Origin of the sequence: Kitasatospora sp. NPDC048286, from assembly GCF_043201735.1 — a bacterium.
Classification (GTDB): domain Bacteria; phylum Actinomycetota; class Actinomycetes; order Streptomycetales; family Streptomycetaceae; genus Kitasatospora.
The window spans coordinates 571,468-629,138 of the sequence record NZ_JBICZE010000003.1; the positions used below are offsets into that span (position 1 = coordinate 571,468).

44 protein-coding genes and 1 pseudogene (2 of these 45 only partly in view) are annotated in these 57,671 nt (G+C 72.7%); 20 read left to right on the top strand and 25 right to left on the bottom strand.

What is annotated here, in order from left to right; genetic code table 11:
* The 6 genes from ACGF13_RS09805 to bioB all read right to left on the bottom strand — a co-directional run.
* Nucleotides 1-544, bottom strand: partial view of a response regulator gene (locus ACGF13_RS09805; RefSeq protein WP_392871148.1) — the 5' portion only. 110 nt of this gene lie to the left of the window's left edge; only the first 544 of its 654 coding nucleotides appear in the window; it begins with the start codon at nucleotides 542-544; the stop codon falls past the left edge of the window.
* Nucleotides 532-1,776 carry a histidine kinase gene (locus tag ACGF13_RS09810; protein ID WP_392871151.1) on the bottom strand — a complete coding sequence of 415 codons (1,245 nt, stop codon included), beginning with the start codon at nucleotides 1,774-1,776 and terminating at the stop codon, nucleotides 532-534. Before ACGF13_RS09810 ends, ACGF13_RS09805 begins: the two co-directional genes overlap by 13 nt.
* Nucleotides 1,777-2,077: 301 nt before the next feature.
* Nucleotides 2,078-2,524, bottom strand: a complete 447-nt coding sequence (locus ACGF13_RS09815) for a hypothetical protein (protein ID WP_392871154.1) — start codon at nucleotides 2,522-2,524, stop codon at nucleotides 2,078-2,080.
* Between the two features lie 52 nt (nucleotides 2,525-2,576).
* On the bottom strand, nucleotides 2,577-3,335 hold the full coding sequence (gene bioD / locus ACGF13_RS09820) for a dethiobiotin synthase (protein WP_392871157.1): 759 nt from the start codon (nucleotides 3,333-3,335) through the stop codon (nucleotides 2,577-2,579).
* A complete protein-coding gene (locus ACGF13_RS09825; protein ID WP_392871160.1) occupies nucleotides 3,332-4,648 on the bottom strand; it encodes an adenosylmethionine--8-amino-7-oxononanoate transaminase in 1,317 nt (438 codons plus the stop codon). The genes bioD and ACGF13_RS09825 overlap by 4 nt, the downstream gene beginning before the upstream one ends.
* 27 nt (nucleotides 4,649-4,675) lie before the next feature.
* Entirely contained in the window at nucleotides 4,676-5,926 is a 1,251-nt protein-coding gene (gene bioB / locus ACGF13_RS09830) for a biotin synthase BioB (RefSeq protein WP_392871163.1), read from the bottom strand.
* A gap of 330 nt (nucleotides 5,927-6,256) precedes the next feature.
* Between bioB and ACGF13_RS09835 the strand changes: the two genes are divergently transcribed.
* Nucleotides 6,257-7,117 carry a hypothetical protein gene (locus ACGF13_RS09835; protein WP_392871166.1) on the top strand — a complete coding sequence of 287 codons (861 nt, stop codon included), beginning with the start codon at nucleotides 6,257-6,259 and terminating at the stop codon, nucleotides 7,115-7,117.
* Between the two features lie 72 nt (nucleotides 7,118-7,189).
* Here the strand turns inward: ACGF13_RS09835 and ACGF13_RS09840 are convergent.
* Nucleotides 7,190-7,651 (bottom strand): annotated as a pseudogene (locus ACGF13_RS09840) (chloramphenicol phosphotransferase); the annotation flags it as partial.
* Nucleotides 7,652-7,942: 291 nt separating this feature from the next.
* Here ACGF13_RS09840 and ACGF13_RS09845 point away from each other — a divergent pair.
* Nucleotides 7,943-10,483 carry a collagenase gene (locus ACGF13_RS09845; RefSeq protein ID WP_392871168.1) on the top strand — a complete coding sequence of 847 codons (2,541 nt, stop codon included), beginning with the start codon at nucleotides 7,943-7,945 and terminating at the stop codon, nucleotides 10,481-10,483.
* Between the two features lie 176 nt (nucleotides 10,484-10,659).
* Here ACGF13_RS09845 and ACGF13_RS09850 read toward each other — a convergent pair whose 3' ends face one another.
* The 5 genes from ACGF13_RS09850 to ACGF13_RS09870 form a co-directional block, all read right to left on the bottom strand.
* Nucleotides 10,660-13,152 carry a DEAD/DEAH box helicase gene (locus ACGF13_RS09850; protein WP_392871666.1) on the bottom strand — a complete coding sequence of 831 codons (2,493 nt, stop codon included), beginning with the start codon at nucleotides 13,150-13,152 and terminating at the stop codon, nucleotides 10,660-10,662.
* 190 nt (nucleotides 13,153-13,342) lie between these two features.
* Nucleotides 13,343-13,939, bottom strand: coding sequence for a hypothetical protein (locus tag ACGF13_RS09855; protein ID WP_392871171.1), 597 nt, complete (start codon nucleotides 13,937-13,939; stop codon nucleotides 13,343-13,345).
* Nucleotides 13,940-14,126: 187 nt separating this feature from the next.
* A complete protein-coding gene (locus ACGF13_RS09860; protein WP_392871174.1) occupies nucleotides 14,127-14,828 on the bottom strand; it encodes a hypothetical protein in 702 nt (233 codons plus the stop codon).
* Between the two features lie 41 nt (nucleotides 14,829-14,869).
* Complete coding sequence (locus tag ACGF13_RS09865; RefSeq protein WP_392871177.1) at nucleotides 14,870-17,101, bottom strand: hypothetical protein; 2,232 nt, start codon at nucleotides 17,099-17,101, stop codon at nucleotides 14,870-14,872.
* A 32-nt stretch (nucleotides 17,102-17,133) separates the two neighbouring features.
* Complete coding sequence (locus ACGF13_RS09870) at nucleotides 17,134-17,586, bottom strand: WXG100 family type VII secretion target (RefSeq protein ID WP_392871179.1); 453 nt, start codon at nucleotides 17,584-17,586, stop codon at nucleotides 17,134-17,136.
* A 175-nt stretch (nucleotides 17,587-17,761) separates the two neighbouring features.
* Here ACGF13_RS09870 and ACGF13_RS09875 point away from each other — a divergent pair, with 175 nt between their 5' ends.
* Nucleotides 17,762-18,970 (top strand): 8-amino-7-oxononanoate synthase, encoded by a 1,209-nt coding sequence (locus ACGF13_RS09875; RefSeq protein ID WP_392871182.1) that lies wholly within the window; start codon nucleotides 17,762-17,764, stop codon nucleotides 18,968-18,970.
* A gap of 26 nt (nucleotides 18,971-18,996) precedes the next feature.
* Here ACGF13_RS09875 and ligD read toward each other — a convergent pair whose 3' ends face one another.
* Nucleotides 18,997-20,004: a non-homologous end-joining DNA ligase gene (gene ligD / locus ACGF13_RS09880; RefSeq protein WP_392871185.1), complete on the bottom strand. Its 1,008-nt coding sequence runs from the start codon at nucleotides 20,002-20,004 to the stop codon at nucleotides 18,997-18,999.
* Between the two features lie 66 nt (nucleotides 20,005-20,070).
* On the opposite strand from ligD, the gene ACGF13_RS09885 reads away from it, so the two are divergent.
* Nucleotides 20,071-21,132, top strand: a complete 1,062-nt coding sequence (locus tag ACGF13_RS09885) for an ATP-dependent DNA ligase (protein ID WP_392871188.1) — start codon at nucleotides 20,071-20,073, stop codon at nucleotides 21,130-21,132.
* 64 nt (nucleotides 21,133-21,196) lie between these two features.
* Here ACGF13_RS09885 and ACGF13_RS09890 read toward each other — a convergent pair whose 3' ends face one another.
* Nucleotides 21,197-22,627 carry a serine hydrolase domain-containing protein gene (locus tag ACGF13_RS09890; RefSeq protein WP_392871191.1) on the bottom strand — a complete coding sequence of 477 codons (1,431 nt, stop codon included), beginning with the start codon at nucleotides 22,625-22,627 and terminating at the stop codon, nucleotides 21,197-21,199.
* Between the two features lie 644 nt (nucleotides 22,628-23,271).
* Here ACGF13_RS09890 and tdh point away from each other — a divergent pair.
* The gene (gene tdh / locus ACGF13_RS09895; protein ID WP_392871193.1) at nucleotides 23,272-24,300 is read left to right on the top strand and encodes an L-threonine 3-dehydrogenase; all 1,029 of its coding nucleotides are present in this window, start codon (nucleotides 23,272-23,274) and stop codon (nucleotides 24,298-24,300) included.
* 30 nt (nucleotides 24,301-24,330) lie between these two features.
* Complete coding sequence (locus ACGF13_RS09900) at nucleotides 24,331-25,524, top strand: glycine C-acetyltransferase (RefSeq protein ID WP_392871195.1); 1,194 nt, start codon at nucleotides 24,331-24,333, stop codon at nucleotides 25,522-25,524.
* Nucleotides 25,525-25,729: 205 nt separating this feature from the next.
* Here ACGF13_RS09900 and ACGF13_RS09905 read toward each other — a convergent pair whose 3' ends face one another.
* Both ACGF13_RS09905 and ACGF13_RS09910 read right to left on the bottom strand, forming a co-directional pair.
* On the bottom strand, nucleotides 25,730-27,280 hold the full coding sequence (locus ACGF13_RS09905; protein ID WP_392871198.1) for a TolB family protein: 1,551 nt from the start codon (nucleotides 27,278-27,280) through the stop codon (nucleotides 25,730-25,732).
* A gap of 154 nt (nucleotides 27,281-27,434) precedes the next feature.
* The gene (locus ACGF13_RS09910) at nucleotides 27,435-28,856 is read right to left on the bottom strand and encodes a hypothetical protein (protein WP_392871201.1); all 1,422 of its coding nucleotides are present in this window, start codon (nucleotides 28,854-28,856) and stop codon (nucleotides 27,435-27,437) included.
* A 454-nt stretch (nucleotides 28,857-29,310) separates the two neighbouring features.
* Between ACGF13_RS09910 and ACGF13_RS09915 the strand changes: the two genes are divergently transcribed.
* From ACGF13_RS09915 to ACGF13_RS09935, 5 genes are all read left to right on the top strand, one after another.
* On the top strand, nucleotides 29,311-30,222 hold the full coding sequence (locus tag ACGF13_RS09915; protein WP_392871204.1) for a LysR family transcriptional regulator: 912 nt from the start codon (nucleotides 29,311-29,313) through the stop codon (nucleotides 30,220-30,222).
* Between the two features lie 94 nt (nucleotides 30,223-30,316).
* A complete protein-coding gene (locus ACGF13_RS09920; protein WP_392871207.1) occupies nucleotides 30,317-30,859 on the top strand; it encodes a TetR/AcrR family transcriptional regulator in 543 nt (180 codons plus the stop codon).
* 85 nt (nucleotides 30,860-30,944) lie between these two features.
* Complete coding sequence (locus tag ACGF13_RS09925; RefSeq protein WP_392871210.1) at nucleotides 30,945-31,898, top strand: Gfo/Idh/MocA family protein; 954 nt, start codon at nucleotides 30,945-30,947, stop codon at nucleotides 31,896-31,898.
* Between the two features lie 225 nt (nucleotides 31,899-32,123).
* Complete coding sequence (locus tag ACGF13_RS09930; RefSeq protein WP_392871213.1) at nucleotides 32,124-33,992, top strand: endonuclease/exonuclease/phosphatase family protein; 1,869 nt, start codon at nucleotides 32,124-32,126, stop codon at nucleotides 33,990-33,992.
* Between the two features lie 109 nt (nucleotides 33,993-34,101).
* Entirely contained in the window at nucleotides 34,102-34,650 is a 549-nt protein-coding gene (locus tag ACGF13_RS09935; RefSeq protein ID WP_392871216.1) for a GNAT family N-acetyltransferase, read from the top strand.
* Nucleotides 34,651-34,694: 44 nt separating this feature from the next.
* Here the strand turns inward: ACGF13_RS09935 and ACGF13_RS09940 are convergent, their stop codons facing one another.
* The 4 genes from ACGF13_RS09940 to ACGF13_RS09955 form a co-directional block, all read right to left on the bottom strand.
* Entirely contained in the window at nucleotides 34,695-37,085 is a 2,391-nt protein-coding gene (locus ACGF13_RS09940; protein ID WP_392871219.1) for an ATP-binding cassette domain-containing protein, read from the bottom strand.
* 67 nt (nucleotides 37,086-37,152) lie between these two features.
* A complete protein-coding gene (locus tag ACGF13_RS09945; protein WP_392871222.1) occupies nucleotides 37,153-37,566 on the bottom strand; it encodes a VOC family protein in 414 nt (137 codons plus the stop codon).
* Between the two features lie 216 nt (nucleotides 37,567-37,782).
* Nucleotides 37,783-39,015 carry a C40 family peptidase gene (locus ACGF13_RS09950; protein ID WP_392871225.1) on the bottom strand — a complete coding sequence of 411 codons (1,233 nt, stop codon included), beginning with the start codon at nucleotides 39,013-39,015 and terminating at the stop codon, nucleotides 37,783-37,785.
* A gap of 305 nt (nucleotides 39,016-39,320) precedes the next feature.
* Nucleotides 39,321-40,013 (bottom strand): DUF1062 domain-containing protein, encoded by a 693-nt coding sequence (locus tag ACGF13_RS09955; RefSeq protein WP_392871228.1) that lies wholly within the window; start codon nucleotides 40,011-40,013, stop codon nucleotides 39,321-39,323.
* 301 nt (nucleotides 40,014-40,314) lie between these two features.
* On the opposite strand from ACGF13_RS09955, the gene ACGF13_RS09960 reads away from it, so the two are divergent.
* The 9 genes from ACGF13_RS09960 to ACGF13_RS10000 all read left to right on the top strand — a co-directional run bounded on the left by ACGF13_RS09960 (nucleotide 40,315) and on the right by ACGF13_RS10000 (nucleotide 53,379).
* Complete coding sequence (locus tag ACGF13_RS09960) at nucleotides 40,315-40,575, top strand: maleylpyruvate isomerase N-terminal domain-containing protein (RefSeq protein ID WP_392871231.1); 261 nt, start codon at nucleotides 40,315-40,317, stop codon at nucleotides 40,573-40,575.
* Nucleotides 40,466-41,122: a maleylpyruvate isomerase N-terminal domain-containing protein gene (locus tag ACGF13_RS09965; protein ID WP_392871234.1), complete on the top strand. Its 657-nt coding sequence runs from the start codon at nucleotides 40,466-40,468 to the stop codon at nucleotides 41,120-41,122. Before ACGF13_RS09960 ends, ACGF13_RS09965 begins: the two co-directional genes overlap by 110 nt.
* Before the next feature lie 525 nt (nucleotides 41,123-41,647).
* Nucleotides 41,648-43,375: an acyclic terpene utilization AtuA family protein gene (locus ACGF13_RS09970; protein WP_392871237.1), complete on the top strand. Its 1,728-nt coding sequence runs from the start codon at nucleotides 41,648-41,650 to the stop codon at nucleotides 43,373-43,375.
* Complete coding sequence (locus ACGF13_RS09975) at nucleotides 43,372-44,970, top strand: acyl-CoA carboxylase subunit beta (protein ID WP_392871240.1); 1,599 nt, start codon at nucleotides 43,372-43,374, stop codon at nucleotides 44,968-44,970. Before ACGF13_RS09970 ends, ACGF13_RS09975 begins: the two co-directional genes overlap by 4 nt.
* 15 nt (nucleotides 44,971-44,985) lie before the next feature.
* Nucleotides 44,986-46,956: an acetyl/propionyl/methylcrotonyl-CoA carboxylase subunit alpha gene (locus ACGF13_RS09980; protein ID WP_392871243.1), complete on the top strand. Its 1,971-nt coding sequence runs from the start codon at nucleotides 44,986-44,988 to the stop codon at nucleotides 46,954-46,956.
* Between the two features lie 13 nt (nucleotides 46,957-46,969).
* Nucleotides 46,970-48,142, top strand: a complete 1,173-nt coding sequence (locus ACGF13_RS09985) for an acyl-CoA dehydrogenase family protein (protein WP_392871246.1) — start codon at nucleotides 46,970-46,972, stop codon at nucleotides 48,140-48,142.
* 277 nt (nucleotides 48,143-48,419) lie between these two features.
* The gene (locus tag ACGF13_RS09990) at nucleotides 48,420-50,018 is read left to right on the top strand and encodes a 4-coumarate--CoA ligase family protein (protein ID WP_392871249.1); all 1,599 of its coding nucleotides are present in this window, start codon (nucleotides 48,420-48,422) and stop codon (nucleotides 50,016-50,018) included.
* Nucleotides 50,019-50,131: 113 nt separating this feature from the next.
* Nucleotides 50,132-50,752 carry a TetR/AcrR family transcriptional regulator gene (locus ACGF13_RS09995; RefSeq protein WP_392871252.1) on the top strand — a complete coding sequence of 207 codons (621 nt, stop codon included), beginning with the start codon at nucleotides 50,132-50,134 and terminating at the stop codon, nucleotides 50,750-50,752.
* Nucleotides 50,753-50,898: 146 nt separating this feature from the next.
* Nucleotides 50,899-53,379, top strand: a complete 2,481-nt coding sequence (locus ACGF13_RS10000) for a SpoIIE family protein phosphatase (protein ID WP_392871255.1) — start codon at nucleotides 50,899-50,901, stop codon at nucleotides 53,377-53,379.
* Nucleotides 53,380-53,463: 84 nt separating this feature from the next.
* On the opposite strand, the gene ACGF13_RS10005 is transcribed toward ACGF13_RS10000, so the two are convergent.
* The 5 genes from ACGF13_RS10005 to ACGF13_RS10025 form a co-directional block, all read right to left on the bottom strand.
* Nucleotides 53,464-55,035, bottom strand: coding sequence for an MFS transporter (locus tag ACGF13_RS10005; RefSeq protein ID WP_392871258.1), 1,572 nt, complete (start codon nucleotides 55,033-55,035; stop codon nucleotides 53,464-53,466).
* 73 nt (nucleotides 55,036-55,108) lie between these two features.
* The gene (locus ACGF13_RS10010) at nucleotides 55,109-55,726 is read right to left on the bottom strand and encodes a TetR/AcrR family transcriptional regulator (protein WP_392871261.1); all 618 of its coding nucleotides are present in this window, start codon (nucleotides 55,724-55,726) and stop codon (nucleotides 55,109-55,111) included.
* Nucleotides 55,727-55,896: 170 nt separating this feature from the next.
* A complete protein-coding gene (locus tag ACGF13_RS10015; RefSeq protein ID WP_392871264.1) occupies nucleotides 55,897-56,289 on the bottom strand; it encodes a cell division protein SepF in 393 nt (130 codons plus the stop codon).
* A 282-nt stretch (nucleotides 56,290-56,571) separates the two neighbouring features.
* Nucleotides 56,572-57,087 (bottom strand): DinB family protein, encoded by a 516-nt coding sequence (locus ACGF13_RS10020; RefSeq protein WP_392871267.1) that lies wholly within the window; start codon nucleotides 57,085-57,087, stop codon nucleotides 56,572-56,574.
* An 81-nt stretch (nucleotides 57,088-57,168) separates the two neighbouring features.
* Nucleotides 57,169-57,671 carry the 3' portion of a TVP38/TMEM64 family protein gene (locus tag ACGF13_RS10025; protein WP_392871270.1) on the bottom strand. It continues 241 nt past the right edge of the window, so the window shows 503 of its 744 coding nt (coding positions 242-744); the start codon falls outside the window, past its right edge; its stop codon occupies nucleotides 57,169-57,171.

The following is a 57,671-nucleotide window of genomic DNA, read 5'->3' on the forward strand; positions in this document are numbered from 1 at the left end:
CCGCGCTCTCGCTGACCGTCAGCGCCTCGGCGATGCCGGCGTTGGAGCGCCCCTCGGCCATGAGGCCCAGTACGTCCCGTTCACGAGGGGTCAGCCGGTCCAGCGGGTCGCTGTCCCGTCGCAGCAGCAGCAGCTGGGCGACGACCTGCGGATCCAGCGCCGTGCCCCCGTTCGCGACCCGCTGCACCGCCTCCACGAACTCCGTCACATCGGCGACGCGTTGCTTGAGCAGGTAGCCCACGCCGCTGGTGTTGGTCGCCAGCAGGTCGGCCGCGTACCGCTCCTCCACGTACTGCGAGAGCAGCACCACCGCCGTCCGCGGCCACCGCCGACGGATCACCATCGCGGCGCGCACCCCTTCGTCGGTGAAGCCGGGCGGCATCCGGACGTCGACCAGGGCGAGTTCGGGCCGGTGCTCCTCCACTGCCGCCAGCAGCGCTTCCCCGTCACCGACTTCCGCGGCGACCTGGAAACCACCCATCTCCAGCACCTTGACCAGACCGATCCGCAACAGCACCGAGTCCTCGGCGATCACCGCTCGCACGGCAACTCCGCCGCGATGGTCGTCGGTCCCCCGACGGGGCTGCTGAGGCGGAAGGTCCCGTCGACGGAGCCGATCCGCTTGGCCAGCCCGCTCAGCCCCGTACCGGCGGAGGCGTCGGCACCACCCAGCCCGTCGTCGGTGACATACACCCGCAACACCTTCCCGACCCGTCTGACGGTCACCTCGGCACGTGTCGCGCGAGCGTGCTTGGTCACGTTGGCCAGCGCCTCGGAGATCACGAAGTACGCGACCGACTCCACAGCGGGCACCACCCGCTCCTCAAGATCGACCCGCAGGCGCACCGGCAACGGTACCCGGGCGGCCAACCCGGACAACGCCGCGTCCAGCCCTCGGTCTTCGAGGACGGCCGGGTGCAACCCGCGTACCAGATCGTTGAGTTCGGCGATCGCCTCCTTCGCCTCGAGGTGCGCCTCCGCGATCACCTCGCGGGCCTCGCCCGGCAGGTCGGGGCGCGTGGCCATGGCCAGGCCAAGGTTGACCGCGAGGGAGACCAGCCGCTGCTGGGTGCCGTCGTGCAGGTCACGCTCGATCCGGCGGCGCTCGGCGTCGACTGCCTCGATCAGGTCGGTGCGACTCCCGGCCAGGTACTCGACCCGCTCCTGGAGCCGCTGGGCCCGGCTGGGCCCGAGCAGCGCCAACGCGAATCGCGACTCCGTCCGGGCCACCGCCCCCGCAATCCAGGGCATGGCACACAGGAGGGCGATGCCGGCCACCGTGTAGCACGGCACCTGCGTCGCGTAACCGAACCAGTCCTGGCGGACCCCCACCGGCAGCGCCCACACCCAGCCGCAGGTGATGGCGCCCGCCAGGCCCGCGGCCGCCATCGCGAGCACCGACAGCTCCAACGCGGCCACCAGCGGGCCCAGAAGAAGGTGGTATCCGAGCTGGCGCCAGATACGCGTCAGGGGAAGCCGTCGGGCGACTGCCGCCCACGACCACCGCTCCGGCGTGGGCGTCGGACGAGGGATGTCCACTCCGAGGAGTGCCCGGTGGCGGTACCGCTGAACGGCCGTCAGCACCGGGACACCGAGCAGGATCAGGGCGACCGACACGGTGAGCACCAGAGCCCAGTTCCCCGTCTCGGGGCCGACCGTCGCGGCCCAGGCCCACACGGGCACCAGGGTCAGGTGCGGCATGACACCGGCGGCCAGGAAGCCGGTGTCCCGCCGCACCCGAAGCGCCGAGCGCCTCAGCGCGGGTGGAATCATCATGATCAGACACTAGGGCACCTCGACGGGGGTCTGCCATGAGCCTGGCACCCGAATCCATGGTGGCACCAGTGCCACCGTCGCTGATTCTGTCGTCGGACAGGAGAGGACCTCCAGGCCGTGATGCTTCCCGAGCGCGTTACCACCGCGGTGAGCGCCTGGTGTTCGTCCTCGCCGTCCTCGCCGTCCTCGCCTTCTCGACTTGGGGACACATGCCCGTTGCCGGATGGCTGAGGGTGCGGACATGGCGGTGCGGGCTTCGATTCGTCTCGAAGCCCGCACCGAATCGTCGGTCCCTCGTCCCTCAGGTGCCGTTGAGGGCGTAGCTGCGGAAGGTGGCCAGCAGCGGCAGCACCTCGGTCTTGCTGGGGTCCTCGGTGACGGCCCGCATCGCGTCGATCACCGTGTGGGCGATGATCTTCGTCACCGAGAGGTCGTCCGCGGGCGCCAGGGTGCCCCAGGCCTTCAGCGTCTGGGTCAGCAGGGCGCTCATCCTGGCGCCGATGTTGGAGCTGACGGCATCGGAGATCTCGGCGATCTCCTCGTCGCTCATGGTGGCGCGCAACCCGAAGGCGAGCGCCATCAGGGTGTCCATCGCGTGCTCGCCGTACGCGGCGACCAGCGCCGGCAGCGGCCGTTCACCGGTGCCGCCCGCCGCCAGGGCGAACAGTGCCTCGTCGTCGTCCTTCCACGCCGCCTCGAGGGCGGCCAAGGCCCGCAGGGCCTCGTCTGCGGTGAGCCCGTCTGTCATGGAAGGAACGGTATTGAGCCGTCCCGGCTTCCGACAGGTGCGGAAGCCGGGATCACCCCTTCGAGCGAAGCGGGGCCGATTCGGGCCGGTGGACGTGGGCGAAGTGCTCCGCGTCCCAGCTGCCGCCCAGCTCAGGGGCCAGCGAGGCGTGGGCGAGGGCGGCGAAGTCCGCCGCGCCGCCCGCCCGTTCCGGCAGTGCGCCGAGCAGCGGGGCGCCGGCGCAGCGGGGCAGGTCGGCCAGGTTGCAGCGCTCGGCGAGGCCCGGCTCGGCCGGCCAGGAGCCGACGAGCACACCCGCGAGCGGCAGGCGGCGGGCCGCCAGCGCCTCCGCGGTGAGGGAGACGATGTTGAGCGTGCCGAGCCCGGCCGAGGCGATCAGCAGGATCTCGGCCGGAAGCCCGGCGTCGAGCACGGCCCGGGCCTGGTCGGCGAGCGTGCGGCCCTCGTCGTCGTAGCGGACCAGCAGGCCGCCCGCGCCCTCCACCAGGACCAGGTCGTGCGCGCGGGCCAGTTCGGCGACCTCGGACACCACCTCGGCGGGGGAGAGGTACGCCATCCCGGCCCGCCGGGCGGCGGTGTCGGGCGCCAGCGGCTCGGGGTAGCGGACCAGCTCACGGATCGTCAGATCGCCTGCCAGGCGCCGCACTTCGGCGGCGTCGCCCGGTTCGTCCGGCGAGACGCCGGTCTGCCCGGGCTTCAGCACCGCGACCCTCAGGCCCGCCCGCAGCGCCGCCGAGGCGACGGCCGCGGTCGCGACGGTCTTGCCGACGTCGGTGTTCGTCCCCGTCACGAACAGGATGCGCGCGCTCATCCGGCCACCGCCGCGGCGGTCACGGCGGCGGCGATCCGCGCCACGTCCTCGTCCTGCGTCACATAGGGGGGCATGGTGTAGATCAGGTCCCGGAACGGCCGCAGCCACACGCCCTCCCGCGCCGCCGCCTCGGTCGCCGCCGGAACGTCCACCGGGTGGTCCAACTGCACGACGCCGATGGCCCCCTGGACCCGTACGTCACGCACGCCGGGGACGTCCGCGGCCGCCGCGAGGCCCTCGGCCAGCCCGCTGCCGATCCGCTTCACCTCCACCGACCAGTCCTGCCCGAGCAGCAGGTCCAACGAGGCGTTGGCGACCGCGCAGGCCAGCGGGTTGCCCATGAACGTCGGCCCGTGCGCGAGCACCGGCACCTCGCCGCGGCTGATCCCGTCCGCGACCTCGGCGGTGCACAGCGCTGCGGCCAGCGTCAGGTAGCCGCCGGTCAGCGCCTTGCCCAGGCACATCACGTCCGGCGAGACGCCCGCGTGGTCGGCCGCGAACAGCGCGCCGCTGCGCCCGAAGCCGGTGGCGATCTCGTCGAAGACCAGCAGCACCCCGTAGCGGTCGCACAGTTCGCGCAGCATCCGCAGGTAGGCCGGCGAGTGGAAGCGCATCCCGCCCGCGCCCTGGACCACCGGCTCGACGATGACGGCGGCCAGCTCGTCGGCGTGCCGGGCCATCAGCTCCTCGAAGTGCTGCGCGTACTCCGGGTCGAGCGGGGCGTCGAACCCGGCCGGCGGCTCCGGGGCGAACAGCTGGCCGGGCAGCACCCCGCCCCACAGGTGGTGCATCCCGCCGTCCGGGTCGCACACCGACATCGGGTGGAAGGTGTCCCCGTGGTAGCCGCCGCGCCAGGTGAGCAGCCGGCGCTTGGCCGGCCGCCCGGTGGACTGCCAGTACTGGAGGCACATCTTCATCGCGACCTCGACGGCCACCGAGCCCGAGTCGGCGAGGAAGACGTGCCGCAGCGGCTCCGGGGTGATCTCCACCAGCCGGGCGGCCAGCCGGACGGCGGGCTCGTGGGTGAGCCCGCCGAACATCACATGGCTCATCCGCCCCAGCTGTTCGCGCACCGCCTCGTCCAGCACCGGGTGCCGGTAGCCGTGGATCGCCGCCCACCAGGACGACATCCCGTCGACCAGCTCGTGCCGCCCGCCCGCGACCGGCTCGGCCAGGCGCAGCCGCACCCCCGAGGCGGACTCGACCACGTACGGGGTGACGGTGCCGGGCATCGGCCCGTACGGGTGCCACACGTGGGCGCGGTCGAGGGCGAGCAGGTCGGACGCGGACGCGGCCGCGGACGGCTGGAGCATGGTGCGTTCTCCGGAGGGTCGGAACTGTCAGGCGTTGGGCGCGAGTTCGGTGCCGGCGCCGCGGCGGCGGACCTTCACGAGGTCGCTGCGGAGCCCGTCCTCGGTGCCGTTCTCGGTGTCGTTCCCGCTGTCGGGCACGGTGACGGCCTCCGGGGCGGGGGCGTCCGCGCCGTGGGCGTGCCCGCCGCACGGCCCGCAGCCGCCACCGCCGCTGCCGCAGGCCGAGGCCGCGGTGCCGCAGCCGCCGGCGGCCTGGGCGGCCTCGGCGACGTCCGCGCGGTGGCGCGGCAGGGTGGCCTCGCCGGCGCCCTCGACCTCGAAGCCGGCGTCCCTGATCATGTCGAGGTCGGTCTGCCCGGCCTGGCCCTCGCTGGTCAGGTAGTCGCCGAGGAAGATGGAGTTGGCGATGTGCAGGCCGAGCGGCTGCATCGAGCGCAGGTGCACCTCGCGCCCGCCCGCGATCCGCACCTCGGTGTCCGGGTTGACGAAGCGGACCATCGCCAGGATGCGCAGGCAGCGCTGCGGGGTGAGGTTCCACTCCTTGGCCAGCGGGGTGCCCTCGAAGGGGATCAGGAAGTTGACCGGGACGGAGTCCGAGCCGAGCTCGCGCAGTGCGAACACCACGTCGACCAGGTCCTCGTCGCTCTCGCCCATGCCGGCGATCAGACCGGAGCAGGCGGACAGGCCCGCGCCGTGCGCCTTCTGCACGGTGTCCACCCGGTCCGCGTAGGTGTGGGTGGTGGCGATGTCGCCGTAGGTGCCCTCGGAGGTGTTGAGGTTGTGGTTGTAGGCGTCGGCGCCGGCCGCCTTGAGCCGCTCCGCCTGGTTGTCGGAGAGCAGGCCGAGGCAGACGCAGATCTCGACCGCGGGGTCGGCGTCCTTGATGGCGGCCATGGTGTCGGTGACCCGGTCGATGTCGCGGTCCGTCGGGCCGCGGCCGCTGGCGACCAGGCAGACCCGCTTGGCGCCGCCGGCCACCCCGGCGCGGGCGGCCTCGGCGGCCTGGTCCGGCTTGAGCCAGGTGTACTTGAGGATCTCGGCCTTGGACCCGAGCCGCTGCGAGCAGTACGAGCAGTCCTCGGGGCAGAGCCCGCTCTTCAGGTTCACCAGGTAGTTGAGCTTGACCCGGCGGCCGAACCAGCGGCGGCGCACCTTGCCGGCCGCGGCGACGACGTCGAGCAGCTCGTCGTCGGTGGTGGCGAGGACGGCCAGGGCCTCCTCGCGGGTCGGGACTTCGCCGCGCAGGCCCTTGGCGGTGAGGTTATCGAGAAGATCCATGGGGCCGATCCTGCCTGGTGGCGATCGAGCGGCGCCAGAGCAAACCCGCCAGAAGATCGGCGTGAGGATGTGCCGATTGCCACAGTGTCGAAGGTCACGGGCTCCGTTGCTGGTCATGGGCTTGACGAGGTGCCGGGCCAGAGGTTACCGGCGAGTAGTCAGCGGGTGGCGGACGGACGGTGACCGGGGTGGCGGACGGAGGGCGACCGGGGTGGCGGATGGAGTGGTGACCGGGCTGGCGGCCGGGCCGCGGACGGCTCCGGCGGACGATGATCCACAACCCCCGCCCCCGTGATCCACGCCACCCCGGGGGTGCTTAGAATCTGCGCCATGACCACGCAGGGGGAGCGCACCCCGACTCCGGGAGAGGGCCGGGACGGCCGGGCAGAGCAGCGGGTCGGCGGGGCCGCCGAGGCCGCCGACGCCGAGGGGGGAACGGACCGCGGGCGGGGCCGTCGGATGACGGCCCGTCGGGCGGCCGGCTGGATCGTCGTGGTCGGGGTGGTCGCGGGCGGGGGATGGATCATCACCCGCCCGATGCCCGGCGACTACATACCCGGGCTCGGCCCGTCCACCAAGGACGCGGCCGCGACGCCGCGGGTGGTGGGCGCCCCGCCGCCGCGCACCGACTCCGAGGCCCTCAACGTCGACACCCTCTTCCCCGCCCAGCGGCCCGTCGAGGTCGGCGCCTTCAAGGCGCGGCGCAACGGCGTCCGGCAGGGCGAGAACTGCGTCGAGGTGCTCCAGGACCGCACCCAGGACCCGCTGAAGGACACCGGCTGCCAGAGCTACCTGGCCGTCAGCTTCACCGGCCAGGACCACCCCGTGCTCAGCAGCGTCACCCTGCTGCGCTTCCCCGACCAGCCCTCCGCCGCCCGGGCCGCCGAAGCCCTGCGGGCCAAGCCCGGCGCGGTCGCCTTCACCCTCGCCGACGCCTCCACCGCCCCCACCCTGCCCCCCGGCGCCAAGCCGGGCGGCGAGCCGCGGATCGAGGCGGTCGGGCACTACGTGACGGTCACCAGCTCGCGGTCCGGCGACGGCCGCCCGGCGAGCGCCGCCCCGAGCGGCACCGGGGCGCCGGCCACGCCGCTCCCGACGACCACCGGCACGGCGCCGAGCACCGAACAGAACCTGGACGAGGCCACCCGCGCGCTCTCCTACGCGGCGGGCTCGCCGTTCGTCTGGATCTGACAAACCGCCGGAGACGACGGACTCCCCCTCGAGGACGCGGGCCGACGGGGGGAGTCCGGGGCATCGCCGGCTCGGCTCCTGAGCGTCCGGCAGGAGCCGTCGGCGGAGGCGGGTGAAGGTGGTGGGTACGGGGCGGTGCGGGAGGAAATCCCTGATCTGCCGTGCGCATGCGCGCGGGCTCGCGGCGCCTGTGTCGCACTCCAGGTCGTAGTCGCCGTGGCGGTGCGCCAGCGCGTACCGGTGCACCGCGAGGCCTGACGGCCGGTCGTCGCGGGCCCGTTGGCCGGCCCTGGCCGTGGCCGCGATCGAACGGTGGAAGCCCCTCCTGGTCCGGCGCGGCGCCGCGTCCGACTCCTCGGCCCCGAGCGGCCGCCCGGTGCGCATCGCGTTGAAGTCGTCGACCGCCAGGTGGGAGAAGACGCCGTCGTCCGGGATGTCCGACAGCTCGCGGGCAATGCTCGATGTCCCGGAGCTGGACGGACCGTTGAGGAAGATGATCCGACCGGATGGCCTGACGTCATGGTGACCTGCCACCGAGGGTGCGGGTCGGCCACTACGGGCGGGCCGGCGGGCCGGGCCGCCCTGCCGAATCTCCCGGTTCGTGACGTGATGGGCCTCTGGTGGGCGTGGGTCGCGTCACTGTCGACGGCAAGTGCCGCAGGTCAGCCGGGTGGCGGGGACGGAGGCGGGGAGGTGGCCGAAACGTTCGTATCATATGACCTGTGACATTGTTCTGACCTTCAGTCAGTGACAGGATCCACGCCAAATCTCCTTCACTCAGCCCGACTCCCCGTCGGACTGCCCCCACTCGAAGAAGGATTCGGCGTGCTCCTGCGCACTAGACTCTCCACGCTCGCAGCCGGCGTCGTCGCCTGTTGCGCCACCGCCACCGTCGTGCTGCCGGCCCAGGCCCTCGCGGCACCCGCTGCCCTCACCGCGGCCCCCGCCGCCGCCCCCGCCAAGGCCGCGACCGACCCCAACGCGCCCTCCGCTCCCGCCACCGGCGCGCGGACGGGGTCCGAGGAGCCCGCCGCGCCCGCGGCACCGCTGCCCGCCGCGCTGATCGGCGAGCGCCTGATGACCGCGTCGGCCGACACCGCTGACACGGCCGCGGCAGACGCCCCCGTCGCGGCCAAGTCCCTGGCCGCGCAGCCCTGCACCCCGGCAGACTTCGCCGCGCGCAGCGGGGCCGACCTGGTCGCGTTCATCAGGAGCTCGACCCCGGACTGCGTCCGGGGCCTGTACAGCAGCGGCGGCACCGACCCGGGCATCTTCAAGCAGTCCCGGATGTTGTCCGTCGCCGCCGCCTTCAAGGAACTGGCCGCCGGCTACACGGGCGACAACTCGACCGGCATCCAGCAGCTGGCGCTCTACCTCCAGGTCGGCTACTACATCCAGTTCAACCACCCCGACGCCACCGGCCCGTACGCCGGCGAGCTCACCACCGCCGTCCGGGCCGCCCTGGACGCCTTCTTCGCCGGCTCCCGCTGGCACGACGTCAGCGAGAGCAACGGCATCGTGCTCAAGGACGTCGTGTGGCTCACCGACAGCGCCAACGTCCAGGCCGGCTACCTGAACGCCTACAAGCGGATACTCGACGACTACGACAATTCCTACAACGCGATCCCGAAGATGGTCGGCGCGGTCAACTCCGTGCTGCAGTACCCGCTTTGGCGCGGCAACTCGAACCCGGACTTCGTCAAGGCCGTCGCCGCCGACCCGAGCGTCGCCCGCTCGCTCGCCGACTTCGCGATCAACCACAAGGACCTGATCGGCGGGTCCAACGAGGTCCTGTCCACCAACGCCGGCAACGATCTCGCCCGGCTGGCCGGGAGCGGCGCCGCCGTCGAGCCCCTGGTCAAGCCGCTGGTCAAGAAGGTGCTGGACGCCGCGCCGCTGCTGACGCCCGCCGCGCCGCTGTACGTGCACACGGCCGTCCAGGCCAACTGGTACAACGGCGGCCAGTGCTCGTACTACGGCACCTGTAACCTGCCCGCCAAGCTCACCTCGGTGGTCCTGCCGAAGCAACTGGTCTGCGACAACCGCACCATCAAGTCCCAGGCGCTGTCCGCCGAGGAACTGGCCACCGTCTGCGCCAGCCTGCGCAACCAGGACGCGCTGTTCCACGACGTGGTCAAGGACAACGGGCCGATCCCCAACCAGTACGCCCAGAACGTCACCTTCGGGATCTTCGCCAACAAGACCGACTACACCACCTACTCGTGGGCGATCTTCGGCAACGACACCGACAACGGCGGCGAGACCGTCATGGACGCCACTGACCCGAACGTGCCGGCCGTGACGGTGATGTACCAGAAGTCCTGGAACGTCAACGACCCCGCCCGGGTGTGGAACCTGAACCACGAGTACACCCACTACCTGGACAGCATCTACGACCTCAAGGGCAACTACCCCACCCAGATGTCCGTCCCGGACATCTGGTGGGTCGAGGGCCTCGCCGAGTACGTCTCGCACCGCTACCGCGGCGCCACCGACACCGACGCGATGACCCAGGCCGCCAAGCACACCTACAAGCTCAGCGACCTCTTCCAGAGCACCCCCCGCAACTCGGACTCCACCCGCGTCTACCCGTGGGGCTACCTGGCCACCCGGTACATGCTGGAGAAGCACCCGGCCGATGTCCAGGCCATGCTGACCCGCTTCCGCGCCGGTGACTACCAGGGCGGCTACGCGGTCTACAACGGCCTCGGCACCTCCTACGACGCCGACTTCGACGCCTGGCTCGACGCCTGTGCCGCCGGCGCCTGCTACAACCCCGGCCCGACCGCCCTGTTCGACACCTCGGTGAACGGCGCGACCGTCACCGCGAACGACCGCTCCGTGCAGACCGGTTCCGGCCGCATCACCGCCTGGCACTGGACCTTCGGCGACGGCACCTCCTCCGAGGAGCGTAACCCGAGCCACACCTACGCGGCCTCCGGCAGCTACACCGTCGCCCTCACCGCCACCGACGACACCGGCCGGATCTCCACCACCCCGACCACCGTCACCGTCACCGCCGACCCCGTGACCCTGCCCGCCTGCACCGAGCAGCGTGCCGACGCGATGGGCCGCAACTGCTCGCGCACCGGCCGCACCGCCACCGCCGGCAACCTCGACTACCTGTACGTCTACCTGCCCGCCGGGACCACCACGCTGAAGGTCACCACCTCCGGCGGCACCGGCACCGCGCACCTCTACTACAACGCGGACACCTGGGCGTCGCCGAAGGCCTTCACCGCCTCCTCCACTGCCACCGGCACCACCCAGTCCCTCACCGTCACCAACCCCACCGCCGGCTACCGCTACCTCAGCCTGTACGCCGTCACCGACTTCAGCGGCGTCACGGTCAGCACCCAGTTCTGACCGCCGTCCCGCCACCTCGGCGAGCGCTCGGCCGGTCCTCCCGGCCGAGCGCTCGCCTTCGTCGTGTCGGGACGGCGGTCGACGGCGGCGGCACAGGGCCCCGCCGACCACCGGACGGACAGGTCGTCGAGGGCCGTGGCAAGGCCGGGCGGACAGGCATCCGGGCCAGCCCGGGCTCAGCCGCCGAGCCGGTCCACCGAGGTCACCCGGACCACCGCCCGGCCCTCCTCGTCCGAGCCGTACAGGTCGACCTCGGCGCTGATGCCCCAGTCGTGGTCGCCCTCCGGGTCGTCGAAGATCTGCCGGACCCGCCAGGCGGAGTCCTCCTCCTCGATGATCAGCATCTTCGGGCCGCGCGCGTTCGGGCCGGTGCCCAGGTCGTCGTACTCCTCCCAGTACCCGTCCATGGCGTCCGCCCAGCGGTCCGCGTCCCAGCCGTACTCGCCGTCCAGCTCGGCGAGCTCCTCGTAGTGCTCCAGCGCGCACAGCTCGACCCGGCGGAACATCTCGTTGCGCACCAGGACGCGGAAGGCGCGGGCGTTGGCGGTGACCGGCGCCGGCTTGTCGTCCAGCCGCACCTCGGCGGCCTGCGGCTCGCTCGGGTTGGCCAGCTGCTCCCACTCGTCCAGCAGGCTGGAGTCGACCTGGCGGACCAGCTCGCCGAGCCAGGCGATGACGTCCTTGAGGTCGTCGGTCTTCACGTCCTCGGGGACGGTCTGCTCCAGCGCCTTGAACGCGCCGGCCAGGTAGCGCAGCACGATGCCCTCGGTGCGGGCCAGCTCGTAGAAGCCGACGTAGTCCGTGAAGGTCATCGCCCGCTCGAACAGGTCGCGGACCACCGACTTCGGCTGCAGCTGGTGGTCGCCGATCCACGGGTGCGCCCGGCGGTACACCTCGTAGGCGTGGGTGAGCAGCTCCTCCAGCGGCTTCGGGTAGGTGATCTCCTGGAGCCGCTCCATCCGCTCCTCGTACTCGATGCCGTCCCGCTTCATCTCGCCGACGGCCTCGCCGCGCGCCTTGTTCTGCTGTGAGGCGAGGATCTGGCGCGGGTCGTCGAGGGTCGCCTCGACGACCGAGACGACGTCCATCGCGTACGAAGGGGAGGTCGGGTCGAGCAGCTCGAAGGCGGCCAGCGCGAAGGTGGACAGCGGCTGGTTGAGCGCGAAGTTCTCCTGGAGGTCCAGGGTGAGCCGGACGATCCGGCCCTCGGCGTCCGGCTCCGGCAGCCGCTCCACCACGCCGCCCTCCAGCAGCGAGCGGTAGATGGCGATCGCGGTGCGGATGTGCCGGCGCTGCGCGGCCTTGTCCTCGTGGTTGTCGGTCAGCAGCTTGCGCATCGCCTCGAAGGCGTTGCCCGGGCGGCCGATCACCGACAGCAGCATCGCGTGGCTCACCTTGAACCGGGAGACCAGCGGCTCCGGGTCGGCGGCGATCAGCTTGTCGAAGGTCTCCTCGGTCCAGCCGACGAAGCCCTCCGGCGCCTTCTTCCGCACCACCTTGCGCTTCTTCTTCGGGTCGTCCCCGGCCTTGGCGATCGCCTTGTCGTTCTCGATCACGTGCTCCGGCGCCTGGGCGACGACCTGGCCGACGGTATCGAAGCCGGCCCGGCCGGCCCGGCCGGCGATCTGGTGGAACTCGCGGGCGCGCAGGATGCGCACCCGCTGCCCGTCGTACTTCGACAGCGCCGTGAACAGCACCGTGCGGATCGGCACATTGACGCCGACGCCGAGGGTGTCGGTGCCGCAGATGACCTTCAACAGGCCCGCCTGGGCGAGGCGTTCGACCAGCCGGCGGTACTTCGGCAGCATGCCCGCGTGGTGCACGCCGATGCCGTGGCGCACGAAACGGGACAGGTTGCGGCCGAACTTGGTGGTGAAGCGGAAGTTGCCGATCAGCTCGGCGATGGCCTCCTTCTCCGCCTTCGAGCACATGTTGATGCTCATCAGCGACTGGGCCCGCTCCACCGCCTCCTTCTGGGTGAAGTGCACGACGTAGACCGGCGCCTGGCCGGTCTGCAGCAGCTCCTCCAGGGTGTCGTGCATCGAGGTGCGGCGGTACTCGTAGAACAGCGGCACCGGGCGGGTCGCGTTGCGCACCACCGTGGTCGGCCGGCCGGTGCGGCGGGTCAGGTCCTCCTCGAAGCGGCGGACGTCGCCGAGCGTCGCGGACATCAGCAGGAACTGCGCCTGCGGGAGCTCCAGCAGCGGGATCTGCCAGGCCCAGCCGCGGTCCGGCTCGGCGTAGAAGTGGAACTCGTCCATGACCACCTGGCCGATGTCGGCCCGGGTGCCGTCGCGCAGCGCGATCTGGGCGAGCACCTCGGCGGTGCAGCAGATGATCGGCGCGGTCGGGTTCACGCTCGCGTCGCCGGTCATCATGCCGACCTGCTCGGTGCCGAACATCTTCACCAGGTCGAAGAACTTCTCCGAGACCAGCGCCTTGATCGGGGCGGTGTAGAAGGTCCGCTGCCCCTCCGCCAGCGCGGCGAAGTGCGCCCCCGCCGCCACCAGGCTCTTGCCCGACCCGGTCGGCGTCGCGAGGATCACGTTGTTCCCCGACACCAGCTCGATCAGCGCCTCCTCCTGCGCCGGGTACAGCGTGATCCCCCGCTCCTCCGCCCAGGCTGCGAACGTCTCGTACAGCGCGTCGGGGGTGGCGGGCTTCGGCATCAGATCAAGGAGGGTCACCCGGCTATCTTGCCTGCTCGCCGCCACCCCGGGCAAAGCCCGGAGCCGAGGGGAGTGGGTCGCGGGAGTGTGACGGGCCCCGTCCGCCCGGCCGCGGGGCGTTCGGGCGGCCCCGGGCGCGGGCACCGCGGCACCGACGGCGATCGGCAGGACACGGCGACGGAGCGGGCGTTCAGCCATCGGCCTTCTCCTTCGGCAGCTCGGGGACGGCGGGGGCCGCGGCGGGCAACTGAACCTGGTTGGTGCACCGGTACTCGGCGGCGGCGACCCGGGCGATCTTCAACGCGGCCCCGGCGTACGCCTGACGGGCCCCGGCCGGCGAGGCACCCTTGATCGGGTCGCCGCCGACGTCGACGCGGACGTACGGCGGGGCCTTGGTGTCGGGCTTGTCCGACGTGGGGACCTGGAAGTCGCAGCGTACGTAGAGCCGGATGCGGTGACTCTCGTCGCCGCTGGCCAGTCCCACCGCACCGGGGCCGAAGTCCAGGTCGGCGACGGGGCGGTGCTTCTCGACGTCCCGGGCGCGGTCGGCGTCGACCCCGTCCCAGGCGGGGTAGACCTGGACGTCGAGGAGGAAGCCGCCGGAACCGTCGTCCCCGTTCCAGACGACACGGCAGTCGTTACTGCGGATCCCCGGCTCGTCCGGCGCGGTCGGCGTCTGGATCCGGGCCCGCGGCACCGCCTCGTACACCTTCCCGTACTTCCCGGCCAGCGGCTTCAGGTCGTCCTTCGACAACGCCGACCAGCAGGCGCTCTGCGCGATCTCCAAGGACCGCCACGGCTGCCAGGCCCACAGCCCGCCCCCACGGCGACGGCAACGGCGAGCCCGCCCGCCAGCCACGGCAGCACCCGGGGCCGCCGCCACCACGGCGGCGGAGGCGGCGGGTCGTCAGGCGAACGGGGGATGATGTGTGCGACGTCGACCATGCTTCAGTCAGCTCCTGTTGCTCGGGGTGTCAGGAACCGACGCGGGGGGCGGTACCGGCCAGCGTCACGGGGTTCCGGCACTCGTACGCGGTCGCGGCGGCCCGGCCGATCTTGAGGGCGATGTCCGCGTAGGCCTGATGTGCCTTGCCCAGCGAGGCGCCGTGGACGACGTCCCCGGAAACCAGGACGCCGATGAACTTCGGCGGGGGCTGGTCGCTGTCGTCGCTCGGGGCGTCGTAGTCGCACGGCACGTAGAGCCGGACCGCCGCGTTTCCGGGGACGATCTTGCTGGCCGTGATCCACCCGGTCGTGTCGGCGCCGAAGTCGAGCGGGGTGACCGATCCGCTGCCGGCATCGCTCTTCCGGTCGGCGTCGATCCGGTTGCGCGCCGGTCGGACGTCCACGTCGAGCAGGATGGTCGCGTCCGGCCAGGAGACGAGGCAACGGTAGTCGCGGCTTCCCGAGGCGGGGGTGGCGATCTTGCGGGACGGCGTGGGCTCGGTGGCCTCCCCGTCCGGGCCCGCGAGCGGCTTCAGGTCGTTCGCGCTGAGCACCCCCCAGCACGCGCTCTTCGGCAGCTCCACCGACTGCCAGGGTTTCCAGGCCCACAGCCCGCCGCCCACCGCCGCGACCACGGCGAGGGCGACGACTGCGTGCCAGGGGCGGACCCGGGACCGGCGCGGGGGCGGGTCGTCCGGGGACGGCGGGATGATGTGGGCGACGTCAACCATGGCTCAGCGCTCTCGGTCGTGGCAGGTGATGGGCTCGGGGGTCAGCTCTTGTGGTAGACCGTGTCGTACGAGGTCTTGCCGCTGCTGTAGCCGGTGTTCTCCTCCTGGGCGGCTCGGCGGGCCACGTCGTTGATGTAGTTCGGGTCGGCGCCGGCGTTGCGGCCGGCATCGCGGATGGCGTCGAGGATCGCCTGCTGCGCCTTGCGCTCGGCATTCTCCATCGCGGTGCCGGCCTCGTCGCTGGCCTCGTTGTGGGTGTCCACCTTGTAGCCGTTAGCGACGTTGTCCATGATCTGGTTGACCGCGGTGTCGATGCCCTCGCCGATCAGGGGCGCTCCCCCCTTGATCGCGTCGCCGGCGAACGACCAGACCTGACCGGCGATCTCCCGCTTGGTGTCGATGGCGGTGTTGAACTCGGCGTCGCTGGCCGTGTGCTTCTGGTAGACGGCGTCGACCATGGCGCTGGTGATCAGACCGTTGACCTGCCCGGCGGGCTTGGCGATGTTCTCGACCGCCAGGGCCAGGTCCTTGTGCAACTCTGGGTGGGCCAGCACGTCCTGGATCTGGGCCGTGGTGTACGCCTGCTGCCCGGCCGCGATCGAGGCGTAGGCGTCCGGGTCCTGTCCGAGTGCGCCGAGCAGACGCGCGACATTGGACTGGCCGAAGTGCTGCGAGTCGGCGCCCGGTCCCTCCAACGCGCCTTGGATGTCGCCGATGTAGTTGGCGGTCATGTTCCCTAGGCTGCCGTTGAGGTTCGCGAACAGGCCGCCCTTGAGCAGGTCCGGGCCGTCCTTGGTGCCGAACTGTTCCACCACCTTGGTCATGATGTCGTTCATCGCGGCGGTGTGCTGGGGGAACTTGCCGTCGACGTCGTCGTACGCCCTGCCCGTCGTGGCCGCCTCCAGGGCGTGGCCCAGCGCGCTGACGTCGAACGGGTCGGCGGTGCCCGGGTTGGGCCGGGGCGGGTACTGCTGGTCGATCAGGATCGACCGCGGGCCGGTGTCGGTGAGCATCTTGAGGTAGGTGTTCTCGCCACCGGTGCTCTTGACGGTGCCGTCCGGGTTGAAGGTGGCCGGCGCGTCGTGGAAGAACTTGGTGGCGGCCTCGGGGCTGTGGCCGAGACCTTCCAGGATCGCGGACATCGGGTTGATGCCCCTGATGTTCCCGTCCTTGTCGGGCACGCCGATGAACTTGAGCTCGGTGAACGGGTACGTGGCCTTGGCGGCCGCGTCCCAGCGCATCGGGTTCTCCTGGGTGAGCTGGGTGATGTGCTGGGCGACCGGGACGAGGAAGTGGTCGTCGTACTTCCCGTTCCGCAGCAGGTTGGCCATGATCTGGTAGCCGTACGGGCTGTGCGCGGGGTTGCCACCCGCCGGGACGGGGATCTGCGTGGCGCCGGCCGCGCGGAACCGCTTCTCCCACTCGTCCGACACGTGCACCGACTGCTTGGTGTCGGTCGCGGTGGCCAGGGTCAGGCCCAGGCCCTGCTGGATGCCCTTGATGGCCGCGCTGCGGGCCGGGCTGTTGGCGAAGTCGCCGCTCTGCGCCATCGCGCCGTACTTGGCCATGAACGTCGCCGGGTCCTGGTTGCCGTAGAAGGAGGTGGCGAACCGCGGGTCGTTCTTGTGGTGGTCCAGGATGTCCTGGAGGTGCTTGAGCTGGGCGTCGGAGGCCTGGGCGCCGAGGCCCAGGATGTAGGTGGCGGCCTTGGCCTCCTCCTCCGCGATGCCGCCGACGGGGTTGGCGTTGAACGCGGTGCCGTCGCTGCCGGTGTCGTCGCCCAGGGCCCTGGAGGCGTCCTGGTCGGCCTCGGTGGCGCGGTCGATCGCGTCGCCTATCGCCTTGGCGGCGGTCTCGGCCTTGGCCTTCCAGCTGTTGGCGTACTCGGGGTCCTTCTTGTCGGCCGGGTTGGTGGCCGGCGGCCAGTGCACGGCGCCCTGGTCGTCGACGGTGAGGCCCTCGTGGGTGGCGTTCTGGACGGCGGTGGTGAGGTCCTTCTTCGCCGCCGTGATCTCGGTGTGGGCGTCGCGGAGCGTCTTGGCCAGGGCCGAGGCCTCCTCGAAGGCCGCGTGGATCTGGTCGCGGGCCCAGGTGAGCTTGGCGTCGGCGAGGCCGGCGGCGTCGCCGTGCCAGCCGGACTGCTGGATGGTGCCGATGACCTCGTTCTGCATCCGCTGGGTGAGGTCCCACTTGCGGACGAGGGTCTCGAAGTCGCCCGCCGCGGAGGCGAGGCCGCCGAGGTCGACCTGCTGGAGCTGACTGAATGTGACCATGGTGGTGCGGTGTCCCCCCGTTTGCGCCGGCGCTAGCTGCCGGCGCCCTGCGGCTTGTTGAAGTTGGCCTGGATGTCCGAGTCGGTCTTGCTGTAACTCTGGGCCGTGGTCTGCAGGTTGGTGCCGATGTCGCCGACGGTGGTCTGCAGTCCGCCGGACTGGCTGGTCCAGGTGCCCCAGGCGGCGGTGAGCGCGCCGCCGAGGTTCCAGCCCTTGAGGGAGCCGGCCGCGGCGTTGACGTGCTCGCCGGGCTGGTCGCACTCGGTCTTGACGGCGTCCCGCAGGGCGAGGGCGTTCTGCGCGGCCTGCTGGAGCACGCCGGCGTTCACGGCGATGGTCTTGCCGCCGCCCGCCGGGTTCAACGAGACCGGCGCGGAGTTGGCCCCGGCGAGGTCCGGGAACTGCTTCTTCGCCTCTTCGGTCAGATTGCCCTTGTCGTCAAAGAGCCACGGATTCATGCGACGCTCGAATTCGAGGTCGGTCATTGTTTGCCCCCCGGATAAAGATCGGCATGGATCGTACTATTTTTGCGGCGCGGATTTCGGTGAATTGAATATTGACACTCCGTTAACACCTGGTGAATCACCACAAGAGTGGCCCGTCCGCAATGTGCCGATCCGCACATTGCCCCGCACACGGCGGCATGCCAGAGTGCCGAGCATGAACCATCCGCTCGCGGCCGAGCCGCGCCCCGCCGCCACCGACCTCGCCCCCGCCCCCGCGCGCGTCTTCGACTGGCTCGACGAGACGGCCGCGATGCGCGCGGAGGCGGGGCTGACGCGGACGCTGCGCAGCCGGGCGGCGGACGACGCGGTGCTGGACCTCGCCGGCAACGACTACCTGGGGCTGACCAGGCACCCGGTGGTCACCCGGGCCGCCGCGGACGCGGCGCTGCGCTGGGGCGGAGGTTCGACGGGCTCGCGGCTGGTGACGGGGACGACGGCCCTGCACACCGAACTCGAGGAGGAGCTGGCCGAGTTCTGCGGGGCGGAGGCCGCGCTGGTGTTCTCCTCCGGATACACGGCCAACCTCGCGGCGCTGACGGCCCTCACCGACCCGGACACCCTGATCGTCTCCGACGCCTACAACCACGCCTCGCTGATCGACGGCTGCCGGCTCTCCCGCGCCGACGTCCACCGGGCCCCGCACAGCGCCCCGGCGGCCGTCGCCGAGGTGCTCGCCGGGCGGACGCAGCCGCGGGCGCTGGTGGTCACCGACTCGGTGTTCTCGGTGGACGGCGACGCGGCCCCGCTGCCCGGGCTGTCCGAGGCCGTCCGCGCGCACGGCGCCGCGCTGCTGGTGGACGACGCGCACGGGCTGGGCGTACTCGGCCCCGGCGGCACCGGGGCGCTCGCCGCGGCCGGCCTCGCCGGGCAGCCGGACGTCGTGGCCACCGCCACCCTCTCCAAGTCGCTCGGCTCGCAGGGCGGCGTCGTCCTCGGCCCGCGCCGGGTGATCCGGCACCTCACCGAGACCGCCCGCACCTTCATCTTCGACACCGGTCTCGCCCCGGCCGCCGCCGGCGCCGCCCTCGCCGCCCTGCGGCTGCTGCGCGCCGAGCCGGCCCGCGCCGAGCGCGCCCGCGAGGTCGCCCGCACCCTGGCCCGGCAGCTCACCGCCGCCGGCCTGCACAGCTGCGAGCCCGAGGCCGCGGTCGTCTCCGTCCGCGCCCCGGGCCCGGAGGCCGCCGTCGCCTGGGCCGCCGACTGCCGGCGCGCGGGCCTCGCCGTCGGCTGCTTCCGCCCGCCGTCCGTCCCGGACGGCATCTCCCGGCTGCGGCTCACCGCCCGGGGAGACCTGACGGACGGCCAGATCGCCGAGGCCGTCCGCATCGTCGCCGAGCTGGCCCCGCCCGGCGCCCGGGCCTGAGGCTCCGCAGCGAAGGGGACGGCTGACTACTTCTTCTTCGCCCGGCTCGGCTGGACCCGGGGCGGCTCGCCCTTCGCCTTGGGGTGGTCGGGCGGGTAGGGGAGTTCGTCGAGGCCCTCGTCGTGGAGCTGCTTCTCGTAGAGCTCCAGCAGGGCCTCCAGGCGGAACGCGTGCTGCTCCATCTCGGCGTTCAGGTCGCCGAGTTCGGCGAAGCGGGCCGGGACGGTGCGCAGGTCGAAGTCCTCGGGGGCGGCGTCGTCGAGTTCCTCCCAGCGCAGCGGGGCGGAGGCGGTGGCGCGGGGGCGGGCGCGCAGCGAGTAGGCGGAGGCGATGGTGCGGTCGCGGGCCATCTGGTTGTAGTCGACGAAGATCCGCTCGCCGCGTTCCTCCTTCCACCAGGCGGTGGTGACCTTCCCGGGCATCCGCTGCTCCAGCACCCGGCCGAGCGCGATCACGGCGTGCCGTCCGTCAGTGAAGGTCCACTCGGGCGCGAGCGGCACGTAGACGTGCAGTCCGCGCCCGCCGGAGGACTTGGGCCAGCCGCGCAGCCCGTACTCCTCCAGCAGGGCGCGCAGTTCGTGGGCGGCGCGGACGGCGTCGTGGAAGTCGGTGCCGGGCTGCGGGTCGAGGTCGATCCGCAGTTCGTCCACGTGGCCGGTGTCGGAGCGGCGGACCGGCCAGGGGTGGAAGGTGAGGCAGCCCAAGTTGGCCGCCCACAGCACGGCGGCCGGCTCGGTGGGGCAGATCTCGTCGGCGGAGCGGCCGCTGGGGAACTCGATCCGGGCGGTGGGCAGCCACTCCGGCAGGCCCTTGGGTGCTCGCTTCTGGTAGAAGAACTCGCCGTCCACCCCGTCCGGGAAGCGCTGCAGGGTGGTCGGCCGGTCGCGCAGCCCGCGCAGCACCCCGTCGGCGACGGACAGGTAGTACTGCGCGACGTCCAGCTTGGTGAAGCCGCGCTCGGGGTAGTACACCTTGTCCGGGTTCGACAGCCGGACGGTGCGCCCGGCGACTTCCAGTTCCACGGCTGAGCCCATGCCCCTCACGCTAAGCGCGGTACGCCCGGCGCGCGCCCCGAGGCGAACCGGGTGAGGATCGGTCGCATGGACCTGCCCGTGATGCCACCGGTGGCGCCGATGCTCGCCAAATCCGTCGCCGAGATCCCGCCCGGGATGCAGTACGAGGCCAAGTGGGACGGCTTCCGTTCGATCGTGTTCCGCGACGGCGACGAGGTGGAACTCGGCAGCCGCACCGGCAAGCCGCTGACCAGGTACTTCCCCGAGCTGGTCGAGGCGTTGAGGCGGGAGCTGCCGCCGCGCTGCGTGCTGGACGGCGAGGTGGTGATCGCCCGGGAGGGGCGGCTGCGCTTCGAGGAACTGCTGGAGCGCATCCACCCCGCCGCGAGCCGGGTGAAGCTGCTCGCCGAGCGGACCCCGGCCTCCTTCGTCGCCTTCGACCTGCTCGCCCTCGGCGACGAGAGCCTGCTGGACGAGCCGCTGTCGGTCCGCCGCCCGGCCCTGGAGGCCGCGCTCGCCGGCGCCGCCGACCCGGTGTTCACCGCCCCCGCCGCCACCGACCTCGACCTCGCCCGGACCTGGTTCGCCGAGTTCGAGGGCGCCGGGCTGGACGGGGTGGTCGCCAAGCCGCTGGACCAGCCGTACCGGCCGGGGGAGCGGACCATGTACAAGATCAAGCACGAGCGCACCGCCGACTGCGTGGTGGCCGGCTACCGGGAGCACAAGAGCGGCCCGGTGGTCGGCTCGCTGCTGCTCGGCATCTTCGACGACGACGGCAGGCTCCAGCACGTCGGCGTCTGCGCCGCCTTCTCGATGGCCCGCCGCCGCGAACTCGCCGAGGAGCTGGCCCCGTTGCGGATGGCGGACGTCTCCGGGCACCCCTGGGGCGCCTGGGCGGACGAGGCCGCGCACGCCGAGGGCCGGCTGCCGGGCGCCGTCAGCCGCTGGACCGGCGGCAAGGACCTCTCCTGGATTGCGCTGCGCCCCGAGCGGGTGGTCGAGGTCGCGTACGACCACATGGAGGGCACCCGGTTCCGGCACACCGCGCAGTTCCGCCGCTGGCGGCCGGACCGCACGCCGGAGAGCTGCACCTACGCGCAGTTGGAGGAGCCGGTCTCGTACGACCTCGGCAGGGTGCTGGGGATCTGACGCGACGCCGACGTTCCGCCGACGCACTGTCGGCGGAACGTCGGCGAAGCGCTTGGAACGTGCTTCAGGAGAGGTGCAGCGTGGCGGCGCCGGTGGGTGAGGCCGTGGGGGACGGGGTCTGCGTGACCATCGGATTCGGCGACGGCGAGGCGGTGGGCGACGCCGGCGGCGAGATCGTCGGTGACGTGGTCGGCGAGGTCGTCGGCGAGGGGGAGGCCGTCGGTGAGCCCGTCGGCGAGGGGGAGCCCGTCGGCGAGCCCGTGGCGGGCGCGGTGGGCAGCGCGTAGACGTTGTTCGGCGAGACGATCTGGGTGATCGCCCGGGCCACGAACGTCGAGGGTTCCGAACCGTCGTGGGTGATGTCGGTGTTGAGCAGGATGACCAGGTTGGCCTTCGCCTCCGGCAGGTAGAGCACCACGGCCTCGTACCCGGGCAGCGAGCCGTTGTGGCCGATCCAGCCGTGGGTGGTGAACACCCCGAAGCCGTAGCCCAGGTCGGGGGTGTCTCCGGTGGACTTGAACTTCAGCCGCTCCGCCTGGGTGGCGGGTTTGAGCAGCGGCTCGCCGGTGGCCAGCACCTTCGACCAGGTCTGCAGGTCCGCGAGGTCGGAGATGGCGGCGCCGGCCGCCCAACCCCAGGACGGGTTCCAGGTGGTGGCGTCCTCGACGGTGCCGCTGGCCGTCTGGTTGGTGTATCCGTGGGCGTGCGGGTCGGGGAAGGTCGCGTCGGTCGGCAGGCTGGTCTTGGTGAGCCCGGCCGGGGCGAACACCTGCTGGTCCAGGAAGTCCTGGAGCGGCTGCCCGCCGACCTTCTCGACCACCAGGCCGAGCAGGATCAGGTTGGTGTTGGAGTACTCGAACTTGGCGTCCGGCGCGAAGTTCGCCGGGTGCTTGAACGCGAACCCGAGCAACTGGTCCGGGCTGAAGGGCCGGTTCGGGTCGTTGAAGACCGCATTCTGGAAGTCGGAGTCCAGGGTGTAGTTGAACAGGCCGCTGCGCATCTCGCCGAGCTGACGCAGGGTGATGCCGTCGCCGCCGGGCACGTTCGGGACGTACTTGGAGATCGAGTCGTCCAGGCCGAGCTTGCCCTGGTCGACGAGCCGCAGGATGCCGGTGGCCGTGAAGGTCTTGGTCACGCTGCCGACCCGCATGTACAGGTCGGGCGACATCGGCGTCCCGGCGTCCTTGTCGGCGACGCCGAAGGTGCGCTGGTAGCTGCCGTCGGGGGTGGTGTAGCCGACGATCACCCCGGGGATGGCGGCCTCGCTCATCGCCTGCTTGATCGCGGTGTCCAGCCGGCTCATGACGTCCGGGGTGAGCGCCATCACTCCGCCGGTGGGGCTGCCGGTCGGCGTGGCGGTCGGGCTGAGCGCGGCCGGCTCGGCGGTGACCGCCGGACCGGCCTGCGCGGGCGACGAGTCCCCGGAGCAGGCGGAGACGGCGAGCAGGCCGCTCAGCGCGAGGGCGGCGGAGGCCGCCCGTACGGACCTGGGCACGGCCGGACGCGGAGAGCGGGGTACCCGTACGGAGCGGGGAACGGCCGGTCGGGGCCGTCGGGTGTCGGTCATCGGCGCAGGCGCCTCTCTGGGGCGGGCGGCCCCTTGGCGACGAAGGGCCCCGGAGCGCGGCTCGGCCGGGTCGGAGCGCTGCTCCACGGGGCCGCGGGGGAGCGTCGCCACCGTAAGCACCGCCGCCGTCCGGCCGCGCGCGGGTCCGTGTCCGGCTGGACCGAACGGGAGCACCGTCAGCCGAGTGCCCCGCCCGGCTGGCGGCCCGCCGTCAGCCACCCCGGGGCCGTGGTCGGCCCCCGTCGGAGTCGCGCCCCCCGTCTCTGCGCTCGGCCCCGTCTCTGCGCTCGGCCCCGTCTTCGCGCTCGCCCCCGTCGGAGTCACGCCCGCCGCCTCCGCGCTCGGCCGGACGGGTGAGCACCGGCACGCCGCAGCGGCCTGCGGGCGCGGCTCGGGCACGATCGTTCAGCCCAGCTGTGGCCGCCCTTAAGAATTCCTCGATGGACCGCGCCCCCTCCGACCAGGCAGATTGCTGCCTGCCCGGAGCGCGCCCCGTCAGGAGCGGCCGAACCGGGCCCCCTCGGCCTGCCCCCGCACCCGCAGGCCGTTCCACCCGCACGTCAGGAGCCGCCGTGAAGGCACTCGTCAAGCAGCAGGCCGAGCCCGGGCTCTGGCTGATGGACGTCCCCATGCCCGAGATCGGCCCCGGCGAGGTGCTGATCAAGGTGCTGCGGACCGGTATCTGCGGCACCGACCTGCACATCCGCAAGTGGGACGGCTGGGCCCAGCAGACCATCAGGACCCCGCTGGTGCTGGGCCACGAGTTCGTCGGCGAGGTCGCCGAGATCGGTGTCGGCGTCGCGGACATCGCGATCGGCGACCTGGTCAGCGGCGAGGGCCACCTGGTCTGCGGCAAGTGCCGCAACTGCCTGGCCGGCCGGCGCCACCTGTGCCGCAACACCGTCGGCCTGGGCGTCAACCGCGACGGCGCCTTCGCCGAGTACGTGGCCCTGCCCGCCTCCAACGTCTGGGTGCACCGGGTGCCGGTCGACCTGGACGTGGCCGCGATCTTCGACCCGTTCGGCAACGCCGTGCACACCGCGCTGTCCTTCCCGCTGGTCGGTGAGGACGTGCTGGTCACCGGCGCCGGCCCGATCGGCATCATGGCCGCCGCCGTCGCCAAGCACGCCGGCGCCCGCAACGTGATGATCACCGACGTCTCCTCGTACCGCCTCGACCTGGCCCGCGAGGTCGGCGTGACGCTGGCGCTGGACGTCTCCCAGCACACCATCGAGGAGGGCCAGCAGAAGCTCGGCCTGCGCGAGGGCTTCGACGTCGGCCTGGAGATGTCCGGCCGCCCCGAGGCGATGCAGTCGATGATCGCCAACATGACCCACGGCGGGAAGATCGCCATGCTCGGCCTGCCCGCCGAGCAGTTCCCGGTGGACTGGGCCTCGATCGTCACCTCGATGATCACCATCAAGGGCATCTACGGCCGCGAGATGTTCGAGACCTGGTACGCGATGTCCGTGCTGCTGGAGGGTGGCCTGGACCTCAGCCCGGTGATCACCGGCCGCTACGCTGCCACCGACTTCGAGGCCGCCTTCGACGACGCCGCGAGCGGCAACTGCGGCAAGATCATCCTCGACTGGACCGCCTGAGCCACCCCGCCGACGCAAAAGGAGCCTGCTGTGTTCGACAACGTGCGCGCCGACATCGCCACGACCCTCGACGAGATCCGCGAGGCCGGCCTGTTCAAGCCCGAGCGGGTGATCGGCTCCCCGCAGAGCGCCGCGGTCACCGTCACCGGCGGTGGCAAGCCGGGTCAGGTGCTGAACTTCTGCGCCAACAACTACCTGGGCCTCGCCGACGATCCCGAGGTGATCGCCGCCGCCAAGAAGGCCCTGGACGACTGGGGCTACGGCATGGCCTCGGTCCGCTTCATCTGCGGCACCCAGGACGTCCACAAGGAGCTGGAGGACCGCCTCTCGGCCTTCCTCGGCCAGGAGGACACGATCCTCTACTCCTCCTGCTTCGACGCCAACGGCGGTGTCTTCGAGACCCTGCTGGACGACCGTGACGCCGTCATCTCCGACGCGCTGAACCACGCCAGCATCATCGACGGCATCCGGCTCAGCAAGGCCCGCCGCCACCGCTACGCCAACCGCGACCTCGCCGACCTGGAGAAGCAGCTCCAGGACACCCAGGACGCCCGCCGCCGCCTGATCGTCACCGACGGCGTGTTCTCGATGGACGGCTACGTCGCCCCGCTGCGCGAGATCTGCGACCTGGCCGACCGCTACGACGCCATGGTCATGGTGGACGACTCGCACGCCGTCGGCTTCGTCGGCGCGGGCGGCCGCGGCACCCCCGAACTGCACGGCGTGATGGACCGCGTGGACATCATCACCGGCACCCTCGGCAAGGCGCTCGGCGGTGCCTCCGGCGGCTACATCGCCGCCCGGCGGGAGATCGTCGCCCTGCTGCGCCAGCGCTCCCGCCCGTACCTGTTCTCCAACTCGCTGGCCCCGGTGATCGCGGCCGCCTCGCTCAAGGTGCTCGACCTGGTCGAGAAGTCCAACGAGCTGCGCGAGCGGCTGGCGGCCAACACCGCGCTGTTCCGGACGAAGATGACCGAGGCCGGGTTCGAGATCCTGCCCGGCGACCACCCGATCGCCCCGGTGATGATCGGCGACGCGGCCAAGGCCGGCCGGCTCGCCGAACTGCTGCTGGAGCGCGGCGTGTACGTGATCGGCTTCTCCTACCCGGTGGTGCCGCACGGCCAGGCCCGGATCCGGGTGCAGCTGTCCGCGGCGCACTCCACCGAGGACGTCGAGCGCGCCGTCGCGGCCTTCGTGGACGCGCGCGCCGCGCTGGGCGAGTAACCCCACCCCAGGCTGCCCGCGGGCCGGACCGCTCGGAACCGGACCGGCCCGCGGGCTCACAAGGCACGCCCTCACCCTGCGGTGGAGGCGAATCGATTCGCCTCCACCGCAGGGCCCAGAACCACCTGCCCCACCCTCCCGCTGCGGGGGCGGGACGCCGGCCCGGCCGACGTCCCGCCCCCGTCGCGGTTCCTCCGGGGGCGGGTTACCGCTCGTCGCCGTCCTCGCCCTGGTCGTCGCCGTCGCCCCGGTGGAGCCCGGTGGGCTTGGCGAACACCTGGTAGTGCTCGCCCGCCGGGCCGTTGCTGCCGGCGACCAGGTTGCCGCCGGTCGAGTCGAACACCACGGTGGTGCCGGCGGCCGACACGAACGGCTGGTTCGACGCGCCGTTGCCGAACGAGCCGTCCGGCGCGGTGGCGACCCGCTCGGTGCGGCCGGTGCGCAGGTCCTGGCGGTAGACGTCCCAGCCCGGGTGCTGCGGGCCGGGGACCAGGTTGTCGGCGGCGGACTCGAAGTACAGCCAGCGGTTGTCGGCGGTGATCGAGCCGTGGTCGGAGGAGCCGACCGAACTGGTGCCGGGCAGGCCGCCGCTGACCTTCGTCACGACACCCGTGCGCAGGTCCCGGACGTACAGCACGGTGTGGTACCGGTGGCCGCCGGTCGAGCCGCCGGGCTCGGGCAGGGTGTAGATCGCGTGCCGCCCGTCGGGGCTGATCGTCGCCTCGAAGCTGGAGTGGCCGATCGCGCCGTCGAGGCCCACGCTCACCGGCGTGATCGTCCCGGAGCGGACGTCGTAGGTGTAGTAGACGGCGGAGGTCGGGTTGGACGCGAGCGGCTGCGCCACGTTCCGCGGGGCGCTGTGGCGCGCGGCCTCGGCGGCGCCCGGGGTGAGCTCGACGTCGGCGGCCGCGGCGGCCGCGGCGGCCGCGGCGGCGAGGTCGGGGGTCTGCTCGGGCGGCAGCAGGGCGGAGATGGAGCCGAAGCCGATGGTGCGGCCGTCCGCGCTGATCGTCGGGCGGAAGGACGTGAGCTCGCCCGGCCTGCCGTTCACGTCGTGGGAGACCAGGCGGGTGGTGTGGGTCCAGCGGTCGGTGAGGTAGACGTTGATCTTCCAGGTGTACGGCCTGGCGAGCGAGGGGCCGGCGGTGGGCTCCGGCTCCACGACGGTCGGGTCCAGGTCGTTCCGCGAGGACACGTAGACCACGTACCGGCCGTTCCCGCTGACCTGCGCGTTGTACGAGTAGTGGTACTTGTCCTTGTCGGTGTTGGTGGGGCTGCTGCTGACCAGCTCGGTGCGGCCGGTCCTGCGGTCCCTGATGTACACCTCGGTGCGGTCCTTGACCTGCGCGCCGGGCGCCACGTTCTCGCCTTCGCTCTCGAAGACGACGTAGCGGCCGTCGGCGCTGATCCCGGCCTGGTCGGTCGAGCCGCTCGGCGCCGCACCCGAGTCGGACAGGTTGACCTGCTCGACGCGGCCGGTGCGCAGGTCCTTCACGTAGGCGTTGCTCCAGCCCACCGGGGGCTGGGGCAGCAGGTTCGTGGCCCGGGACGTGAACAGCGCGTAGCGGCCGTCGGCGCTGAGGCCCTGGGCCGAGGACCCGTTGTCGGGCGCGGTGCCGTCGACCCCGGTGCTGACCTGTGCGGTGCCACGTGGCGGCGGGGCGGCCTGGGCGGGCGCGGCAGTGACGGCCAGTACGGCGGCGGCGGCCAGCACGCCGCCGCCCGCCGACCACCGGTTGCGGGTGGTACGTGTCATGAGGTTGTTCCTCCCCAGCGATCGCCCGGCCGGGCTCCCTCCCGGCGACGGGCTTTCGCAGAGCCAATCGTCGGGAGGGCCGAAGGGTCAACGTCCTCGGTTGATGTCGGCGGAAAATACGTCAACGGACGTATGCGGAACGGGAGTCAGGACGTCACAGGTGGCGCAGGTAGACGTCCTGCCGGTCGCCGGTGTTCCCCGGCACCAGGTTGCCGCCGACGGCGGTGAAGATCACCGTGTTGCCGGCGGCGTCCACGGCCGGGCTGTAGGAGGAGGCGCCGGTGGTCTGCTCGCCGTCCCGGGTGAGGCTGACCCGTTCGATCAGGCCGGTCCTCAGGTCGCGGCGGAACACGTCGGTGCTGTCGTTGGTGTCGCCGGGGACGAGGGTCTCGGCGCCGGAGGCGAAGTAGACCCAGCGGTCGTCGAACGTCATGACGCCGCCGAAGGACGACCACTTCGTGCTGGTGCCCGGCAGGTCGGTGTTGACCTTGGTGACCTTGCCGGTGGCCAGCTCGTGGACGTACACGTCCATCCGGATGCCGTGGGCCGGGCCGGGGAAGCCGCCGATGAAGATCGGGAGGCTGTAGACCGCGTAGCGGCCGTCCGGGCTGATCCGGCCGTCCCGGGAGCCGATCAGCTCCCCGGTGTCGTCCAGGCTGCCGCCGACGATGCCGGTGGCGGCGTTCCAGACGTAGTAGCGGTAGTAGCGGGGCCCGGTCAGGCCGGGTGCCCCGCCGTCGGGCGCGGACTCGGCGTCGGCGGCGGCCGGGTCGGTGGCCGGGGTGCCGGCCGGGTCCGGCGGTTCCGGGAGCAGGTTGCCGGCCCGGGAGGTGAAGCCGACCGTGGAGCCGTCCGCGCTGATCGTCGGCTCGAAGGAGTTGTTGTTCGCGCCCTCGCCGTCCGCGCCGACGGTGACCAGCCGACTGGTGTGGGTCCAGCGGTCGGTGATGTAGACGTTGTTCTTGCCGCGCCGCAGGACGCCAGGGGCGAGGTCGCTGCGGTTGGAGACGTAGGCGACGTAGCGGCCGTCCCGGCTGATGCTGGGGCTGAGGGCCCCGTAGCGGCTCTGGTCGTCGGTGCTCGGCAGGGCGGCGGCGGTGACCAGTTCGGTGTGGCCGGTCCAGCGGTCGCGGACGAAGACGTCGCTGGCGTGCTGCACCTGGCCGGGCACCACGTTGGTGGCGGTGGTGCTGAACGCCACGTAGCGGCTGTCGCCGCTGATCGAGGCCTCGGTGGTGGGGGCGTTCAGCGGGGAGCCGTCGTCGGCGACGCTGGCCCGCTCGATGTGCCCGTTGCGCAGGTTCCGCACGTAGATCTCGTCGGAGTTCGGGGTGCCGGCCACGGGCAGCAGGTCGGTCGCGGCGGACGTGAAGAGCGCGGAGCGGCCGTCCTCGCTGAGCCCGAGCGCGGACGAGGGGCCGTTGAGCTGCTCGCCCTTGGGGCCCTCGCTGACCTTGGCGGTGTCGCCCTTGGGCGGCTTGGCCTCGGCGGCGGGCATCGCGGCGCCGGCCACGGCGGTGGCCGCCAGGACGGCGGCGGTGCGGGCCAGCCATCGGCGGGTGCGTGCGGTGGTCATGGATCGTCCTCCCCTGGGGTCGCCCGGCCGCGCTCCCTCCCGGCGGCGGGCTTCCGCAGAGCCAACCGTCGGGAGGGCCGGTGGTCAACGGCCGTGGGTGATCCCGTCGGGAAATACGTCAACAGGCGTATCCCGCAGGGGAGTCAGATTGGTGTCGTCGGGGACCAGGTCGGTGACCTCGGAGGTGAAGTACACCCAGCGGTCGGGCCAGTCGGCGACGGGTGCGTGCGGTGGTCATCGATCATCCTCCCCAGATGACGGCCCCGGGCCCTCGGCCCCCCGCGGCCCGGTCGGTACGAGCCAAGCGCCGTACGGATGGTCGGTCAACGACCTGGAGCGATCTCGTCCGGAAATGCGCCTCCCGTGCCGCCTCCGGCCGAAACCGCTGCTCCGGGCACTGCCGCCGCAGCTCCGGCCGGTCCGGCGTGCCGCGCCGCGCTGGCAGAATTGGTGCGTGATCGACGCACGACGGCTGCGGACCCTGCGGGCTGTGGCGGACCACCGCACCGTGACCGCCGCGGCGGCCGCCCTCTACCTGACCCCCTCCGCGGTCTCCCAGCAGCTGGCCGCCCTGGAGCAGGAGACCGGCCACCACCTGCTCGCCCGGGAGGGCCGGGGCGTGCGGCTGACCGCCGCCGGGGAGATCCTGCTCGGCCACGCCGATGTGGTGCTCGCCCAGCTGGAGCGCGCCGAGGCCGACCTCGCCGCGTACAGCGCGGGCGTCTCCGGGGAGGTCACCGTCGCCTCCTTCGCGACCGCCATCGCCTCCGTGCTCTCCCCGGCCGTCGGCCTGCTCGCCGAGCGCGCGCCCGGGGTGCGGCTCAAGGTGCTGGACGCCGAGGGGGACGCCAGCCTGCCGATGGTGCTGGACGGCCGGGCCGACCTCGCGGTGGCCGTCGAGTACCGGGGCGCGCCGCGCGCCGACGACGCCCGGCTGACCAGGGTGCCGCTGTACGCCGAGCCCTTCGAGGCTGTGCTGCCGCTCGGCCACCGGTTGGCCGCCGAGTCGGGACCGCTGGCCGTCGCCGCGCTCGCCGACGAGCCGTGGATCGGGCCGTACCCGGGCAACCCCTGCCACGACGTGGTGCTGCTGGCCTGCGAGCACGCCGGGTTCCAGCCCCGGCTGCTGCACTCCTCGGACGACTTCCGGGCCGTGGTCGCGCTCGCCTCGGCGGGCCTCGGGGTGGCGCTGGTGCCGCGCTCGGCGCTGCGCGGTGTGGACCTCTGCGAGGTCGCGGTGCGCCCGGTGGACAGCGAGCTCGCCACCCGCAGGGTCTTCGCCGCCGTCCGGGCGGGCGCGGACGGGCATCCGCTGGTGCGGCCGGTGCTGGACTCCCTCGCCGAGGCGGCCGCCGCGGGCGGGTGAGCCCGCCGGGCGCGTACCGACCGCAGGACGGCACCGACCTCAGGACGGTACCGATCGGTGCCGTTCGGCGTCGGGGGTGGTTAGGATCTGCCGCATGGCAGTCAACGCGAGGGCGCGCCTGCTGAGCACGGCCGAGTCCCTCTTCTACGCCCACGGGATCCGCGCGGTCGGGGTGGAGCGCATCCTCTCCGAGTCCGGCGTGGGCCGGGCCTCCTTCTACCGGCACTTCGCCGGCAAGGAGGCGCTGGTGACGGCGGTCCTGGAAGGCCGCGACCTCCGGTGGCGGGAGTGGCTCACCGAACGGGTCGCGGCCCACGGCGGCCACCCGCTGTACGTCTTCGACGCGCTGGCCGAACGCTTCGCGGCGCAGGACTTCCGCGGCTGCGTCGCGATCAACACGATGACCGAGCTCGCCGACCCGGCCAGCCCGGCCCGCCGGATGGCGGCCCTGCACAAGAGCCGCGTCATCGAGCTGGTCGAGCAGCTGATGCGGGGCGCGGACGTCCCCGAACCCGGGGAGCGGGCGCGGCAGTTCGCGCTCCTGATGGACGGCGCCATCGTCACCGCCCTGCGCGAGGGCACCCCGGACGCCGCCTGGCGGGCCCGGGGCATCGCCGAGGCCCTGCTGGCGGCCTGACCCGCCGCCGGAGGCCGGGCGAGCCTCCGCCCGACCCGCCCCATAGGGTGGGGGCGGCCGACGACCGCGCACCACAGGAGCCCTCATGAGTTCGACCGCCGCACCCGAGACCCGGCTCCCGGTCGGGGTGATCGGCCTCGGCGACATCGCGCAGAAGGCCTACCTGCCGGTGCTCACCGCGCTGCCCGGCCTCGACCTGCGGCTGATGACCCGGGACGCGGCCAAGCTGGACCGGCTCGGCGAGGCCCACCGGATCGCCCCCGAGCACCGCTTCACCGACCTCGGCGCGCTGATCGACGGCGGCATCCGCGCCGCCTTCGTGCACGCCGCCACCGACCAGCACGTCCCGATCGTCGAGCAGCTGCTCACCGCCGGGGTGGACGTCTACGTCGACAAGCCGCTCGACTACACCCTGGACGGCGCCCGCCGGCTGGTCGACCTCGCCGACCGCACCGGCCGCTCGCTGATGGTCGGCTTCAACCGCCGCCACGCGCCCGGCTACGTCCAGGCCAGGGAGCGCCCGCGCGACCTGATCGTCCTCCAGAAGAACCGCGAGGGCCTGGCCGAGGCCGCCCGCACCCTGGTGTACGACGACTTCATCCACGTCGTGGACCTGCTGCGCTTCCTGGCCCCCGGCGAGATCGAGCACGTGGACGTCCGGGCCCGCACCCGGGACGGGCTGGTCGAGCACGTGGTGCTCACCCTCGGCGGGGCGGGGTTCACCGCGCTCGGCATCATGAACCGGGTCTCCGGCTCCACCGAGGAGGTGCTGGAGGTCTCCGGCGGCGACTCCAAGCGCGAGGTGCGCAACCTGGCCGAGGTGATCGACCACCGCGGCCAGCCGACCGTCCGCCGCCGCGGCGACTGGGTGCCCGTGGCCCGTCAGCGCGGCATCGAGCAGTGCGTGCTGGCCTTCCTGGCGGCCGTCCGCGCCGGGCAGACCCTGGATGCCCACGACGCGCTGCGCACCCACGAGCTGTGCGAGCTGGTCGTCGAGCGGATCGAGGCTTCCTGGGAGTCCGCTGGGAGCGGGCTGTGAGGGGCTCGGACTGACCGTGCGTCACGTCACCCCGGTGGAACCGACAGTTCACCGGCAGGGTCTTGTCGGGGCATTTTCTACGCGCGTATCTTGAGGGGCGCCGCGGGGGGCGGGAGTCCGTCCTCCGCTTCTTCCCCATGCGAGCAGCGCGCGCTCGAAGCGCGCCTCCGCCCGGACCGCCGTGCCACACCAGTGCCGCACGGCGGAGCTAGGAGTCCTGCCCCGGTGACCACCGCCCCCGCACCCCGCCCCCGCAGAGCCCTGCTGCGCGCCGCCCTGATCCCGGCGTCGCTGGCCGCCTCGCTGGTGCTCGTCCCGCTGCCGATGGCCACCGCCGCCTCCACCGCGACCCCCGCCCCGACCGAGGTCGGCCCGCTGCGGATCCACGACATCCAGGGCAACACCCGGATATCCCCGCAGGCGGGCAAGCCGGTCACCGGCGTGCCCGGCATCGTCACCGGCGTGCGCGCGTACGGCAGCTCCAAGGGCTTCTGGATCCAGGACCCGAACCCGGACGCCGACCCGGCCACCAGCGAGGGCGTCTTCGTCTTCACCGGCGGCAACCCGACCGTGAAGGTCGGCGACTCGGTGCTGGTGAGCGGCAAGGTCACCGAGTACTACCCGAACCTCGGCGGCGGCTCGCAGTCCCTCACCGAGATCTCCGCCCCGGGCATCACCGTCCTGTCGGCCGGCAACCCGCTGCCCGCCCCGGTCGTCGTGGACACCCGCAACATCCCCGGCACCTACGCCCCGCCGGCCGGTGCGGACGGCTCCATCGACGGCGTGAAGCTCGACCCGGAGAAGTACACCCTGGACTTCTACGAGTCCCTGGAGGGCATGCTCGTCCAGGTCAAGGACGTCCGGGTGATCCAGGCGACCGACAAGTACAACGAGCTGTGGGTCGCCGCCGACAAGCAGGACCAGCGCAGCAAGCGCGGCGGCGTGCTGTACGAGTCCTACCGCGAGCCCAACGTCGGCCGCCTGATGATCCAGCAGCAGGCCGCGGTCTCCCAGCAGCCCTTCCCGGTGGCCAACGTCGGCGACGAGCTGACCGGCGCCACCACCGGCCCGCTGGACTACAACAACTTCGGCGGCTACACCCTGGTCGCCGGCACCATGGGCACGCTGAAGGACAACCACCTCCAGCGCGAGGTCACCGCCCAGGCGACCGACCGCGAACTCACCCTCGCCACCTACAACGTGGAGAACCTGGCCCCGGGCAACCCGGACGCCAAGTTCGCCGAGCTGGCCCAGGGCGTCGTCACCAACCTGCGCTCGCCCGACATCGTCGCCCTGGAGGAGATCCAGGACAACAACGGCGCCAAGAACGACGGCACCGTGGACGCGAGCCAGACCGTCGCCAAGTTCGTCGCCGCGATCAAGGCGGCCGGCGGCCCGGCCTACGACTGGCGCTCGGTCGACCCGCAGGACGGCAAGGACGGCGGCGAGCCCGGCGGCAACATCCGCCAGGTCTTCCTGTTCAACCCGCAGCGGGTGTCCTTCACCGACATCCCCGGCGGCACCGCCACCACCGCCGTCGGCGTGACCGGCACCGGCGCGAGCACCGCGCTGACCGCCTCGCCCGGCCGGATCGAGCCGAACGACGAGGCCTGGACCAACAGCCGCAAGCCGCTGGTCGGCCAGTTCTCCTTCCGTGGCAAGAAGGTCTTCGTCATCGCCAACCACTTCAACAGCAAGGGCGGCGACCAGGGCATCGACAGCCGCTTCCAGCAGCCGACCCGCAGCTCCGAGGTGCAGCGGATCAAGCAGGCCACCGTCGAGCAGACCTTCGTCGCCCAGCTGCTGGCCGCCGACAAGGAGGCCAAGGTCGTCTCCCTCGGTGACTTCAACGACTACCAGTTCTCGCCCGCGCTCGCCGCGCTCACCAAGGGCGGCGTGCTGCGCGACCTGGTGAACGAGCTGCCGGAGACCGAGCAGTACTCGTACGTCTACCAGGGCAACTCGCAGGTGCTGGACCACATCCTGGTCAGCCCCGAAGTCGGTTACGCCAAGTACGACGTGGTGCACATCAACGCCGAGTTCGCCCAGCAGGCCAGCGACCACGACCCGCAGGTGGTCCGCATCAAGCCGTAGTTCCACCCGTAGCTCCACCCGCGGTTTCACCCGTGGTTCCTCCCACGGTTCCTCTCGCGGCTATCCTGCCTCCGCCGCCGGTGATCACCGGCGGCGGAGGCGGTGTCGTGTGACGGGGGAGAGCATGGAGTACCGGATCGAGCGGATCGGGCGGGGCGACTGGCAGCGCCTGCGGAAGGTCCGGCTGGCCCAACTCCTCGACACGCCCCTGGCGTTCGGCGAGATCCACGAGCACGCGAGCCACCACGGCGAGGGCGAGTGGCAGGCCCGGTGCGGCTGGCTCAACGAGCCCGAGCGGCTCGGCCTGGTCGCCGTGGACGCCGCGGGTGAGTGGGTCGGCACCATGCTGTCCGCCCCGAACCGGGCGCAGGTCGGCGCGCTCGACCTGATCGGCGTCTGGGTGGACCCGGCGCACCGCGGCCGCGGGCGCGGCGTCGCCGACGCCCTGCTGGACGCGGTACTCGCCTGGGCCCGGGTCCGGGGCGCCGGGCGGATGCTGCTCGGGGTGCACGAGGCGAACCCCCGCGCCGCCGCCTTCTATCTGCGGCGCGGGTTCGCCTACACGGGGGAGGACACCCCGTACGTCCTGGACGCCTCGGGGCGGATCCTGGAGATGGCCCTCCCGCTCGACCCGGCCGCGGCGGCCCGGCCCAGCTAGGACGGCCCGGCCGGGGTAGGACGGCCCGGCCGAGGCAGGACGACTCAGCCCAGGTAGTCGGCCAGCGCCTCGCCGGTCAGCGTGGAGCGGGCCGCGACCAGCTCGGCCGGAGTGCCCTCGAAGACCACCAGCCCGCCGTCGTGGCCGGCGCCCGGGCCGAGGTCGATGATCCAGTCGGCGTGCGCCATCACCGCCGGGTGGTGCTCGATCACGATGACCGACTTGCCGGACTCGACCAGCCGGTCCAGCAACCCGAGCAGCTGCTCGACGTCGGCCAGGTGCAGCCCGGTGGTCGGCTCGTCGAGGACGTAGACACCGCCCTTGTCCGCCATGTGGGTGGCCAGCCTGAGCCGCTGCCGCTCGCCGCCGGAGAGTGTGGTGAGCGGCTGGCCGAGGCTCAGGTAGCCGAGCCCGACGTCGGCGAGCCGCTCCAGGACGCGGTGCGCGGCCGGGAGCTTCGTCTCGCCCGAGCCGAAGAACTCCTCCGCCTCCGTCACCGACATCGCCAGCACCTCGGCGATGTCCCGCCCGCCCAGGTGGTACTCCAGCACCGCGGGCTGGTACCGCTTGCCCTCGCAGTCCTCGCAGGTGGTGGCCACCCCGGCCATCATCGCCAGGTCGGTGTAGACCACCCCGGCGCCGTTGCAGGTCGGGCAGGCGCCCTCGGAGTTGGCGCTGAACAGGGCCGGCTTCACGCCGTTGGCCTTGGCGAAGGCCTTGCGGATCGGCTCCAGCAGCCCGGTGTACGTGGCCGGGTTGCTGCGCCGGGAACCCTTGATCGCGCCCTGGTCGACGGAGACCACGCCCTCCTCCGCCGCCCCCGACCGTCGGCACAGCGAGCCGTGGATCAGCGAGCTCTTGCCCGACCCCGCCACCCCGGTCACCACCGTGAGCACCCCGAGCGGGACGTCCACGTCCACGTCCCGCAGGTTGTGGGTGTTCGCGCCGCGGATCTCCAGCGTGCCGGTGGGCTTGCGCGCGGTGTCCCGCAGCGCCGTACGGTCGGCCAGGTGGCGGCCGGTCGCCGTGCCGCTGGTGCGCAGCCCCGCCACGTCGCCCTCGTAGCAGACCGTGCCGCCGGCCGTACCGGCCCCCGGGCCGAGGTCGACCACGTGGTCGGCGATCGCGATGGTCTGCGGCTTGTGCTCCACCACCAGCACCGTGTTGCCCTTGTCCCGCAGGCGCAGCAGCAGCCGGTTCATCCGGTCGATGTCGTGCGGGTGCAGGCCGGTGGTGGGCTCGTCGAAGACGTACGTGGTGTCGGTGAGCGAGGAGCCGAGGTGGCGGATCATCTTGACCCGCTGCGCCTCGCCGCCGGACAGGGTGCCGGAGGGGCGGTCGAGCGAGAGGTAGCCGAGGCCGATCTCCACGAAGGAGTCGAGGGTCTGCCGGAGCGTGCCGAGCAGCGGCGCCACCGAGGGCTCCTGGAGGTCGCGGACCCAGGCGGCGAGGTCGCTGATCTGCATCGCGCAGGCGTCGGCGATGCTGATGCCCGCGATCCTCGAGGAGCGGGCCGCCGCGCTGAGCCGGGTGCCCTCGCAGTCGGGGCAGGCGGTGAAGGTCACGGCCCGCTCCACGAAGGCCCGGATGTGCGGCTGCAGCGCGTCCTTGTCCTTGGACAGCATGGATTTCTGGATCTTGGGGATCAGGCCCTCGTAGGTGAGGTTGACGCCGTTGACCTTGACCTTGGTCGGCTCCCGGTACAGGAAGTCCTGCATCTCCTGCTCGGTGAACTCGCGGATGGGCTTGTCCGGGTCGAGGAAGCCCGAGTTGGCGTAGACGCCGACCGTCCACCAGCTGTCCGTCTTCCAGCCGGGGATGGTGAACGCGCCCTCGGAGATCGACTTGCCGTCGTCGTACAGCTGGGTGAGGTCGATGTCCGAGACGGTGCCGCGGCCCTCGCAGCGCGGGCACATGCCGCCGGTGATGCTGAAGCTGCGCCGCTCCTTGACCGTCTTGCCCGCGCGTTCGATGGTGACGGCGCCGGCGCCGCTGATCGAGGGGACGTTGAAGGAGAAGGCCTTGGGGGAGCCGATGTGCGGGGTGCCGAGGCGGCTGAACAGGATGCGCAGCATCGCGTTGGCGTCGGTGGCGGTGCCGACGGTGGAGCGCGGGTCGGCGCCCATCCGCTGCTGGTCGACGATGATCGCGGTGGTCAGGCCCTCCAGAACGTCCACCTCGGGGCGGGCCAGGGTGGGCATGAAGCCCTGGACGAACGCGCTGTAGGTCTCGTTGATCAGCCGCTGGGACTCGGCGGCGACGGTGTCGAAGACCAGGGAGCTCTTGCCCGAGCCGGACAGCCCGGTGAACACCGTCAGCCGGCGCTTGGGGATGTCGACGCTGACGTCCTTGAGGTTGTTCTCGCGTGCGCCGTGCACGCGGATCAGGTCGTGGCTGTCGGCGACGTGCGGCTGCGCGTCCGTCCGGTTGGGCATCGTTGTGTTCGCTCCCTGGCTCTCGGTGGTCCGTGGGTGTCCTGAAGGGTACGGGTACCGGCGGGGGTCAGCCCAGCTCGTTGAAGCGGACCATGTTGCCCGCCGGGTCGCGGAACGCGCAGTCGCGGACGCCGTACGGCTGCCGGGTCGGCTCCTGGACCAGCTCGGCGCCGCCCGACTTCAGCCGGTCGTAGACGCCGTCCAGGTCGCGGGTGCCCAGGACGATCCGGGCGAAGGTGCCCTTGGCCATCATCTCGGTGACGGTCCGCTGCTCGTCCTGGGTGCGGCCCGGGTCGGCGGACGCCGGCTCCAGCACCAGGGAGACGTCGGGCTGGCCGGCGGGGCCGACGGTGATCCAGCGCATCGGGCCGCCGCCGATGTCGCTGCGCACCTCGAAGCCGAGCAGGTCGCGGTAGAAGGCGAGGGAGGCCTCGGGGTCGGTGTGCGGGAGGAAGGTCCAGTGAATGGTGATGTCGCTCATGACTGCAACGCTAGGGGTGCACCCCGGTCGGGCGCTTCTCGAATCCTGATCGGTCGGCGCGGGCCCTGATCGGTCGGCGCGGGCCCTGATCGGCGGGGCGGGTCCTGATCGGCGGGGCGGGCCCTGGCCGGTTCACGCGCGGGCGCCCCGGGAAGACGCGACCGTGCCGGCCGCACCACCTCGTCGGTGGCCGCGGCCGGCACGGTCGGCCCGCTCCTAGCAGTCGGGGATGGTCGTGCCGTTGTTGTCCTTGGCCGTGTCGCTGCCCCAGCGCGACAGGTAGTACGCGGACACCCACTGGCCGGCCGGGCCGCCGTCCGCGTCCGTCTTCAGCCACCAGTGGTTGTAGCTGCTGCCGTTCGACACCTCGCGGCCCCAGGCCTTGCAGTAGACGTAGTTCGTCCCCTGGTTCAGCGTCCCGGTGGCGTTGGTGGAGGTCGGCGAGGCGTAGACGCTCGCGCTGGTGAAGGTGTCCACCCAGTACTTCCCGGTGGCGGGCGGGGCGCCGCCGCCGGCGCAGGTCGGGATGGTCGTGCCGTTGTTGTCCTTGGCGACGTCGTTGCCCCACCGGGAGAGGTAGTACGCGGACACCCACTGGCCGCCGGGGCCCACGTCCGGGTCGGTCTTCATCCACCAGTGGTTGTAGGCGCTGCCGTTGGAGACCTCACGGCCCCAGGCCTTGCAGTAGACGTAGTTGGTGCCCTGGTAGAGGGTGCCCGTGCTGGTGGTGGAGGTCGGGGAACCGTACACCGGAGCGTTGGAGTTGGTGTCCACCCAGTACTGGCCGCTGTTCGACGGGGGCGGCGTGGTGGGCGGGGTGGTCGGGGTGGAGTTGCCGGGGCCGTACAGGCGGATGGCGCCGTAGTAGTCGCTGTGCGAGGAGAGCGCCACCACCCGGACGTAGCCGCCGGAGTACGGGGCCTCGACGATCCAGCCCTGTCCGAGGTACATCGCGACGTGGTGGATGGTGGAGGCGGTGTTGCCGAAGTACACCAGGTCGCCGGGGAGCAGCGGTGCGGTCCCGTCCGACTTGTAGTAGCGGGCGACGGCCCGCGAGGTCGGCCACTGGGTCCGCGTGGTGCCGTTGATGACGTCCGTGCCGACGGCCAGGTAGTACGCGTAGCGGACCATGCCGGAGCAGTCCAGGCCGCGGACGTTGCAGTCGTTGGGCGCGCCGTTGGCCGAGTCGCAGAGGCCGTACGTCGGGCCGGGCTGGGAGCCGTGGCCGCCGCCCCACGAGTACGGGGTGCCTATCAGGCCGCAGGCGGAGCGGACGGCGGCGTCGGCCTGCGAGGCCGCGCCGGTGGAGAGCACCGCGCAGGAGGGTGCCGCCTGGGCCTCGCCGGCGCCGGCGAAGAACACCCCGACCGACACCAGCAGTGACAGCAGGGCCGCCAGCCGGAGCGGGGCGATCAGCCGTCTTGACAGAAGGTTTACGCGCGTAGTCATGGTGGCGCATCCTTTCGGAACCGCTGACTCCGGGTCAATGGTTGTGGCCCACACACCCCCTGTGGCCGTCCGACCTGCCGGTTTACGGCTCGCGGGCCCCGTCGGCGGCAACTGTGCGGCAAGTTGCCGGGAGGGCCGCCGGGCCTCCCGCCCGGCCAGGGGGTGCCGGTCCGGAGCCCGGCTGTCCGCCGGTTCGTGAGTCCCGATCGGGTGACTGTGGCTGGTGCCGCACAGAGCAGGGCCTCCTGGCAGCTCGAAGGTTGTCTACGCCAACAGGCTGTCCAGTAGGCCCTGCTGCCCCGCTCCTACGCTCCCGCCGCCGATCGCGGCACGTGCTGCGGCGTGTCGTGCAACCCGACGCGGCTCAGGTCGGAGCGCACGTCGGTCGGAGCGCCGAGGAGCTTCGAGCGCTTCGCGGCTTCGACGGAACCGAGACCGTGGATGGTGAGCTCGAAGTCACGATGCGCCTTGGCGTCCAGGGCCAGCGGCAGGTGGATACGCCCGTCCCCGACCATGCGTCGTACCCCACTGCGGCTCAGACCGAGCCCGAGCATGAGCAGTCGTTCGACCCGGACCGGCGCGGGCAGTTCGAAGCTGACCAGGACCTTGAGCGGTGCCGGGTCGTCGAGTGCGTAGAGGGGCGTGCGGGTCTCCACGTCCCACGTACCGGTCCAGTCGAGGCGGTATCCGTTCTTCGCGGCCAGCGACGCACTCATCGTCAGCTCCCGTACCACGGCTGGGTCGTTGTTCTCGTACGCCACCAGGCGAGCGGGCTCCAGTGACGAGACGTGGGCGCGCTCGTGGACGGGCACCTTCGAGGTCCGGTCGCACCCCGCACAGCTCAGGAGAAGCCAGACGTCGAGGAGTTTGCCGCTCGCGTTGACACGGATCTTGCCCGAGGGGCGGTGCCGGCTGCCGGAGCAGTCCGGGCAGGGGCGTACGACGGTGGGCAGCGCGGACTCACGCACGGCCCACAGGGCCTTGCGGTCGGTATTCATGGATGTGGTTGCTTTCAGGACTGACCAGGAACTCTCGCAGGCGAGGCCGCGGCTCCTGGGATATGACGGATGCACACGAGGGCGCGAGTCATCGCCTCGGGGCCGAGTCGTCAGGCTCCGGGGTCAACCGCGCGACAGGTTGGCTTTGCTACGTGGCAGCCGTTACAGGTCCATGCGGGCGATCATGATCGAGGCCGGGGCCCGCGAGCAACTCGTTTTTCGCGGGCCGTGCCGCGCGCCCGCCGCGTCGGCTGTGAAAATCCGCGTGCGGTCGCCTGGAGCACGGGGATAGACATCCGGCGTGGAAAAGAATCTTGAGTTCCCTGACCTGCTGCGACTGATCGATGAACGGTCGACCGCCTTCCGCGCCGCGGTCGCCGCCGCGCCCGGTCTCGACGCACAGGTGCCGACCTGCCCCGGGTGGACGTTGTTCGATCTGGTGAAGCACCTGGGTGGGGGAGACCGTTTCTGGGCCGCCATCGTCGGCGCGGGGCCTGCCGACGGGCCCCCCGGCCGAGGCCGCCGTCGCGCGCGCCGCTCTGGAACTGCCGCGGGAGCGTGAGGCCCTGCTGGCCTGGCTGGACGCGTCGACGCAGCTTCTGCTGAGCGACCTGCGCGAGGCGGGACCGGGGAGCGGTTGCTGGACGTGGTGGCCCGCGTCGCAGTCGCCGCAGACGTCCGGTGGTGTCGCCCGGCACCGGGTCCAGGAGACCGCGGTGCACACGTACGACGCCGAGCTCAGCGGGGGCGCCCCGCAGCCGCTGCCGGTCGAGTTGGCACTCGACGGTGTGGAGGAGTTCCTGTTCACCGTCTGCGCAACGCCGAGTGCCTGGCCGCACAAGCCCACGGCCTTCGACTTCCACGCCGCGGAGGGCCGCTCCTGGCGCCTCACGGTCGACGGCGACGGCGCACGCGTCACCCGCATCCCCGCGCCCACCGCCGCGACCGGTGAGGACTCGGACGCAGCCGCGCCGCCGTCCATGGCACGGCCAGTGAGCTGGTCCTCTACCTGTACGACCGGATCAAGGCCGACTCCTTGCACGTTGACGGAGACGCAGGGCTGCTCGACCTGCTCCGCGCCTGGGAGCCGGAGGAGAAGTAGGACGTAGCGGGGGCGGTTGGCCGCGCCTCGAACGGGTAGGACACGACTCTTCGCCAGGTTCGTCGGTCGCGGCACCGGGCCCAAGCCCGCGAGGCGGCCTCGGGGCGTCACCAAGCCGATCGTCTACCCGGTCAGAGCTCGAACTCACGACCTCCGCACGATCAGGACGAGTACATCGACAGCCGGGCAACCGCAGGCCGGCTCGCTCTCCGTAGAGAGCGAGCCGGCCGTTCTGCGTCGCGCCCCTGGCCGCGTGCGTGGTCCCACGAACCCGGCGGGTGATCATCCCGTGGAACGGATTCCGGCAAGCCGTCTGGAGCGAGTCGGGGTGCGGGACCGGCTCCCACCACGGCGAAGTCCGGAGCCGCCCGCAGATAGGTCAGAAGCACCACACACTGTTCGCCGGATGCCCCGAGAAGCCGATGTCGGAAAAACAAGCAAGCATGATTGCTTTTTTCTCGGGGCGGTGCCACGCTGCTGGTCGGCGCCGCCCGCCCGAGGGTGCGCCCAACTCACCGGCAGGGGAGGCGCATTGGCGCGCGACGGCACGGTACTGCGGATCGGCAACGCCTCGGGGTTCTACGGGGACCGCTTCGCGGCGGTGCGGGAGATGCTCACCGGGGGGCCGCTGGACGTGCTCACCGGGGACTATCTGGCCGAGCTGACCATGCTCATCCTCGCCCGGGACCGCTTGAAGGACCCGTCGCTCGGCTACGCCAGGACCTTCCTGCGCCAGATGGAGGAGTGCCTCGGCCTGGCCCGGGACCGCGGCGTGAGGATCGTGGTCAACGCGGGCGGCCTCAACCCGGCCCGGCTCGCCGAGGAGTTGCGCGCGCTGGCTCGGCGGCTCGGCGTCGAGGCGGCCGTCGCCCATGTCGAGGGTGACGACCTGCTCCCGCGCCGCGCCGAACTGGGCCTGCCCGATGGCCTGTTGGCCGCCAATGCCTACCTCGGCGGGTTCGGCGTCGCGGCCTGTCTGGCCGGCGGCGCCGACGTGGTGGTGACCGGCCGGGTGACGGACGCGGCGCTGGTCGTCGGCCCCGGGATCGCCCACTTCGGCTGGACCCCGCAGGACCTGGACGCCCTGGCCGGCGCCGTGGTGGCCGGGCACGTCCTGGAGTGCGGCGCCCAGGCGACCGGCGGCAACTACGCCTTCTTCCACGAGCACGACGTCACCCGCCCCGGCTTCCCGCTCGCCGAGCTGCACGCCGACGGCTCCAGCGTGATCACCAAGCACCCGGGCACCGGCGGCGCCGTCACCACCGGCACCGTCACGGCCCAACTCCTGTACGAGACCGGCGGATCGCACTACCTCGGCCCCGACGTCACGGCCCGGCTGGACACCGTGCGGCTCACCGGGCAGGGCCCGGACCGGGTCCGGATCGACGGCGTGCGAGGCGAGGCCCCGCCGTCGACCCTGAAGGTGGGCCTCAACCGGCTCGGCGGCCACCTCAACGAGGTGGTGTTCGTCCTCGCCGGCCTGGACATCGAGGCCAAGGCCGCACTCGTCCGGCGGCAGTTCGACGACGCCCTGCCGCCCGCCGCCCGCCCCGCCGAACTGCGCTGGACGCTGGCCCGCACCGACCACCCGGACGCCCCGGCCGAGGAGGCCGCCTCCGCGCTGCTCCGGCTGGCCGCCCGGGACCCGGACCCGGCCAAGGTCGGGCGTGAACTCGGCAAGGCCGCCGTGGAGTTGGGGCTGTCCGGCTATCCGGGCTTCCACCTCACCGCCCCGCCGGGGCCGGGTGCGCCGTACGGGGTGTTCAGCGCCGCGTACGTCGACGCCAAGGCCGTCGAGCACACCGCCGTCCTGCCGGACGGCCGCCGGATCGCCGTACCGCCGCCGCCCGTCACCGGGCAGGCCCGCCCGGTGGAGGGCGAGCTGCCCGAGCCGCTGCCGGCCGGCCCGACCAGGCGGGCCCCGCTCGGCCTGGTGGCCGGCGCCCGCAGCGGCGACAAGGGCGGGGACGCCAACCTCGGCGTCTGGGCCCGTTCCGCGGACGGCTGGCGCTGGCTGGCGCACGCCCTCACCGTCGAGAAGCTGCGCGAACTCCTCCCCGAGACAGCGGAGTTGACCGTCACCCGACACGTGCTGCCGAACCTGCGCGCGGTCAACTTCACCCTCACGGGACTGCTCGGCGAGGGCGTCGCGGCCCGGCACCGCTTCGATCCGCAGGCCAAGGCCCTCGGGGAGTGGCTGCGCTCCCGTCACCTCGACATCCCGACCACGCTCCTGGACAGCCCGGAGGCCCCGCTGTGACCGTCCTGACCACCCGCGTCGACCCGGCCGGGCCCGAGTACGCCGAGCACCGCGCCGCGATGGTCGGCCGGCTCGCCGAGCTCGACGCCGAGCACGCCAAGGCGCTGGCCGGCGGCGGCCCCAAGTACGTGGAACGCCACCGCAGGCGCGGCAAGCTGCTGGCCCGTGAGCGGATCGAGCTGCTGCTCGACCCGGACTCGCCCTTCCTGGAGCTGTCCCCGCTGGCCGCCTGGGGGAGCGACCACCCGGTGGGTGCGGCGCTGGTCACCGGCATCGGCGTGATCGAGGGCGTCGAGTGCGTGGTCACCGCCAACGATCCGACGGTGCGCGGCGGCGCCAGCAACCCGTGGACCCTGCGCAAGGCCCTGCGGGCCAACGAGATCGCGCTGAACAACCGCCTCCCGCTGGTCAACCTGGTCGAGTCCGGCGGCGCCGACCTGCCCAGCCAGAAGGAGATCTTCATCCCCGGCGGCGCCCTCTTCCGTGACCTCACCCGGCTGTCCGCCGCCGGGATCCCCACCGTGGCCGTGGTGTTCGGCAACTCGACGGCCGGCGGCGCCTACGTGCCCGGCATGTCCGACCACACCGTGCTGGTCAAGGAGCGCGCCAAGGTGTTCCTCGGCGGCCCGCCGCTGGTGAAGATGGCCACCGGCGAGGAGGCCGACGACGAGTCGCTCGGCGGCGCCGAGATGCACGCCCGGGTCTCCGGCCTGGCCGACCACTTCGCGGTGGACGAGGCGGACGCGCTGCGGATCGCCCGCCGGATCGTCGCCCGGCTGGACCACCGCAAGCCCGGCCCCGCCCCGGACCCGTCCGCCGAGCCGCCGAAGTACGCCGAGGAGGAGCTGCTCGGCATCGTCCCGGGCGACCTCAAGGTGCCCTTCGACCCGCGCGAGGTGATCGCCCGGATCGTCGACGGCTCCGACTTCGACGAGTTCAAGCCGCTCTACGGCGGCAGCCTCGCCACCGGCTGGGCCCGCCTCCACGGCTACCCGGTCGGCGTCCTGGCCAACGCCCAGGGCGTGCTGTTCAGCCAGGAGTCCCAGAAGGCCGCCCAGTTCATCCAGCTGGCCAACCAGCGGAACACGCCGCTGCTGTTCCTGCACAACACCACCGGCTACATGGTCGGCAAGGACTACGAGCAGGGCGGCATCATCAAGCACGGCGCGATGATGATCAACGCCGTCGCCAACTCCAGGGTCCCGCACCTGTCCGTGCTGATGGGCGCCTCCTACGGGGCCGGCCACTACGGCATGTGCGGCCGCGCCTTCGAGCCGCGCTTCCTGTTCGCCTGGCCGAGCGCCAAGTCCGCGGTGATGGGCCCGCAGCAGCTCGCCGGAGTGCTGTCGATCGTCGCCCGGCAGTCCGCCGCGGCGAAGGGGCAGCCGTACGACGAGGACGCGGACGCGGCGATCCGGGCGATGGTCGAGCAGCAGATCGAGGCCGAGTCGCTGCCGGTGTTCCTCTCCGGCCGGCTCTACGACGACGGCGTGATCGACCCGCGCGACACCCGTACGGTGCTCGGCCTGTGCCTGTCCGCGATCCACAACGCGCCGGTCGAGGGCGCGCACGGCTACGGCGTCTTCCGCCTGTAAAGGACCCCCGAGACAATGATCACCAACCTGCTGGTCGCCAACCGGGGTGAGATCGCCCGCCGGGTCTTCCGCACCTGCCGGGAGCTCGGCATCGCGACCACCGCCGTCCACTCCGACCCGGACGCCGGGGCCCCGCACGTGCGGGAGGCCGACGCCGCCGTCCGGCTGCCCGGCGCCGCGCCCGCCGACACCTACCTGCGCGCCGACCTGATCGTCGGGGCCGCGCTCGCCGCCGGGGCCGACGCCGTCCACCCCGGGTACGGATTCCTCTCCGAGAGCGCCGAGTTCGCCCGGGCGGTGCTCGACGCCGGCCTGGTCTGGGTCGGCCCGCCGCCGGCCGCGATCGCCGCGATGGGCTCCAAGACCGCCGCCAAGCGGCTGATGGCCGAGGCCGGGGTGCCGGTGCTGGGCGCGCTCACCGAGCCCGCCGAGGCCGACCTGCCGCTGCTGGTCAAGGCCGCGGCGGGCGGCGGCGGGCGCGGCATGCGCGTGGTGCGGAGCCTGGCCGACCTCCCCGGCGCGCTGGCGGCCGCCAGGGCCGAGGCGGCCAGGGCCTTCGGCTCGGACGAGGTGTTCTGCGAGCGCTACCTGCCCGCCGGACGCCACGTCGAGGTCCAGCTGCTGGCCGACGCCCACGGCACCGTCTGGGCGGTCGGCGACCGCGACTGCTCGCTCCAGCGGCGCCACCAGAAGGTGATCGAGGAGGCCCCGGCCCCCGGCCTGCCGGCCGGGGTCCGCGCCGAACTGCACGCGGCGGCCCGCACCGCGGCCCGGGCGATCGACTACACCGGCGCCGGCACCGCCGAGTTCCTGCTCGCCGAGGACGGCCGGTTCTTCTTCCTGGAGATGAACACCCGGCTCCAGGTCGAACACCCGGTCACCGAGGCCGTCACCGGACTGGACCTGGTGGCCCTGCAACTCGCCGTCGCCGAGGGCGCCGCGCTGCCGCCCGAGCCTCCGGCCTCCCGCGGGCACGCGATCGAGGCCCGGCTCTACGCCGAGGACCCGGCCAGGGACTGGCAGCCCGCCACCGGCACCCTGCACCGGCTCGAACTGACGCTCCCGTACCAGGAGTTCACCGGTACCGGTACCGGTACCGGAGCCGGAGCAGAAGCCGGAGCCGGAGCGGGCACCGGACTGCGGCTGGACTCCGGCGTGGCGGCCGGCAGCGAGATCACCCCGCACTACGACGCGATGCTCGCCAAGGTGATCGCCTGGGCGCCCACCCGCGCCGCCGCCGCCCGCCGGCTCGCCGACGCGCTCGCCCGCGCCCGCGTCCACGGCCCCGCCACCAACCGGGAACTGCTGGTCCGCGCCCTGCGCCACCCGGCGTTCCTGGCCGCGGAGCTGCACACCGGCTTCCTGACCGAGCACACCGCCGAGCTCACCGCCCCGGACACCAAGGGCGCCGACCGCGCCGCCCTGGCCGCCGCCCTCGCCGACGCGGCCGGCCGCCGCGGCGCCCTGCCCTCCGGCTGGCGCAACCTGCCCTCCCAGCCGCAGCTCAAGCGCTACCGGGCCGAGGACGGCACCGAGTCGGCCGTCCGCTACCGGCTCACCCGGGCCGGCCTGCTGGCCGAGGACCACCCGGGCGTCGAGCTGGTCGAGGCCGCGCCGGACCGGGTCGTGCTGTCCGAGGACGGGCTCCGCCGCACCTACCACGTCACCCGGTACGGCGACCGGGTGCACGTCGACACCCCGGCCGGCTCCGCCGCGCTCACCGCCCTGCCGCGCTTCCCCGACCCCACCGTCCGCACCGACCCCGGCGCCCTGCTCGCCCCGATGCCCGGCACCGTCGCCCGGGTCGTCGCCGCCGTCGGGGACACCGTCACCGCCGGCCAGCCGCTGCTGGTGCTGGAGGCGATGAAGATGGAACACCGCATCGCCGCCCCGACCGACGGCACCCTCGTCGAACTGCGCGCCGCCCCCGGCCGGCAGGTCGAAACCGGCACCCTGCTGGCCGTCGTCCAGCCCACCGAAGCCTGAGGAAGGACCCCGCATGTCCACCATCGGCAGTCAGCTCCTGGAGACCCCCGAACGCCAGGCCCTGCGCCGGGCCGTCGGCGACCTCGGCCGCCGCTACGGCTCCGCCTACTACCTCGCCAAGGCCCGGGCCGGCGAGCCCGCCGACGAACTGTGGGCGGAGGCCGGCAAGGCCGGCTACCTCGGCGTCAACCTGCCCGCCGAGTACGGCGGCGGGGGCGGCGGCATCACCGACCTCGCCATCGTCCTGGAGGAGCTCGGCACCGCGGGCTGCCCGCTGCTGCTGCTCATCGTCTCCCCGGCGATCTGCGGCACCGTGATCGCCCGCTACGGCACCGAGGAGCAGAAGCGCCGCTGGCTGCCCGGCCTGTCCGACGGCAGCCGCAGGATGGCCTTCGGCATCACCGAACCCGACGCCGGTTCCAACACGCACCGGATCTCCACCGTCGCCCGCCGGGACGGCGAGGACTGGCTGCTGACCGGCCGCAAGGTTTTCGTCTCCGGCATCGACCACTGCGACGCGGTGCTGTTCGTGGCCCGCACCGAGGACGCGCGGACGGGCAAGCTGAAGCCCTGCCTGTTCGTCGTCCCGCGCGAGACCCCCGGCTTCGAGTACCGGGCGATCCCGATGGAGCTCGTCGCCCCGGAGAAGCAGTTCCAGGTCTTCCTGGACGACGTGCGGCTGCCCGCCGACGCCCTGGTCGGCGACGAGAACGCGGGCCTGCTCCAGCTGTTCGCCGGCCTCAACCCCGAGCGCGTCCTCACCGCCGCGTTCTCGCTCGGCCTCGCCCGCCAGGCCCTCGGCAAGGCCGTCGAGTACGCGAAGACCCGCACCGTCTGGTCCACCCCGATCGGCGCCCACCAGGGCCTGGCCCACCCGCTGGCCCAGTGCGCGGTGGAGATCGAGCTGGCCCGGCTGATGACCCAGAAGGCCGGGCTGCTCTACGACGCCGGCGAGGACCTCGCCGCCGGGGAGGCCGCCAACATGGCCAAGTACGCCGCCGGCGAGGCCGCCGCCCGGACCGTCGACCAGGCCGTGCAGACCCTCGGCGGCAACGGCCTGACCCAGGAGTACGGGCTGGGCGCGCTGCTGGCCGCCACCAGGGTCGGCAGGGTCGCCCCGGTCAGCCGGGAGATGGTGCTCAACTACGTGGCACAGCACACCCTGGGGCTGCCCAAGTCGTACTGAGCCCCGACGTCGCGAACGGACATGCGGACACCCGCGCACCGGTCCGGGTGACCGGTGCGACCGCCCGTGGTCGGGGGAGGTCCAGGGGCGCACGGCCACGGTGCACACCGCCGCGTCGGGCGCCCCCCGGGAGCAACCCGCGCCACACGAGGTCCCGCACGGGTTCCCCACAATGGCCGAGCCGGACCCCCGACTGTCCGTATGCTCCTGAACGCGCCCCGCACGGAACTGCTCGCCGGTTTTGTTGCTACGTCAACTTCCTTACTGGAGGCTCACCTTGGTGTTCCGCAGCGAGTTCCCCGACGTTCCGGTGGTCGACCTGCCGATCCACGAAGCGGTGCTCGGCGCCGCGGCGAGGTACGGCGACCGCCCGGCCCTGATCGACGGCGTCACCGGCGACATCGTCACGTACGCCCAACTCGCCATCACCGTCGAGCGGATGGCCGCCGGGCTGGCCGACACAGGCGTCCGCCGCGGTGACGTCGTCGCCCTCTTCAGCCCCAACTCGACCGCCTACCCGATCGCCTACTACGGCGCGAGCAGGGCCGGCGCCACCATCACCACGGTCTCCTCCTTCGCCACGCCCACCGACCTCGCCGGCCAGCTGAGCGACAGCGGCGCCCGCTGGCTGGTCACCGTCTCCGCCTTCCTGCCGACCGCCCGTGCGGCCGCCGAACTCCTCGCCGAACAGGGCCGCCCGCTGGCCGAGATCGTCGTCCTGGACGGCGCCGAGGGCCACCGCTCGCTCACCGACCTGCTGACCACCACCGCCCCCGTCCCCGAGGTCGCCGTCGACCCGGGCGAGGACATCGCCGTGCTGCCGTACTCCAGCGGCACCACCGGCCTGCCCAAGGGCGTCATGCTCACCCACCGCTCGATCGCCACCAACCTCGCCCAGTGCGACGCCCTCTACCACCCCGCCGAGGGCGAACGGGTGCTCGCCGTCCTGCCGTTCTTCCACATCTACGGCCAGGCCGCGCTGCTCAACCAGCCGCTGCGCTGCGGCGCCACCGTCGTCGTGCTGCCCCGCTTCGACCTGGAGCAGTTCTGCCGCACCGTCCAGGAGCAGCGGGTGCAGGCCCTGGTGGTGGCCCCGCCGATCGCCATCGCGCTCGCCCGGCACCCGATCGTCGACCAGTACGACCTCTCCTCGGTCGAGTACCTGCTGTGCGCCGCCGCCCCGCTCGACCGCGAACTCGCCGACGCCTGCGCCCGGCGCCTGGGCCTGCCGCACCTGCTCCAGGGCTACGGCATGACCGAACTCTCCCCGGTCACCCACGTCGTCTCCCCGCGCGAGGGCGACCCCTCGCCCGGCTCCGTCGGCCGGATGCTCCCCTCCACCGAGCTGCGGATCGCCGCCCTGGACGGCTCCGACGGCGACCTCGGGCCCGACGAGCGCGGCGAGCTGCTGATCCGCGGCCCCCAGGTGATGAAGGGCTACCTCGGCCGCCCCTGCGAGACCGCCGCCGTGGTCGACGCCGAGGGCTGGCTGCACACCGGCGACGTCGGCTTCGTGGACGGGCGCGGCTACCTGCACATCGTCGACCGGGTCAAGGAACTGATCAAGTACAAGGGCTACCAGGTCGCCCCCGCCGAGCTGGAGGCCGTCCTGCTCGGCCACCCGCAGATCACCGACGCCGCCGTGATCGGCGTCCGGGACGCCGAGGGCACCGAGTGCCCCAAGGCCTTCGTGGTCCGCGCCCCCGGCAGCACCCTCACCGAGGACGAGGTCACCGGGTACGTCGCCGGGCAGGTCGCCCCGTACAAGAAGGTCCGCGTCGTGGAGTTCGTGGACACCGTCCCCAAGTCCGCGGCCGGCAAGATCCTCCGGCGCGAACTGCGCGCCCGCGAGGCCGCCCGCACCGCCGTCCGCTGACCGGCCCCGGGCGCCCCGGCGGCCGCGGACCCGCGCCCGTCTGTGAGGATCTTCCTGCCGCGCCCCGACCGGGAGCCGCCGCGCCCCGACCGGAACAGGAACCGCCCGCCGCCATGACCAGCCACCCCGCCGCCCGCACCCCGCAGCAGGACCGCAGCCGAGCGACCAGGGCCCGGCTGCTGGCGGCGGCCGTGGACTGCCTGGCCGAGCTCGGCTGGCACGGCTCCACCGTCGCCGTCGTCGCCGAGCGGGCCGGGGTCTCCCGGGGCGCGGCCCAGCACCACTTCCCGACCCGCGAGGACCTCGTCACCGCGGCCGTCGAGCACGTCACCGCCGAGCGGCTGGCCGCCGTCCGCGCCCACGCGGACGAGCTGCCGGCCGCCGGACCGGACCGCACCCGCGCCGTCGTCGACATGATCGTGCGCCTCTACACCGGCCCGCAGTTCCGCGCCGCCCTGCACCTGTGGACCGCCGCCGCCACCGAGGAGTCGCTGCGTGAGCGGATCATCGCCCTGGAGGGACACGTCGGCCGCGAGGCCCACCGGGCCGCCGTGGAGTTCCTGGACGCCGACGAGAGCCGCCCCGGCGTCCGCGAATCGGTGCAGGCCACGCTGGACCTCGCCCGCGGACTGGGCCTCGCCAACCTGCTCACCGACGACAGCCACCGACGTTCCGGAGTGATCCGGCAGTGGGCGGGCGTTCTGGAGAGTACGCTGCGGCCGGTACGCCCATGACGCCCGTACACCCGGAGCGGCCGGAGGCCCCTGACCAAGGGGTCGCCGGGCGGCCGATGTCCGTGCAGTCTGGAGAAGAACCCGGCCGGCACGGACCGCGAGGCCCAACCGGCCGGGCACGAGCCGAACCGGGGTGCTGCCTGATCATGCACGGACACGAGTGGGACGCTGCCGACGCCGCCGACCCGGCACCGGGCGGTACCCCGGGCCGCCCCGAGGGCGCGCACCCCGAAGGCCACCGGCTCGTCCCGTTCGCGACGGCGCTGCTCCAGGGCGACGGACTGATCCTGCACTGGAGCGAGGACGCCGAGACCCTCCTGGGATACACCGCCGAGGAGGCCGTCGGCAGCTACGCCGCCCAGCTGCTCACCGACGAGTCCGACCGCTCCGAGGTGCTCGAACTCTTCCAGCGGATCATGAGCGGCACCGGCTGGTCCGGCGTCTTCCCGGTCCGCCACCGCGACGGCCACAAGGTCGACCTGGAGTTCCGCACCTACCCGATCGCCGGCCCGGCCGGCACCCTGCTGCTGCTCGCCACCGCCTCCGACACCCGCGCCCTGCACGCCGTCGAGGCCGACCTCGCGGTGCTCGACGGCATCTTCGACCGCTCGCCGATCGGCATGGCCGTCTACGACACCGAGCTGCGCTACGTCCGGATCAACGAGGCACTCGCCCGGATGAACGGGGTACCGGTCGCCGCCCACCTCGGCCGCCGGATACCCGTGGTGCTGCCCGGCATCAACAGCGCCGAGATCGAGCAGATCATGCGCCAGGTGCTCAAGACCGGCAAGCCCGCCCTGGACGCCCGCTCGCACGGCAGGGTCCCCGGCGACCCCAAGCGGGACCACGCCTGGTCCGCCTCCTACTTCCGGCTGCAGGACTCCACCGGCCGGATCTTCGGCGTCTGCTCCTCGATCATCGACGTCACCGAGCGCTTCCAGGCCGAGGCCCGCGCCGCCCGCGCCCAGGAACGGCTCGCCATGATCGCCGAGGCGACCGCCCGGATCGGCACCACCCTCGACCTCCAGCGCACCGCCGAGGAGCTGATCGAGGCCGTCGTCCCCCGGTTCGCCGACTTCGCCACCGTCGACCTGCTGGAGCCGGTGCTGCGCGGCGCCGAGCCCACCGCGATCCCCTCCGACCGCAACATCACGCTGCGCGCCGTCGCCGTCGGGGAGTCCTACGAGACCGGCCTCGCGCACGCCGTGGACGTGATCGGCGAGACCTCCGAGTACGCCCCCGACCGCAGCTACGTCCAGTGCCTGCGCAGCGGGAAACCGCTGCTGCGCGCCCGCGTGGACGAGGAGGCGCTGCGCGGACTGGTGGCCAGCGAGGACCGGGTGGCCCCCGGCATGGCGGCCGGCATCCACTCGTACCTGATGGTGCCGATCACCGCCCGGGGCATGGTGCTCGGCGGCTCCGAGTTCATCCGGATGCGCAACCCCCAGCCGTTCACCGCCGCCGACGTCGCCCTCGCCGAGGAACTGGTCGCCCGCACCGCGCTGGCGCTCGACAACGCCCGGCTCTACCGCCGCGAGCGGGAGACCGCCCTGACCCTCCAGCGCAGCCTGCTGCCGCAGGAGGTGCACCGCACCCTCGGCCTGGAGATCGCCTACCGCTACCTGCCCAGCAGCGTGGTCAGCGAGGTCGGCGGCGACTGGTTCGACGTGGTGCCGCTGTCCTGCGGGCGGGTCGCCCTGGTGGTCGGCGACGTGATGGGCCACGGCATCCGGGCCGCCGCCACGATGGGCCAGCTGCGCACCGTCGCCCGGACCCTCGCCACCCTCGACATGCCGCCCGAGCAGGTCCTCACCCGACTGGACGAGACCGCCTCGGGAATCGGCGAGGGCCAGTTCGCCACCTGCATCTGCGCGGTGTACGACCCGCTGGAGCGCACCGTCCAGGTCGCCTCGGCCGGACACCTGCCGCCGGTCCGGGTCGCCCCCGACGGCACCGCCACCCGGGTGGACGTGCCGCCCGGGGTGCCGCTGGGCGTCGGCGGGGTGGCCTTCGAGTCGATCGAGTTCACCATCCCCGAGGGCGGCATGGTCACCCTCTACACCGACGGCCTGGTCGAGCGGCGCGGCCAGGACCTGGACGCCGGGATCGACCAGCTCGCCCGCACCCTGGCCGGCCCCGGCCGGACCCTGGAGGAGAGCTGCGACGCCGTCCTCGCCGCGCTGGTCACCGACGGCACTGAGGACGACATCGCGATGATCATGGCCCGGGTGCTGCCGCTGCCCGCCGACCGGATCGCCAGCCTGCCGCTGTCCGGCGGCGGCCGGCTGCCCGGCAGGGCCCGCCGCTTCACCCGCGCCACCCTCGAGGCCTGGGGCCTGTCCGCGCTCACCGACTACGCCGAACTGCTGGTCAGCGAGCTGGTCACGAACGCCCTGCTGCACGCGGACGCCCCGCGCCGGCTGAGACTGTTCCGCGACCGGGTGCTCACCGTGGAGGTCTCCGACGCCGGCGGCCAGACCCCGCAGCTGCGCCCGTTCGCCGAGCAGGACGAGGGCGGGCGCGGGATGTTCCTGGTCAGCGAGCTGGCCCAGCGCTGGGGCAGCCGGCTCACCCGGGACGGCAAGGTGGTCTGGGCGGAGCTGGAGCTGCCCTTCGGGGCCTCGTAGGAACGACCGTTCCGCGGATGAGAACGGCCGTTCCCCAGGGGGAAACGGCCGTTCTCATCCGTTCTCGGGCGCCCTTGCGGGTCGCTACGCGTCGACCTTCGGCTGGACGGCCGACGCGTCGACCGTGCCCTCCGCGCCGGTCTCCGCCCCGGCCCGCCGCTCGGAGAGCCCGCGCAGCAGCCGCCAGGCCATCACGGCCGCACCGACCAGCAGCGCGGCGGCCAGCAGTCCGGCGCTGTTCATGCCGTGGACGAAGGACTCCCGGGCACTCGCCAGCAGCGGCTGGGCGAGCTCCGGCGACAGGCCCTGGGCCGTCTCGACGGCCGAGCCCAGCGACTCGCCGGCCCGGGCGGCGGCCGCCGGGTCCGTCCCGGCCGGGACGACCAGACCGCTCGCGTACATCGAGCCGACCACCGAGCCCACCAGTGCGATGCCGAGCGCGGTGCCCAGCTCGTACGCCGTCTCCGAGACCGCCGAGGCGGCGCCGGCCTTGTCGGCGGGCGCGGCGCTCAGTACCAGGTCGGCGCCGAGCGTGTAGACGACGCCCTCGGCCGTTCCGACCAGCAGGAAGGAGGCGGCCAGCAGCAGGTAGGTGGTGTCCTGCGACAGCCAGCCGAGCGCGCCCACGCCCAGACCCATCGCCAGCAGACAGGCCGTCAGCGCCTTGCGGGCGCCGAAGCGCCGGGCGATCGCGGCGGTCAGCAGTCCGCCGGCCACCGAGCCGGCGAAGGCCGGCAGCTCGGCCAGGCCGGCCTGGAGCGGCTGGTAGCCGCGGACCAGCTGGAGGTACTGGGAGACCACGAAGATCACGCCGGAGAGTCCGACCAGGGAGATCAGCGAGGCCGAGACGGCCGCGGTGAACCGCCGGTCGCGGAACAGCCGGACGTCGAGCAGCGGGGTCTCCAGCCGCAGCTGGCGGCGGACGAAGGCGAACAGCGCGGCGGCGCCCAGCACGAAGGCGACCGGCACGTCCCAGCGGTCCACGCCGTGTGCGGCGGCCTCCTTGACCGCGTACACCACGCCGATCACACCGGCCATCGACAGGAACACGCTCAGCACGTCCCAGCGGCCCGGCTTCGGGTCCTTGGACTCCGGCAGCAGCCAGGCGCCGGACACCAGCAGCAGGATCAGCACCGGGATGTTCATCAGGAACACCGAGCCCCACCAGAAGTGCTCCAGCAGCACCCCGCCGACCACCGGCCCGAGGGCGGCGCCGGCGGTGGCCGCCGCACCCCAGATGCCGATCGCGGTGGCCCGCTCCCGGTCGTCCGGGAAGAGCCCGCGGATCAGCGAGAGGGTGGAGGGCATGATCGTCGCCCCGGCCACGCCGAGCAGCGCGCGGGCCAGGATCAGCCAACCGGCACTCGGCGCGTACGCGGCCAGCAGCGAGGCGGCGCCGAACGCGGCGGACCCGGCCAGCAGCAGCTTCTTGCGGCCGATCCGGTCGCTCAGGGCGCCCATGCTGACCAGCAGGCCGGCCAGGACGAAGGAGTAGGAGTCGCCGATCCAGAGCAGCTGGGTGCCGCTGGGGCGCAGCGTCTCGCTGATCGACGGGATGGCGAGGGAGAGGACGGTCGCGTCCAGGGCGACCACGGTCACGGCCAGGACGAGGACGGCGAGGCCGGTCCAGCGCTGGCGGGCGGTCAGGGTGTTCACGCTCCCACCTCGCTTCGCTCGGCAGGCGCTTCGCACAATGCGCGCCTCTTGATGATTCGCTCGCTTCGCTCACTCATGGTTTATCGGTGTCCGGCCTGTGGTCGGCGGTGCTGTGGGTGGGGGAGGTGGCGGCGGGAGCGCAGGCGTCCGGTCTGCGCAGCGCGCCGCCGAGGAACAGCTCGGCGAGCGAGAAGGCGGCGTCGCGCGGGGCGAGCCGGCCGTCCTGGATGGCCCAGCCGACTCCGGCCACCAGGTCGAAGAAGGCCTCGCTCAGCCAGGCGGCGCTCAGCTCGATGCGGAACACGCCCTGCTGCTGGCCGCGCAGGAAGAGCGCGTGCAGCCGGGCGATCTGGACCTCCCAGAGGTCGTTGATGTCGTCGTGCTCGTAGAGCTGGTTCTCGCCGGCCAGGAAGGCGCAGAGTGTGGCGTCCGGGACGGAGGCGTCCACCAGGCGGCGCAGCGCGGCCTCGGCGTCACCCTGCTCGACCTCGGCGGTGTCCAGCGCGGTGGCGAACCGGCGCAGTCCGAGCAGGCCGATCTCGCGGATCAGCGCGTCGCGCCCCGGGAAGAGCCGGTGCAGCGTGGCGCGGCTGATGCCGGCGGCGCGCGCGATCTCGTCCAGGTGGGCGGTCGGGCGGCGGGAGAGCACGCCGACGGCGGCTTCCAGGACGGTGTCGCGATCGGTGGCCATGAGCCGAGTTTAGTTCATGTGAGACATGGATGTCTCACTATTGATTTCCGGCTCTCAGCTGAGGCGTGGGGGATCGGTGTCCGGGCAGCAAAAAACCGGGGACGGTGGGTGTACCGTCCCCGGTTCCGGGGTGTCGCCGTCGCGGCTCTGCTCGGCCCTGTTGCGGCGGCTCAGCTCTGGTTGTAGAAGCCGGTGTCGTCCATCGGGCGGTCGATCACCATGACCTCGACGTCGGCCGGGGTGAGCAGGAACACCCGCTTGGCGATTCGTTCGATGCCGCCCCTGGTGCCGAAGATCAGCCCGGAGGCGAAGTCGACCATGCGCTTGGCCTCGGCCTCCGCCATCTCGGTGAGGTCCATGACCACCGGGGTGCTCGCCCGGATGTGCTCACCGACCGTTCGGGCCGCCTCGAAGCCCGTCGGCCGCAGGGAGACGATCTTCGCGGGCGCGGGGACGGCCGGAACCGTCTCCTGATCGACCCACTCGTCGTCGTACACCGCGGCCGGGTAGTTCCCCGAGGGCATCAGCCACCCGTTGTGGTGCTCGTCGCGAAGTGCTCCCATGCCGCGCCTCCCTGCCTCGTCCCGTCCTGGTCCCCCGGGGTCGCGTGCCGTTCTTGACACGTCATCCACTCGTCGGAACTGTCCGAGTATCGCACTGTTCACCGGTCCCGTGCCCGCTCGCAACCCCCGTACGAGTCGTGCCGCGCCGGAAACCCGGGCGAACCCGGGCACTCCCACTGACGCGGCGCAGCGTCGTACGGTTGCGCGCGTTGACCTTATCGGTCGCCGTCACGGCGTAATTGACCTTCTGTCAACAATGCGGAAACGATTTCACCCGCGGCGTCACTCGCCGGTCGCACCGTCGATCAATTCGCGCAGAAGATCCGCGTGGCCGTTGTGTCGCGCGTACTCCTCGATCATGTGGGTGAGCATCCAGCGCAGCGTCACCGGCTCGCCCCGGCGCGGCTTCTTGCCGACGGTGTCCAGCGGCAGGCCGGCGGCGGCGCCGCGGGCGGCCTCGACCTCGGCGCGCCAGGTGGCGAAGTCGGCCGCGACGTCGGCGGTGTCGACGTCGTCGAAGTCGCCGTCCTCGTTCTCCTGTGTCCAGAAGTGGCCGTTGGTGATCTCCCGCCCGAGCAGGACGGACTGGAACCAGTACTGCTCCACCTCGGCCATGTGCCGGACCAGGCCCAGCAGCGAGAGGTTGGACGGCGGGACGGAGCGCAGCCGCAGCTGGTCGTCGGTCAGGCCCTCGCACTTCAGCGCGAGGGTGTCGCGGTGGTAGTCGAGGAAGGCGGTCAGGGTGGCGGCCTCGTCGGCCGTCGTCGGCGGGTCCACCCGCGGGTCCGTTTCGGTCATGTGCGCCATCCTGGCGTCCGGCCGTGCCCGGGCGCGAACGATTTTGCGCCGCGGGGGCATGGTGGCTTGCTTGTGCCGGGTTCAGCCCGCCGTCGCTTGGCGGCGGGTGCGGGCCGTCCGCCACAGGCCGACCACGCTGCCCAGCACCAGCAGCGCGATCACCCCGGCCGACAGCAGGAAGGCCGCCGAGCCCGGCCGGCCCGCGCTGGCCGCCGCCGTGACGTACACCGCGGTGGTCGGCACCACGCCGATCGCGGTGGCCAGCACGAAGGGCAGGAAGCGGACGCCGGAGAAGGCCGCGCCGTAGTTGGCGGCCTGGAACGGCATGCCCGGCAGCAGCCGCAGCACCAGCACGCTGCGGAAGCCCTGCTCGGTGAACCGCCGGTCCAGCGTCCCGAGTACCTTGCCGCGCAGGTACGGGCGCAGCGCCTCGCGGCCCAGGCCCCGCCCGAGCACGAAGGCCAGGGCGGCGCCCACCGTGGTGCCGAGCACCGCCAGCAGCACGCCCTGCTGGATGCCGAGCAGCAGCCCGGCCGCCGCGTTGAGCGCCGGCCGGGGCACGAAGGCGAGTGTCCCCACCGCGT

Excerpts from the sequence above, each read along its gene's own strand:
- ACGF13_RS09810 (WP_392871151.1), bottom strand. The coding sequence starts at position 1,776 with ATGATGATTCCACCCGCGCTGAGGCGCTCGGCGCTTCGGGTGCGGCGG.
- ACGF13_RS09815 (WP_392871154.1), bottom strand. The coding sequence starts at position 2,524 with ATGACAGACGGGCTCACCGCAGACGAGGCCCTGCGGGCCTTGGCCGCC.
- bioD (WP_392871157.1), bottom strand. The coding sequence starts at position 3,335 with ATGAGCGCGCGCATCCTGTTCGTGACGGGGACGAACACCGACGTCGGC.
- ACGF13_RS09825 (WP_392871160.1), bottom strand. The coding sequence starts at position 4,648 with ATGCTCCAGCCGTCCGCGGCCGCGTCCGCGTCCGACCTGCTCGCCCTC.
- bioB (WP_392871163.1), bottom strand. The coding sequence starts at position 5,926 with ATGGATCTTCTCGATAACCTCACCGCCAAGGGCCTGCGCGGCGAAGTC.
- ACGF13_RS09835 (WP_392871166.1), top strand. The coding sequence starts at position 6,257 with ATGACCACGCAGGGGGAGCGCACCCCGACTCCGGGAGAGGGCCGGGAC.
- ACGF13_RS09850 (WP_392871666.1), bottom strand. The coding sequence starts at position 13,152 with ATGCCGAAGCCCGCCACCCCCGACGCGCTGTACGAGACGTTCGCAGCC.
- ACGF13_RS09860 (WP_392871174.1), bottom strand. The coding sequence starts at position 14,828 with ATGGTTGACGTCGCCCACATCATCCCGCCGTCCCCGGACGACCCGCCC.
- ACGF13_RS09865 (WP_392871177.1), bottom strand. The coding sequence starts at position 17,101 with ATGGTCACATTCAGTCAGCTCCAGCAGGTCGACCTCGGCGGCCTCGCC.
- ACGF13_RS09870 (WP_392871179.1), bottom strand. The coding sequence starts at position 17,586 with ATGACCGACCTCGAATTCGAGCGTCGCATGAATCCGTGGCTCTTTGAC.
- ACGF13_RS09875 (WP_392871182.1), top strand. The coding sequence starts at position 17,762 with ATGAACCATCCGCTCGCGGCCGAGCCGCGCCCCGCCGCCACCGACCTC.
- ligD (WP_392871185.1), bottom strand. The coding sequence starts at position 20,004 with ATGGGCTCAGCCGTGGAACTGGAAGTCGCCGGGCGCACCGTCCGGCTG.
- ACGF13_RS09885 (WP_392871188.1), top strand. The coding sequence starts at position 20,071 with ATGGACCTGCCCGTGATGCCACCGGTGGCGCCGATGCTCGCCAAATCC.
- ACGF13_RS09905 (WP_392871198.1), bottom strand. The coding sequence starts at position 27,280 with ATGACACGTACCACCCGCAACCGGTGGTCGGCGGGCGGCGGCGTGCTG.
- ACGF13_RS09910 (WP_392871201.1), bottom strand. The coding sequence starts at position 28,856 with ATGACCACCGCACGCACCCGCCGATGGCTGGCCCGCACCGCCGCCGTC.
- ACGF13_RS09920 (WP_392871207.1), top strand. The coding sequence starts at position 30,317 with ATGGCAGTCAACGCGAGGGCGCGCCTGCTGAGCACGGCCGAGTCCCTC.
- ACGF13_RS09925 (WP_392871210.1), top strand. The coding sequence starts at position 30,945 with ATGAGTTCGACCGCCGCACCCGAGACCCGGCTCCCGGTCGGGGTGATC.
- ACGF13_RS09940 (WP_392871219.1), bottom strand. The coding sequence starts at position 37,085 with ATGCCCAACCGGACGGACGCGCAGCCGCACGTCGCCGACAGCCACGAC.
- ACGF13_RS09945 (WP_392871222.1), bottom strand. The coding sequence starts at position 37,566 with ATGAGCGACATCACCATTCACTGGACCTTCCTCCCGCACACCGACCCC.
- ACGF13_RS09950 (WP_392871225.1), bottom strand. The coding sequence starts at position 39,015 with ATGACTACGCGCGTAAACCTTCTGTCAAGACGGCTGATCGCCCCGCTC.
- ACGF13_RS09955 (WP_392871228.1), bottom strand. The coding sequence starts at position 40,013 with ATGAATACCGACCGCAAGGCCCTGTGGGCCGTGCGTGAGTCCGCGCTG.
- ACGF13_RS09980 (WP_392871243.1), top strand. The coding sequence starts at position 44,986 with ATGATCACCAACCTGCTGGTCGCCAACCGGGGTGAGATCGCCCGCCGG.
- ACGF13_RS09985 (WP_392871246.1), top strand. The coding sequence starts at position 46,970 with ATGTCCACCATCGGCAGTCAGCTCCTGGAGACCCCCGAACGCCAGGCC.
- ACGF13_RS09995 (WP_392871252.1), top strand. The coding sequence starts at position 50,132 with ATGACCAGCCACCCCGCCGCCCGCACCCCGCAGCAGGACCGCAGCCGA.
- ACGF13_RS10000 (WP_392871255.1), top strand. The coding sequence starts at position 50,899 with ATGCACGGACACGAGTGGGACGCTGCCGACGCCGCCGACCCGGCACCG.
- ACGF13_RS10010 (WP_392871261.1), bottom strand. The coding sequence starts at position 55,726 with ATGGCCACCGATCGCGACACCGTCCTGGAAGCCGCCGTCGGCGTGCTC.
- ACGF13_RS10015 (WP_392871264.1), bottom strand. The coding sequence starts at position 56,289 with ATGGGAGCACTTCGCGACGAGCACCACAACGGGTGGCTGATGCCCTCG.
- ACGF13_RS10020 (WP_392871267.1), bottom strand. The coding sequence starts at position 57,087 with ATGACCGAAACGGACCCGCGGGTGGACCCGCCGACGACGGCCGACGAG.